Genomic DNA, 56,075 nt, shown 5'->3' on the forward strand with positions numbered 1-56,075 from the left:
GCACTGTGATGCCGGCGGAAGGCAGGATATAGCTGACCCGCAGTCGCCCCAACGTGCCACCATAATCAACTGTGTCACCCGGCAGCACATCCTGCAGCCGCGGATCGGCCAGCAGCGCCCGGATCGCGGCCGGGTTGCCAGCGCCCTTGTCCGGGTCTGCATTGGCCTGCCCAAGCAGCACGAAGGGGGGTTGCGGGGCCTGCGGGCTGTTCAACAGATGCAGCCAGAACGCGGTTTCATCATGGTTGCGCCGGGTGTTGCGACGCTCTGGCCCTTCAAAGGCCGGGGGGGTGGCGTGCCAGGTCAGAAGGTGCAGCCGTCGCCCATCGGGCAATACAAGGGCGGTATCGTGATGCCCGGTCGTCGAGAGCCGCAGCACGTCCGCCGCGCCGGCGGGTAGGGGGGGCAGGTCGGCCCCCGGCAGATCGTGCCAGAGAAACAAGGAGTGATCGGTGCTTTGCGCGGCATCCAGCGGCAGCCGTGACAGGATTGCCATGCCGCCTTCACCCGGGTACCGGCCAAAGCCGATCGCATCGCGGGCCTCCTCCGTGCGCCCGTTGCCATCAAGGTCAAAGCCGCTGGGAAGGCCGGTGTTGGGGCGCAGGGCCGCGCGGTGGGGATAGGGTTGCTGGAGGGCGGCGTTCAGCGCATCGAGCGCCATCCCGCCCGCGTCATAATCAACCCCCGACAGCACCAGCACATCTGCGCGCAGGGCATCAATCGTCGCGACGGCACCCGCCAGATCTGCGGATGTTCCCTGCAGCAGATCGCGCAGCAGCAGGCCAGGGCCGGCGCGGTTCAGATCACTGTTCCAGAATGCCAGTCGCAAAACCTCGGCCCTGGCGGGAAGGCCAAGCAGAAGAAGGACGATCAGAAGGCCCGCGACGCCCGCGCCATGGCCGATCTGTCGCTTGCGCCCTGGGCGCGGCGCACATCGCGAACCATATCGGCAATGCGCCCCATGGCGATTCCACGCATGAACAGGCTTGCCGGAAGAAACGCCCATGCTGTCATTGTCCAGATCAGGGTTTGCGACGCGGTCATGCTATCCGGATCAACGCCGGATGACGACAGGCTGACGATAAAGGGGATGATGAAGGGCAGAAGAAACCCGAGGATGATGTTCACCCGCGCATCCCGCTCCAACCGTTCGACCAGATCGCCGGCCGTCGGGTCAAACGTGGGCAGGTTGATCCAGACATTGAACATGCGGTCCCGCATCGGCCAGCCGCCGATTTTCAGCGCGATGACGAAAGCGGCAAGTGAGATCAACGAGGTAAGATATGCCACGCCCGCCGCATTGCGCACCGACTGTACCTGTCCTGTGGTCGCGGTTTCCGCGAGCATCAGCTTGGCAAGCCGCACCGGCGAGTAGGGGAAATCCAGCGATTGCCCGACCAGTTGGCCAACGGCCTGCATCAGTGCGCTCAGGCTGCTGGTCTCTGCCCGGCCGCTTTCCATCACCGACAGGCACAACACGGTCAGAAACAGCATGCTGACCCGAACCCGGTTGAAAGGTGGCGCATCGCGGAATTCGATCAGGCTGGGGGCTTCGGTGTTGTATTCGACAAAGGTCAGCAATCCGGCAAACAGGGCCACCAGTGCCGCCATCTGCTTGGCGTCACTGGACACATCGGTCAGGATCACAGAGGGGGTAATCACCACAAGGATGACCAGAACCGCCCGCAAGAAAGCGCCCGAGAATCGCGAGACCACGTCGTTGTCACCTTCCACCCGGTCGGACCCGATACGGTGCCGGGACCTTGTTCCGAAGATTTCCCGCCATTGTTGACGGGCAGCCTTTATCTCGCCCAATTTGTGCCTTCTTTCCCAGCGGCCCGCAATCGTCGGCATCTGTTTGATGAAATATTGTGGCACATTCGCGGCCAATGTGTCGCCCGATTGCATCAAGACCGCGAAAACAAAAGGGCCGCCCGGTGGGGCGGCCCAAGATGTTGTGGATCAAGGGTTTTCAGGCCCAAGGCCGCAGAGCGGCGGTCTTGGCCTCGAAGCTGTCAATCGCCGCGGCCTTCTCCAATGTCAGGCCGATATCGTCCAACCCGTTCAGCAGGCAATGCTTGCGGTGGCTGTCGACGTCAAAGCCAAATCTCTGGCCATCCGAGGTGGTGACGGTCTGGGCCTGCAGGTCAACAGTCATCCGGGCGTTCGCACCCTTGCGCGCATCGGCCATCAGCACATCGACCACATCTTGCGGCAGCACGATCGGCAGAATGCCATTCTTGAAACAGTTGTTGTAAAAGATATCGGCAAAGCTGGTGGAAATCACGCAGCGGATGCCAAAATCCAAAAGCGCCCAAGGCGCATGTTCGCGCGAGGACCCGCAGCCGAAATTGTCGCCGGCGATGATGATCTCGGCCTTGCGATAAGCAGGCTGGTTCAGCACGAAATCCGGAATTTCGGCCCCGTCCTGCGTATAGCGCATCTCGTCAAACAGGTTCTTGCCAAGGCCGGAGCGCTGGATCGTTTTCAGAAACTGTTTGGGAATGATCATGTCGGTGTCGATGTTGACCAGCGGCATGGGGGCTGCGATGCCGGTCAGGGTGGTGAACTTGTCCATGGGGTCGTCCTTGATGCTGGCTGCGGGCAGGGCTTGGCTAAGCTGCTGACGCTGTTAAGATTGCGCGACCCGGACGGATCGCAATTCCATTATGTTTCAGACCATCGACGTCCCGCTTCTGCGCCTCTGCGTCTCCACCCGATGGTCGCCCACCATTGGCGACCCGACCTTGTGGGGTTGGCTCACGGTGGCGGTCTACGGTGTGTGCGCGCTGCTGGCCTTGTGCGTCGTGATCCGCCGCCGGGGTGGATCGCGCCGCGCACAGCTGTTCTGGACGGTGCTGTGCCTTACCATGGTCTTTCTGGCGATAAACAAGCAACTCGACCTGCAATCTGGTTTGACCGCGATTGGGCGCTGCCTTGCGCAACAACAGGGCTGGTACGAAAATCGCCGCAGCGTGCAGCGCGGGGTGATCGGGGCGCTGCTGCTGGCCATTCTGATGGTCCTGACCGCAGGCCTGTACCTGATGCGGCGTGACCTGCGGCGCAACGGTCTGGCCCTGCTGGGCCTGATCGTTGTGGCAGGGTATGTCGCGTTCAGGGCGGTCGGGTTTCATCATTTTGACGAGATCATCACTCTGCGGGTCAGGGATGTGCGGTTCAACGTGATCTTCGAGCTGACGGGACTGGTCATGATCACGCTGAACGCGCTGGTCTTGCTTCTGCGAAGGGGACCGCGCCGCCGCTAGTGCAGCGCGGTTGTCTTTGCCGCGGTCAGACAGTCTCCGCCATCATCTCGCGCACATCGGTAAGGTGCCCGGTGATCGCCGCCGCTGCCGCCATTGCGGGCGACATCAGGTGGGTGCGACCGCCCCGGCCCTGACGCCCTTCAAAGTTGCGGTTGCTGGTGGCGGCGCAGCGTTCGCCCGGGGTCAGCTGATCGGGGTTCATCGCCAGACACATCGAGCAGCCTGCCAGACGCCATTCAAAGCCCGCATCGATGAAGATCTGCGCCAGACCCTCTTCCTCTGCCTGCGCGCGCACAAGGCCCGATCCTGGCACCACCATTGCGCGTTTCACCGCAATCTTCTTGCCCTTCAGGATCGCTGCCGCCGCCCGCAGATCCTCGATCCGGCCGTTGGTGCAGGACCCGATGAAGACGGTGTCGATGGCGATATCGGTCAGCTTCTGGCCCGGAGTCAGGCCCATGTAATCAAGGCTGCGTTGTGCCGCCTCGACCTTGCCGCCGGTGAAGTCGGTGGCCGCTGGCACGGTGCCGGTGATCGGCAGCACATCCTCGGGGCTGGTGCCCCATGTCACCACCGGGGCGATATCCTCACCGCGCAGTGTGACCACCTTGTCCCAATGTGCGCCTTCGTCGGAAAACAGGGTCTTCCAATAGGCAACCGCTGCCTCCCACTTGGCGCCTTTGGGCGCATGTGGGCGGCCCATGCAATAGGCGAAGGTCTTTTCATCGGGTGCGATCAGACCGGCGCGGGCACCGCCCTCGATCGCCATGTTGCAGACGGTCATCCGGCCTTCCATCGACAGTTCGCGAATGGCCTGCCCGCAATATTCGATGACATAGCCAGTGCCGCCCGCGGTGCCGGTTTCGCCGATCACGGACAGGGTGATGTCCTTGGCGGTCACGCCGGGGCGCAGACTGCCGGTGATCTCCACCTTCATGTTCTTGCCCTTGCGCTGGATCAGCGTCTGGGTGGCCAGCACATGTTCCACCTCGGACGTGCCGATGCCATGCGCCAGCGACCCGAAGGCCCCATGCGTCGCGGTGTGCGAATCGCCGCAGACCACGGTCATGCCGGGCAGGGTCCAGCCCTGCTCCGGGCCGACGATATGCACGATGCCCTGACGCACATCGGACACCGGATAGTAGTTGATCCCGAAGTCCTTGGCGTTCTTGTCGAGTGCCTCGACCTGAATCCGGCTGTCTTCGGTCATGGTCGCGGCATTGGCGCGGTCCAGCGTGGTGGGCACGTTGTGATCAGGTACGGCGATGGTCTTTTCCGGCGCGCGCACGCTGCGGCCGGTCATGCGCAGCCCTTCAAACGCCTGTGGGCTGGTGACTTCATGCACCAGATGGCGGTCGATGTACAAAAGGCAGGTGCCGTCTTCGGCCTGATGGACGACATGGTCGTCCCAGATTTTATCGTAGAGTGTACGCGGAGCGGTCATGGCTCTCACCTTATGCTGGGATGGCTTTTCAAGGGGCGGGGGCCGCGCCAAAGGGGCGCGCAGCAAGCATCAAAGGCGCGCGAGCACGCTGCGCGTCATGCCGAAAAAGCGGGCCGGAAGCCGCGCATGGTCGGTGATGTTGAAATAGATGAACCCGGTCATGACGCGCTTGATACGCCGAAACGCCGTGTCAGGCAAGGTTCGATGACCGTCTGCGCTTGCGTACACTGGGAATCGGCGCTATGGCCCCCGGCTTGCCCCGATTTGTTGAGGTTGTGCCGCAAGGGTGCTACCTTGGGGTTGTCCCGGCGCCGGGGGTGGATCGGCGCGTCAGATGGAGGACGATGTCCTGTCTCACTCAGATCCTGCGACCGGGCTTCCGGTCGGACCCCGGGCAAACCGCGCAAGCGGCCCGGATTACACCCCGGAACAGCTGCTAGAAGCAGTGCTGGCCTCGGTCGATGACGACAAGGCCGAAGGTATCGTGCAGATCGACCTGCGTGGCCGGTCGGACGTGGCCGATTACATGGTGATCTGCTCGGGCCGGTCGTCGCGTCAGGTGGCGGCGATTTCGGAAAAGCTGGCCGACCGTGTCAAGCAAGGCTTTGGCATTGTCAGCAAGATGGAAGGCAAGGAAACTGGCGACTGGGTGCTGATCGACACCGGCGATGTGATCGTCCATGTCTTCCGCCCGGAAGTGCGCGAGTTCTATCAGCTGGAAAAGATGTGGCTGCCATCGGGCGACGCGCTGCGCGGGTCGGTCGTCTGACGCCATGCGCGTGCACCTGTGCGCGGTGGGCCGGCTGCGAACCGGGCCTGAGCGCGAGTTGATCGACGATTATGTGACGCGCTTCGACCGCTCTGGCCGGGCGCTCTCGCTTGGGCCGCTGACCGAGCACGAGGTTGAGGACAAGCGCGGCGGCGGCATGGCGGCGGAAGCCGACCTGCTGGCGCGCGCGATTCCCGCAGGTGCTTTGATCGTCAGCATGGATGAACGCGGCGCGTTGGTCAGCAGCCCCGAGTTTGCCGCGATGCTGGTGCGCTGGCGTGACAGCGGGCGGCAGGATCTGGCCTTTGTGATCGGCGGCGCGGATGGCATTGATCCCGGGTTGCGGGCGCGGGCGGATGCCTCGGTCAGTTTTGGCAAGATGGTCTGGCCGCATATGCTGGTGCGGGTGATGCTGTGCGAACAGCTGTACCGGGCGGCGTCTATCCTTGCGGGTGCGCCCTATCACCGGGCCTGAGGCGCTGGTGGCCGGCTGCGGGAGCCTCCGGCGGGGATATTTAGGAACAGATAATAAGGCTTAGCGGGAGCTGGCCCAACGCTGTTGCGCCTTGGTTTCCACCGCGCAGGGGCGGACGGCGCGCAGTCGGGTGAGGGCAGTGTCGGCCTCTTCGCCCGCGTCGGTCAGCAGGCGCAGCACCGCCATGCCGGACCGGCCACACCCGCCCATGCAATGGGCAAGCACTCTGCCGCCCTCTTCCAGGATCGCGCGGGCGCGCGCCGAGGTTTCGGGCCAGAGCGCGGCCGTGTCTGCCTTCGGCGTGCCGAAATCCGGGACCGGCAGATGCACCCATGCGATGCCAGCCGCTGCAAGGTCGGCAGGCAGGCGACCCGCGCCCTTGGTTGCCAGTTCCAGCCTTGAAGTCATGGTCAGGACGAGCGTGGGACGCCAGGCCAGCAGCGTTTTCAGGTCTTGGCCATAATCCCCGGTCCGCCCAGGCATCGGGCAGAGAGCGAGGCTGCCGCCAAGGGCGGGAATTTCTGCAATCTCAAGGGTCATCATTCTGCCTTCGGGTGGACGAAGGGCGCGGCAGCGCCTAGGTTGGGGCGACGCAACCCCGGAAGGCAGTATGTCCGACAGTCCCGCGAAATCCTATCAGGTTCTGGCACGGAAATACCGGCCCGCCACCTTTGCCGATCTGATCGGGCAGGAGGCCATGGTGCGTACGCTGAAAAACGCCTTTGCCGCCGACCGGATCGCGCATGCCTTTGTGATGACCGGGGTGCGTGGGGTGGGCAAGACCACCACGGCGCGGATCATCGCCAAGGGGCTGAACTGCGTGGGGCCCGATGGCAGCGGTGGGCCGACAACCGAGCCGTGCGGCGTCTGCGAGCCCTGCCGCGCGATTGCCGAAGGCCGCCATGTCGATGTGATGGAAATGGACGCCGCCAGCCGCACCGGCGTGGGCGACATCCGCGAGATCATCGATTCGGTGCATTACCGGGCGGCCTCGGCGCGCTACAAGATCTATATCATCGACGAAGTTCACATGCTGTCGACCTCTGCCTTCAACGCGCTGTTGAAGACGCTGGAGGAGCCGCCCGCCCATGTGAAGTTCATCTTTGCCACGACCGAGATCCGCAAGGTGCCGGTGACCGTGCTGTCGCGCTGCCAGCGGTTTGACCTGAAACGGATTGAGCCCGAGGTGATGATGGCACATCTGGGCCGCATTGCCGGGCTGGAGGGCGCGTCCTTGGCACCCGATGCGATGGCGCTCATCACGCGTGCCGCAGAAGGCTCGGTCCGCGATGCCATGAGCCTGATGGATCAGGCGATTGCCCATGGCGCGGGCGAGACCACTGCGCTGCAGGTGCGGGCGATGCTGGGTCTGGCAGATCGGGGCCGGGTGCTGGATCTGTTCGACCTGATCATGAAGGGCGATGCGGCCGCGGCGTTGACCGAAGTGGCTGGGCAATATGCCGACGGGGCCGATCCGATGGCCATTCTGCGCGATCTGGCCGAGATCACGCATTGGGTTAGCGTGATCAAGATCACGCCGGAAGCGGCGGATGATCCGACCACGCCGCCAGATGAACGCGCGCGCGGCCTTGATATGGCGCAGCGCCTGCCGATGCGGTCGCTCAGCCGGATGTGGCAGATGCTGCTGAAAGCGATTGAAGAGGTGGGGCTGGCCCCCAATGCCATGATGGCCGCGGAAATGGCGATCATCCGCCTGACCCATGTGGCCGACCTGCCAGATCCTGAAACCCTGCTCCGCCGGTTGCAGGCCGCGCAAGGGGCGGGGCCGGCCGGGCCGGTTGCGGGCGGCGCGCCTGCGGGGGGCGGTTCTGTGCACGGGGCCATGACGCGTGCGCCCTCGGCCCCGATGCGTGGGCCGTCGATGAATGGGGCCGGGCAGGCGATGGCGCTTGCCGCCGAACAGGTGGTTTACCAGAGCTTTGATGCGGTCGTGGCCCTGATCCGCGAACGGCGCGACATGAAGCTGCTCTATGAGGTGGAGGAGGGCGTGCGCCTTGTGCGCTACGCCCCGGGCCGGATCGAATTTGAGCCCTCGCCCAAGGCCGGGGCTGACCTTGCCGCAAGGTTGGGTCAGCGCTTGCAGGCTTTTACCGGACAGCGTTGGGGCGTGTCGGTGGTGTCGGGTGGTGGCCAGCCCACCATTGCCGAGGCCCGTGATGCCACCCGCGTGCAGGCCGAGGCCGAGGTGATGCAGACCCCATTGGTACAGGCGGTGATGCTGGCCTTTCCCGGGGCAAAGATTGCCGGCATACGATCGGCAGAGGAGTTGGTGCAGGCCGCCGCCGCTGAGGCGCTGCCGGAAGTCGAAGACGAATGGGATCCGTTCGAGGATAGTTGAAAGGACGATGCGATGCTGAAGGGTTTGGGCGGTCTTGGCGATATGGCCGGGATGATGAAAAAAGCGCAGGAAATGCAAACCAAGATGGCCGAGATGCAGGAGGAACTGTCCCGCATCGTGGTGATCGGTGAATCGGGTGCCGGTCTGGTGCGCGCGCGCGCGACCGCCAAGGGCGAGTTGACCGGGCTGGAGATTGATCCGTCGATCTTTGTCGCCTCGGAAAAGGAAGTGGTCGAGGATCTGATCCTTGCCGCCATCAAGGACGCGCAGGGCAAGGCGGCAGAGCGCAGCCGGGCGGAACTGGCCAAGCTGACCGAAGGGCTGGGTCTGCCCCCTGGCATGCAATTGCCGTTCTGAACCCATGTCAGGCCCACCGCGCGACATTGACGCCCTGATCGCGCTGATGGCGCGGCTGCCGGGGCTTGGGCCGCGCTCGGCCCGTCGGGCAGTGCTGCATCTGCTCAAGCGGCGCGACGCGGTGCTGGCCCCATTGGCGCAGGTGATGGCGACGGTGGCGCTGACCGCGCAGGATTGCCGGGTCTGTGGCAATATCGGCACCACCGATCTGTGCCCGATCTGCGATGACCCGCGCCGCGCGACCGGGGAAATCTGTGTGGTGGAAACCGTTGCCGACCTGTGGGCGATGGAGCGGGGCGGCGCGTTCAAGGGGCGCTATCATGTGCTTGGTGGCACGCTTTCTGCGCTGGATGCCATTGGCCCCGAGGATCTGCGCATCCCGGATCTGGCCGAGCGGGTCCGGGGTGAGGCGGTGTCCGAAGTGATCCTTGCGCTCAATGCCACCGTCGATGGCCAGACCACCGCGCATTACATCGCCGATGCGCTGGCCCAGACTGGCGTGCAGATCAGCAGCCTTGCGCAGGGTGTGCCGGTGGGGGGCGAGTTGGACTATCTGGATGATGGCACCATTGGTGCCGCTCTGCGCGCCCGCCGCAAGGTGTGAAGGCCCGGGGGCTTGGCGGGGATACAAAACACAAAGGCACCCCGGAGGGGTGCCTTGCGAAGAAATATAGCGGTTCGCCTGCTCAGCGGCGGGGTTCGTCGTCATCCTCGTCTTCGTCGTCATCCTGCTGCGGCAGGTTGAAGAAGCTTTCCGCATCCGAGAAATCGGCTGGCTTTTCTTCCTTTTCGGGGCGGGTAAAGGCCTCGAGCCCCGACGGCATCTTCGGCTCTGCCGACATTCCGAGGGATTGTTCGGTCGACACCAGCTTGCGGCGTTCGTCATCGCTCATCACCACGCCTTCGGCGGCACGGCGGCGCACGGCGGCCTGAACGGCGGTGTCCAGTTCCGACTGTTTGCACAGACCCAGCGCCACCGGGTCCACCGGTGCAATGTTGTTGATGTTCCAATGCGTCCGCTCGCGGATCGCCTGAATCGTCGGCTTGGTGGTGCCCACCAGCTTGCCGATGGCCCCATCCGACAGTTCCGGGTGGAACTTCACCAGCCACAGAATGGCTGCCGGGCGGTCCTGGCGCTTGGAGAGGGGGGTATAGCGCGGGCCCCGGCGTTTTTCTTCGCCGACGGCGGCCGCGTTGAACTTGAGCTTGAGCTTGTACAGCGGGTCTTTCTGACCCTTTTCAATCTCGCCCGCGTCCAGTTGGTTGTTGGCGACCGGGTCAAAGCCCTTGACGCCGGGGGCCACGTCCCCATCGGCGATGCCCTGCACTTCCAACTCGTGCATGCCGCAGAAATCAGCGACCTGCTTGAACGACAAGGTGGTATTGTCCACGAGCCAGACGGCGGTGGCCTTTGCCATGAGCGGCTTGTTCATGCCCAACTCCTTTACAAATCTGTCCCGTGCCGGGAAAACGGCTGCAGGCGCTTTGCCTGCGATTTCCACGATGTCGGGGAATTCATGGGTCATATAGGCGGTTTTGACGGAGAGGGGAAGCGAAAATGAAAAGCCTCTGGCTCGCGGTGGCGCTGATCTGCGCAGGTTCCACCACCTTGCGCGCCGAGGGAGAACGCGCAGGTGAGTTTGACTATTACGTCATGGCCCTGTCCTGGTCGGCAAACTGGTGTGCGCTGACGGGCGATGCGCGCCGCGATCCGCAATGTGACGCCGGGCGCGGTACCACCTTTGTGCTGCACGGGCTTTGGCCGCAGTATGAACGCGGCTGGCCCAGCTATTGCCGCACCGGGGCGGCGGACCCGTCGCGCAGCGATACGGCGGCGATGGCCGATCTGTTCGGCGGCGCGGGGGCTGCGTTTTACCAGTGGAAGAAGCACGGCCGCTGCTCGGGCCTGTCAGCGAAGGCCTATTACGCGCTCGCCCGCGAGGCATTCACCTCGGTCAAAATCTCGCCGGTCTTTCCACAGATCAACAAGGACCTGAAGGTTCCGGCGGCGGTGATCGAAGGGGCGTTTCTGGAGGCCAATCCGGGCTTGACCCGCGATCAGGTCACCGTGACCTGCCGCGCCGGCATGATCCAGGAGGTGCGGATCTGCCTGAGCCGTGATCTGGAACCGCGCCGCTGCGGGGCCGATGTGATCCGCGATTGCACGTTGCAGGATGCCGGGCTGAACGCGGTGCGTTGACGAAAAAACGCGCCCGGAGGGGCGCGCTTCCAGCAGCCTAGAGGCCAGCCTTTCAGGTCTCGGGCACCAGAATTTCGCGCTTGCCAACGTGGTTGGCAGGGCTGACCACCATCTGCTCTTCCATCTGCTCCACCAGTTTCGCGGCCTTGTTGTAGCCGATGCCCAATTTGCGCTGGATATAGCTGGTCGAGCATTTGCGGTCCTTGGCCACGATCGCCACCGCCTGATCATACAGCGCATCATCGCCGCCTTCGCCGGTGGACAGGCCCAGCACCACATCGATATCGCCAGCCGAGTCCTCATCGGGCCCTTCAACCACACCGGACATATAGACCGGCGGACCGAAGGATTTCAGGTGGTTGACGATCTCTTCGACTTCCTCATCCGACACGAACGGCCCGTGAATCCGGGTGATCTTGGCCCCGTTGCCCATGTAGAGCATGTCGCCCATCCCCAGCAGCTGTTCAGCCCCCTGTTCGCCCAGGATCGTGCGGCTGTCGATCTTGCTGGTGACCTGAAACGAAATCCGGGTCGGGAAGTTGGCCTTGATCGTGCCGGTGATCACATCCACCGACGGCCGCTGCGTTGCCATGATCAGGTGGATGCCGGAGGCGCGCGCCATCTGCGCCAGACGCTGGATGCAGGCTTCAATCTCTTTGCCGGCCACCATCATCAGATCGGCCATCTCGTCGACGATCACCACAATATAGGGCAGGGCGACGGGCGCAAATTCCTCGGTCTCGAACACAGGCTCGCCGGTGTCTTCGTCAAAGCCGGTCTGGATGGTGCGCTTGAACATCTCGCCCTTGGCCAGCGCTTCCCGCACCCGCCCGTTGAAGCCTTCGATGTTGCGCACGCCCATTTTTGACATCTTGCGATAGCGCTCTTCCATCTCGCCCACGACCCATTTGAGCGCAACGACCGCCTTTTTCGGGTCTGTCACCACGGGCGACAGAAGGTGCGGGATGCCATCGTAAACCGACAGTTCCAGCATCTTGGGGTCGATCATGATCAACCGGCATTCTTCCGGGGAAAGCTTGTACAAAAGGCTCAGGATCATGGTGTTGATCGCCACCGACTTCCCCGAACCGGTGGTCCCCGCGATCAGCAGGTGGGGCATCTTGGCCAGATTGGCCACAATGGCATCGCCGCCGATGTCCTTGCCAAGCGCCAGAGGCAGGCGCATGTTTGAATCCCCAAAGTCGCGCGCCGCAATGATCTCGCGCAGCACCACCTTTTCGCGGGTGGCATTGGGCAATTCGATGCCGATCACCGACCGGCCCGGCACCGTGGATACACGGGCGCTCAGCGCCGACATGGAGCGCGCAATGTCATCGGCAAGCCCGATCACACGGCTGGCCTTCAGGCCCGGGGCGGGCTCCAGCTCGTACATGGTGACCACGGGGCCGGGGCGCACAGAAACGATTTCGCCCTTCACACCGTAATCATCCAGCACCGATTCCAGCATGCGCGCGTTTTCTTCCAGCGCCTCATCCGACAGAGAAAAGCGTTCCACCGTCGACGGGCTGGACAGCAGCGACAGCGGGGGCAGTTCATAGGGCTGGCTTACGGCTTCATCAAAGCGCAGGCGGGGCTGGCTCTCGGCCATGGCCTGCCGCGACGGGGCCATCGGTTTTTTGACGATATGCTGCACCACCGGTTTGCGGACTTCGGCCACCGGAATGCGCGGGGCGGTATAGGCCATGGTGGGGGCGCCGTATTCGGCGGCGTCATCCTCATCCTGCTGCCAGTCGGTGTCATCCTCATCAGCATAAGCCGGGGCCGGCGCTTGCCTGGAGCCAAAGATATTGGCTGGATCTTCGTACTCATCAGCCTCTGTCTCGGGCGCATAGGTCCGGGGCAGCGGCGCCACCGGCTGCGGGGCAGGGGGCACGGCGGCCAAGCGCACGGGCGGCACCTGCGCCATGGTCAGCGGCGGTTCGGGCGGCAGGCCGGAGGCTGCGACCGGCGGCACCCGGCGGGTATCGGCGATCAGCGGTTGCGGCCCGCGCAGCCGCTGGGTGAGGCTGCGCGCCACGGGCGGTTCGCGCCGGGCCTGCACAGCGGTGGTCACCGGGTTCAGCATCGGGCCGGGGTGACGCATCCGCGATTTGATCGCGTCGGAAATCCGCGCCTTGATCCGGTCATCATTGGGGGCCTGATCATCCGAAAATGCGGGCAACTCCGGTTCGACCAGTTCCGGCTCCGGTTCGGCGGCGCGGCGCATCATCTGGGGCATCCGGGCCAGCAACCCGGCTTTTTCGCGCGGCGGGGCGTAGGATGCCGCTTCTGCCATCGGCTCGGGATAACGCGGATCGGCGCGCAGGGTGCCACGCAGCGCCGAAGGCCGGCCCCATTCGGCGGCTGTTGTGCCAGGCTGCGGCAGGTCTGCCGTGCTCCGATGGATCGCGGCATTGCGGGTGCCAGGTCGGGACGGTGCCGCCAAAGGCGCGTCCGCCTCTGTGTCATACCAGTCCTGCGACCGGGTGGCCGCGCCCTGTATCATCGCTTCAGCTTTAGAGGCCCGGCGTTCAGCCAGCGCATGCGCTGCACGGCTGGTGCCGCGCCCGGCCAGATGGATGATGCTATCATAGGCAAAGATCGACCCGACCATCAGAAACCGGGCGATGACCGCCAGTTCGACAAGCGTGAACCCGGTCACCCACAGGCCCATCACCAGCAACAGCCCGCCAAGGATCAGCGAAAACAGCGTCAGCCCGACCCCGGCGCTGACCGGAGCCACGCCCAGCAGGGTGCCCAGGATCGTATCACCAAACAATCCGCCGAGCCCGAAGGAATGGGGCCAGCCCGCGCCCGGCACCAGCGTTGCCGAGAACACCGAGGCCAGGGCCACCGCGATCACCGCGAAGACGATGCGCCCCATCGCCCGGTCTGCGCCGCGATGGGTGACAAACCGCACCCCCCAGACGCCAAGGATGACCGGAAGCATCCAGGCCCCCTTGCCGCCGATGATCATCAGCGTGGACGCGACCGCCGCACCGAACCGGCCCAGCATGTTGTTGGCAGGTTCATCCGTCGCCACCATCCAGCCCGGATCTTCGGGCGAATAGCTGCCCAGCATCAGCGCAAACAGCACCGCCCCGGCCAAGAGGCCCAGCCCCATCAGCTCGCGCCCCCGGCGCTCCAGCATGGCGGCGGTGTCCTGATCCAGAAGCGGGTCGCGTTGACGCATGTTGATGGATGCCATGACCTTACCTGTCCTCAATCGTAGAGGCAGTCACGAAGGCGGATCAGCCCGTGCTGCAATTCTGTTTGTAGGGCGACCAAGGCCACCCGGATATAGGCTTTGCCGGGGTTCTCGCCCCCGACATCGCGCGACAGATAGGCCCCGGGCAGCACCCGCACCCCTGTTTCGCGCCAGAGTTTCACGGCGGCCTCCTCGCCGTCGGTCACGGGAAGCCAGAGGAAGAACCCGCCCTCCGGAGCCACGCGATTGTGCAGACCCGCGAACACCTCATCCGCCATGCGGAACTTGGCCTGATAGAGCGCAAGGCTCTCGGCCACATGCTCTTCATCTTGCCACGCGGCCTCGGACACGCGCTGGATGGGCAGGGGCAGCGGGGCCCCGGAAAAGGCGCGCAGCTGGCGGATGCGGACCATGCTTTGCGGCCCCGTCGCCACAAATCCAGATCGCAGCCCAGGCAGGTTCGACCGTTTGGACAGCGAATGGAACACCGCCACACGCTCGGGGTCGGTGTCACTGGCCTGCGCCACGGCCAGCGCGCCGGGCGGCGGCGAATCGCGCCAGATCTCGGAATAGCATTCATCGGCGAGAATCCGGAAATCATGCTTTTCGGCCAGCGCCATCAGCCGTGCCAGATAATCGGCCGGGGCCACAACCCCCTGGGGATTGGCGGGCGAGCACAGATAGGCCACCGTCACCCGGTCCAGCAGATCGGCGGGAAGCCCTTCATAATCCGGCAGAAACCCGGTTTCTGCGGTGGCCGGCACATAAACCGGCTCTGCCCCCACGGTCAGCGCTGCCACGGCATAGACCTGATAGAACGGGTTCGGCATCAGAATGACGGGGCGCTTGCCACCCTTGGTTTCCGGCGACAGCGCGATGGCCGCGTTGAACAAGCCTTCGCGCGTCCCGTTCAGCGCCATGATCTGATCATGGGGCAGGGCGACGCCATAGCGCCGCTGAACCCATCCTGCGATGGCCGCCAGCAGCTCGGGCGTGCCGTCATTGGGAGGATAGACCGCAAACCCATCCAGATGCTGTGCCAGAAGCGGGCCGACAAAGGCTGGCATCGGATGACGCGGCTCGCCGATGGTCATGTGAACCGCAGGACCGCCCGGCGCATGCGCGTCCAGCAGCTTCCGCAAACGCGGAAACGCATAATCCGGCAGGTTCGAGAACCGCTCTGGAAAAGCCATATCTGCCTCATGTTCAGGGTCGTCTCGCCCCGTGTTTCCGCACGATAGCCAGTGATGCAGGCGGGGTCCAGAAAAAGCCGCCAAGCCTTGGGGTTAGCCACAAGGGATTGTGTCTTTTTCGCCCGTTCCCCCGCTGCTTGCCGCTAGCGCAGCGCCCGCTCTGCCGCCGACCCCAGCCGCAGCAGACGCTCTTCCTGCATCGGCCCCGCCATCAGGCTGAGTCCGCAGGACGGTTCCGATGTTGGCAGGGTCAGCGCACAGCCATCCATCAGATTGCCGATCCGCGTGTTGCGCAGGGCCAAGAGGTTTTCAGACACGTAATAGGCATCATCCGTCATCAGCCGTGCCGCATCGGGGGGCAGGATCGGCGCGGTCGGCACCAGAACTGCATCATACCCCGCCACCGCCCGCGCCCAGTGCCCGCGCAGAATGCGCAAACGCCGCCAGGCGGCCACGTAATCGGGGGCACTGAACCCGGCCCCCAGCCGGAACCGCTCCAGAATGCGCGGGAACATCTTGTCGGGGGCGGACTCGATAGCCTTGCTCCAGATACCATAGGCTTCGGCGGTGAACAGGATCGGCGACAGCGCCATTGCCTCGGTCAGGTCCGGCACAACACCCCGCTCTAGCCGCGCGCCTGCCCGTGCCAGCCGCGTCAGCGCATCGTCAAACCCGCGGGCGGGCGCAGCGCGCAGATCATCCAGGGCCACCGTTTCAAGCACCAGAAAGCGCATGCCTGACAGGCTGGCCCCGGCCAGATCGGCCGCCCGCCCGCCCTCGAGCGCGGCCAGCAGCAGGGCACAATCCTCGACAGTGCGGGCCAGGGGGCCTACGGTGTCAAACATTTCGGCCAGGGGCACCACGCCTTTGGTGGACACCCGCCCATGCGTGGTCTTCAATCCCACCAGATCATTCCAGGCCGCCGGTATCCGGACCGATCCGCCGGTATCAGACCCGATAGCTGCCGGGGCCAGACCATGCGCGACCGATGCCGCAGCGCCCGAGGATGATCCACCTGCCACCGCGGCCTCATCATTGATGCAGGGCGGTGTGGCCGTCACCGGGTTCAGCCCCAGCCCGGAAAACGCCAGTTCCGACATGTGGGTTTTTCCAAGGCAGACCAGACCTTGCAGCGTTGCCATCCGCAGAACCTCGGCGTCAGCCTCGGGTATCCGGCCCCGCAGCAGCGCGGAGCCTGCTTCGGTGGCGCGGCCTGCCGTGTCAAACAGGTCTTTCCAGCTGATCGGCACGCCGTCAAGCACGCCGCGCCTCAATCCGGCCTTGGCGCGGGACGCTGCTGCCATCGCTTCAGACCGGCAGCGGTCGGGTGTCACGCGGGCATAGATCCGGTCGCGCAACGGGTGGCGATCAATCACGTCCAGCTGCATCTCGCACAGCTCGACCGGGTTGATCCGGCCGGCACCGATTCCCGCACCCAGCTCTGCCGCCGTCATATCCGCCCACGTCTTCGCCATGCCATTCCCTGCCTGCACCCGGTCTTTCCGCAACGCTAGCGGCAAGGCGGCGCATGGACAATTCCGATCTTTGCCCCATAGTCGCTTGCATGACATATGACAGCGACATCCTGATTGCCGGGGGGGGATTGAACGGCCCGGCATTGGCGCTCGCGCTGGCACAAAGCGGGCTGAGCGTGACCGTGGTGGATGCGCGCCCCGCCCCTGCCCGGGCCGAAGCGGGCTTTGACGGCCGCAGCTATGCGCTGGCCATTGCGTCCAAGCGGTTGCTCAGTGCCATCGGCCTCTGGCCTGCCGTGGCCGGACAGGTGCAGCCGATCCTGCAGATCAAGGCGTCTGATGGTCTTGCCGGCCGGGGGGCAGCGCCGTTCTTCCTGCATTTCGACTCTGCCGAGATTGAAGAAGGCCCGATGGGGTTCATGCTGGAAGACCGCCATCTGTACCGCGCCTTTCTGCAGGCGATGGATGCCGCCCCCGGCCTGACCCTGCTGTCAGGCGAAACGGTTGTGGCGCAGGAGGTAACGCCAAGCGGCGCAACCGTCACCCTGGCCTCAGGCAAGACCTTGACCGCGCGCCTGCTGGTCGGCTGCGACGGGCGCGGGTCCGGCACGGCCCTTCGTGCGGGGATCACCCGTGTTGGCTGGGGATACGGCCAGACGGCCTTGGTCACGGCGATCCGGCATGAGAAAGACCATCACGGCATTGCTCAGCAATTCTTCATGCCCGCTGGTCCGCTGGCGATTTTGCCGTTGCCTGGTGGGCACCATTCGTCGATTGTCTGGAGCGAGACCGACAGCGCCGCCGCCGCCATTCAGGCGCTTTCGGATGCGGAATATCTGGAGGTGCTGCGCCCGCGGTTTGGTGATTTCCTTGGGGAGATCACGCTTGCAGGCGCGCGCTTCACCTATCCGCTGTCGCTGAGCCTGGCGCAAAGTTTCATCGCCCCGCGTGTGGCGTTGGTCGGGGACGCGGCACATGGTGTCCACCCGATTGCCGGGCAGGGCCTGAACCTTGGGTTGCGGGACGTGGCGGCGTTGGCGGAAGTTCTGGTGGATGCAAGCCGTCGCGGCGAAGATATCGGTGCCGCCGATGTGTTGGAGCGCTACCAGCGCTGGCGGCGGTTCGATTCCACCACGCTGGCGCTAGGAATGGATAGCGTCAACCGGCTGTTTTCAAATGACAATCCGGCGCTCAGGCTAGCGCGCGATTTTGGCATGGGGGCGATAAACGCGCTGCCGCGCCTGCGGCGCGGCTTCATGCGCCAGGCCGCCGGCCTGTCAGGCGATCTGCCGCGTCTGCTCTCGGGCCAGCCCTTGTGACCGAAGCGCGGGGGCCATCGCAGGTGCCGTCGAGCCCCCCGCTAAGGTGCAGGTCGCCCCGGTCCTGTGCAAAATTCTGCCTGCGCGGTGGACCGGTGCCGACGGCGGGCCGCAACGTCTGCTGGTGTGCACCGGTGCCAAATGCTTAAAATCCGAGGGTAGCGCTTTCCCATCGATCCAGCCTATCGCGACCGGGATCACTCCGCCAGATGCGCGCGGAAGGTCTGCACGACCTGATCATAGACCGCACGCTTGAAAGGTACGATCGCGTCGCACATCTCTGCCGCACCGATCCATTTCCATGCGGAAAATTCCGGGTGTTCGCGGTCGATGCTGATCTGATCATCCTGGCCGAGGTAGCGCAACAAGAACCACTTCTGCTTTTGCCCCCGAAATTTGCCCTTCCAGACCTTGCCCAGAAGCTCTGGCGGCAGGTCATAGGTGACCCAGCCTTTGGTCTTGTCGATGATCTCGACCAGATCAGCGGTGACCCCTGTCTCTTCCCACAGTTCACGCAAGGCGGCGTCGCCGGGCGCTTCGCCGTCATCAATGCCGCCCTGTGGCATTTGCCAGGCGGGCGAAGGCGTATCGAGGCGTTGGCCAGCCCAGATGCGACCTTCGCCATTGATCAGCATCACGCCGACACAGGGGCGGTAGGGCAGGGTTTCGGGATCGATCGGCATCAACTCCGCCAGTCTGGTCTTTTGGCGCAGAGAGCGATTTGCTCTCTGCGCCGATTTCAGGTTGCCAAGAGATGCCCTTATTGCGCCACGGCGGCAAGGCCGCGCAGGATGTCGATGGCATAGGCCAGCTGATAGTCTTCATCGCGCAGGTTGGCCGCTTCTTCGGTGCGGGCGCGCTCTTCTTCCAGCAGTCTGCGCTCGTCCTCGGACATCGAGTCATTGGACAGTGTCCCGCGCAGATCGGCTTCCGACGTCTGCGGGCGCAGGGCGCTGGTTTCTTCTTCTGCCGCTGCGGCTTCAGGGTCGCGGCGTGGCTGGTTGACCACGATGTCGGGCATCACGCCGAGCGCCTGAATAGACCGGCCCGAGGGCGTGTAATAGCGCGCCGTGGTCAGGCGCATCGCCCCATCGCCGCGCAGCGGGATCACGGTCTGGACCGAGCCTTTGCCAAAGCTTTTGGTGCCGACCACAATCGCGCGGCGGTGATCCTGCAAGGCACCCGCCACGATTTCGGAGGCCGAGGCGGAACCGCCGTTGACCAGCACGACAATCGGCTTGCCCATCGCCAGATCGCCGGGTTGCGCGTTGAAACGCTCGCTGTCCACCGGTTCACGGCCACGGGTCGAGACGATTTCGCCCTTGTCGAGGAAGGCGTCCGACACCCGGATCGCCTGTGTCAGCAGACCGCCGGGGTTGTTGCGCAGGTCGATGACGAAACCGTTCACATTTTCCATGCCTCCGACCTCTTCGACGGCGGTGCGCAGGTTTTCTTCCAGTCCCGAATATGTCTGATCGTTGAAGGTGGTCACCCGCAACACCACGGTTTCACCCACCACCCGGTTGCGGACGGCGACCAGTTTGATGGTGTCGCGGATGATCGAGACATCGAAAGGCTCTGCCACACCTTCGCGCACTACGGTGATGATGATTTCCGACCCGACCGGGCCGCGCATCATGTCGACGGCGGCATCAAGTTGCAGACCAAGCACGGATTCGCCGTTCACATGCGTGATGTAATCGCCGGCCTCGATTCCGGCCTCGTCAGCAGGGGTGTCATCCATCGGCGAGACGACTTTCACAAAACCCTCTTCCTGCGTGACCTCGATGCCCAGACCGCCAAACTCGCCGCGGGTCTGCACCTGCATGTCGTCAAAATCCGAAGCAGCGAGATAGTTGGAATGCGGGTCCAGCGAGGTCAGCATTCCGTTGATCGCGGCTTCGATCAACTCTTTGCTGTCGACCTCTTCGACATATTGGGCGCGCACCCGCTCGAAAATGTCGCCAAACAGATCCAGCTGTTCATAGACATTGGCGTTGCGGCTGTTTTCCTGTGCAATCAGCGGGGCCGCGAATTGTGTCGTCAGGACGACCCCGGCCACGGTGCCGCCGATTGCGGCCATAACGAATTTCTTCATGCCTCGTCCTACTCTCTCAATGCGGCGAACCATTCGGCCGGATCGACCGGGTCTGCCCCTTGCCTCAGCTCCATATAAAGCGTTTGCGTGCCTTGCACGCCACCGCCTTCTTGCGTGGCCGCCAGAAATTCGGCAACCCCGGGTTCACCCCCGCCCATCAGCCCAAGGGCTGCCCCGGGGCCAAGAACCTCTCCGACCTGTCCATAGACTGTTTCCAGCCCGGCGAGGATCAATAGATAGCCCCCTCCCGGCTCCAGCACGATCACATTTCCGTAGTCGAGCAAGGGGCCAAGATAGCGGATCGTTGCGGGCCAGGGCGTGGTCACCAGCGCGCGCGGGCGGGTTGCCAAGGTCAGGCCGGGGCGGCGCACCCCGGCAGCATCGGATTCCATCGACCGCCGCAAGAGCGTGCCCAGCACCGGCAGGGGCAACCGTCCCTTGGCGTCGGCAAAACTGCTGGCGTCGCCCGTGTCCAGCGCGAGTCCCGAAGCAAAGGCGTCCAGCGTATCGGCACTTTGCAGCAGGCCGCGCAGGGTTTCTGGGTCTTCGGTAAAGCGCAGTGGCAGCTCAGTGCGGTCTGATATGGCCTGCGACAGCGCCGTACGCGCCTGTTGCGCGACAGCGAGTCCGCTGGCCAAAGTCTCGCCGGCGGCCTGTTGCAGCGCGCGCAGGTCCTGCAATTCTGCCAGCTCTGCCCGCAGGCTTTCGGCTTCCGCCTGCAAGGCCGGCGTCACATCGGCTAGCATCATGCCCGAGCGCACCGTGCCCAAGGGGCCGGAGGGGTGCAGCAGCAACAGTGGGCCGGGGCGGCTTTCCATCTGGCTCAGCACGCCGACCAGTTGTGCCACGCGGTCGCGCTTTGCCTGAAATTGCAGGTCCAGTGTGGTTTCGCGCAAATGGGCCTGGCGCAAGGCTTCGCGCAGGGCGGCCAGCCCGTCTTCGTAGGCACCGATGGTCCGGGTCAGCGCGGTGACCCTGTCGCGCGCGCTTGTTGCGGCCTCCAGCGCCGCCACAGCCTCTTGCAGGCTGGCCGAGGCGCTGGCCGCCTGATCGGCGACCCCTTGCCCCAAAGCCGGGGAGGTCAGCAGCAAAAGGCCAAGGGCGGCGGCGCGGATCATGTCAGCAGGCTTACTCCGGTCATCTCGGGCGGTTGCGGCAGGCCCATCAGCTGCAACACCGTTGGCGCAAGATCGGCCAGCCGACCGCCGTCGCGCAAGCGCGTGCCGGCAGGGGCTCCCATCACGATCACCGGTACTGGGTTCAGCGTATGGGCGGTGTGCGGTCCATTGGTGATCGGATCCCACATCTGTTCGCAATTGCCGTGGTCGGCTGTCACGATCATCGCGCCACCCCGCGCCTTCAAGGCGGCAACGGCCCGGCCCAAACCATCATCCACCGCCTCGCAGGCCTTGATTGCCGCCGCGAGCACCCCTGTGTGGCCCACCATGTCGGGGTTGGCGAAATTGACCACGATCAGGTCATGCCCCGCCTCGATGGCGGCCACCAGCTGATCTGCCACTTCGGGCTCGCTCATCTGGGGTTGCAGGTCATAGGTTGCCACCTTGGGCGACAGCGGCATGGAGCGGGACTCGCCGTCAAACGGCACTTCACGCCCGCCGTTCAGAAAGAACGTCACATGCGGGTATTTCTCGGTTTCGGCCAGCCGGAACTGGGTTTTGCCCTGTGCGGCCACCCATTCGCCGAGGCAGTTCACGATCACCCGTTTGGGGAAGGCGGTGGCCATATAGGCATTGTGCGCCTGTGAATATTCCACCATGCCCAGCATTGCCGACCATGTGGGGCGGGGCCCTGTCTCAAAGGTGTCAAACCCGGGCTGCCCCATCGCAGCCAGGATTTCGCGCGCGCGGTCAGCCCGGAAGTTCAGGCAAAACAGCCCGTCGCCATCCTTGGCTCCGGCATATTTGCCGATGACCGCCGGGGCGAGGAATTCATCGGTCTCGCCCTTGGCATAGGATTGCGCGACGGCGGCTTCGGCCTCTGACACACGGTCGCCTTTCGCATGCACCATGGCCGCGTAGGCGCGTGCCACCCGGTCCCAGCGGTTGTCACGGTCCATCGCCCAGTAACGCCCGGTCACCGTGGCCACCTGTGCGCCCTTTGGCAGGCCCGTCACCAGCTGCGCCATGAACCCGGCCGCAGAGGAGGGTGGCACGTCGCGCCCGTCAGTGATCGCGTGAAGCGCCACCGGCACGCCCAGATCGGTCAGCGCGCGGGCTGCAGCCAGCATGTGGCTGATATGGCCATGGACACCGCCATCAGATGCCACGCCCATCAGATGCGCGGTGCCCCCCGCGTGCTTGACCTTGGTGGCAAACTCCAGCAGCGCCTCATTGACGGCAAAGCTGCCATCCTCGACCGCCAGATCAATCGCGCCCAGATCCATCGCCACCACCCGGCCCGCGCCGATATTGGTGTGCCCCACCTCGGAATTGCCCATCTGCCCGCTTGGCAGGCCGACATCGGGGCCGAATGTGGTCAGTGTGGCGTGCGGGCAGGTCGCCATGAGCGCATCAAAATTGGGCGTCTTCGCCAGAGCCGGCGCATCCCATTCCCGCACCGGGCCAAGCCCCCATCCGTCAAGGATGCACAGCACAACGGGCTTGGGGATTGTGGTCTTGGGCGGGGGGGTCATATGCGGCCTCATCTGCTTTGCTACAGGTCATAGCCCCTGGTGCCGGTTCGGGCAACAGGACGGAGTCCGCCGCACCCGTCAGAGACCCTCTGCCGCAAGAGCCTGCCCATTGTCTCCGGCGGCAATCGGTACGGGCCTGCCTGCCTCATCCAGCGCGACAAAGGTGAAATTTGCTTCCGTCACCTTTTCACTCAGCGGGCTGGCGCGCGGGCGGCGCCAGGTGTCGACATGGATTGTCATCGACGTGCGCCCCTGCCGGACCAGCGTGGCATAGATCGAGACCTCGTCCCCCACCTTGACGGGTCGGTGAAAGATCATCGCATCCACTGCAACCGTGGCGCTGCGCTTGCCCGAGGTGAGTGCGGCGACACTTCCCGCGGCCAGGTCCATCTGGCTCATCAGCCAACCACCAAAAATATCGCCCGAAGGGTTGGTATCGGCGGGCATTGCGATGGTGCGGATGGTGGGGCTGCCGGTTGGGGGCTGATCTTCACGGCTCATGGCGGTCCTTTGGTCTTTGGCGGCGGCCTATGTATGGACCAAGGCTGTTGCCGTGTCACGGTCCTGTGATGCGCGGGCCGCATACCACGATCCGGCGGGGCAAAGGCAACCCCGTCAATCCTGTTGCGAGGGGTGCAGGCGGTGTGCTGCCGTGGTGGATCCGACAGCACCTTTTCGCGGCCGTTGTCTTTGGGCTGCGACGTCAAAGGTAAAGTCTTGCCGCCTCCGGCGCGACGCAAGGCACATGGCTGCGCGCTGCCAGCTGCAGACCCCGGTTGTTTCGCTTAGAACCCGTGCAGCCGGTCCGCCCATTGCCAGCCAATCATGATCCCCTTGATCCGGGGCAACATCGCAAGACTGCCCGCCAGCACGACTGCGCTGATCATCAAGGCCGTCGCCATCGGGCCGAAGTCACTGTAGACAATCATGGCGTGCAGCATGAAACCGGCGATGTGGCACATCACCAGAATGGTGAAATAGGCCGGGCCGTCATCGGCCTTTTGCTGGGCAAAGCTTTGGCCGCAGACGGTGCAGGCCGGGGCCACCTTCAGATAGCTGGTGAACAGCCGCCCTTCACCGCAATTCGGGCAACGGTGCCGCAAGCCATTCAGCATTGCGGGCTTTCTGAGGCGTTGGTCGTCTTGCATCACTGTCTCCTAACGACTGCTTCGATATAGACAGTCAGACACAGCGTACAAGAGTGCAGTCAGAAACAAACCCATCGAAGGGGCGGGGAGATCATGATCCTTGCCGCCCTATCTTTTCACCCGACCTCCCTTTGTGCAGGACGGCAGAAGCGGGCCAGACAACCGGCCCGCTACAGGCCTCAGTCGGTTGTCAACGGATAGGCGACAGGGTCCTGTGCCGACCATTCCCACATCGACCCGGCATAGTTGCGCGCATCGACGCCGGCGCTTTGCAAAACTGCCGTGACAAAGCCCGAACGGATGCCTGCCGTGCAATAGGATACCACCTGTGTGGTCTTGGATATACCGAGCCCCGCCAGGCGGGACTGAAGCGCTTCGCCTGCCAGAACCTTGCCATCCGCACCGACCAGATCGGCGAAATGCAGATGCTTGGCGCCGGGCACATGGCCGCCGCGCGTTTCGCCATAAGGTGTTGCGCCTGCATATTCGCGCCGCTCGCGGGTGTCGAGGATGACAACATCCGGCTGCCCGAGCAACGCGGCAAGCTGCTCTTTGGTGACCGCAAAATCCTGCGTGCGGCGGATGGTGAAGTCACCGCGATGCGCCGCAGCACCTGCCGGCAGATCGCCACCGGCAAGCAGAGCAGCAACACCTCCGTTCACCATATACGCCTGCTGATGGCCAAGGCTGCGCAGGGTCCACACGATACGGCCATCTTCTCCCCAGCCGTTCAAGGAGTCTGCAACAGCGATGACAGGTACGTCCGCAGACACGCCAAGAGCCTGCAACCGCGCGGTCAGAACGGCATCATCTGCCAGAAGCTGACCCTTGATTGGCAGGGCGGGATTGCTCAGGTCCTGCCAAGCGACCGCTGTGGAGCGCGGCAGGGGCCGCAACATGCGTTGCGCGGCACCACGGGTATCCAACAACACCGCCCCCGAACCAAGCAAGCTGCGCGCGTGATCGGCCTCGATCAGCCAGGACGAGGGGCTTGCCCCCTCCGCCATCGCGGCAACGCCGGCACCAGATGCAAATGCCATCGCGAGGGTGGCGGCCAGAACAAGGCGGCGTGTGGGATATGGAACCATGAAAAACCCTCCAAGAAACAGAAAATGCGTTAGTCTGGACCATCGCATACCGTGAAGCAAAGCCCGATGCCACCAGATCGCCAGGCGAGGCACCGGCGTTTCTGGCCCAAGTTGCGTGAAACCCGAGGCTGAGGTCTTTGTTAAGGCGCAACACCAAGATGGCGCCGACTGATAGGTCGGCCCCATGCGCAGTGACCTTCAGACACAAGCGAACCGGGCCGGTTTTCCTACGGCGCTGCCTCATGAGAAAAACCGGATGACTGCGATCCACGCTTTTTCACATACGGTCAGCCTCCGCTGATCTGCAAGTCATGAGCGACTTTTGCCCAAAGCTGCCCGTCACACGGCGCGGGAGTGCCGCAGCCGAGGCTCGCCAATCCCGCCCTTCATGCTGGCAGCAGCCAACCGCGCGCCGCGGTTTCTAGGCTGTCGGCACCGTCCCGCCATCGATCACATATTCCGTGCCGGTGATGGACGCTGCCCGATCCGAGGCGAGGAAGGCAATCAGATTCGCGATTTCATCCGGTTTCGCCGGCCGACCGATGGGGATGCCGCCAAGACTGTCCATGATGATCCGCCGCCCTCCGTCGAGGTCTGTGCCTGCGTCGGATGCCACGCGTTCGGCGAGCCGGAGCGAGGCTTCGGTCTCGATCCAGCCCGGGGCCACGCGGACAACGCGCACGCCCTTGGGCGAGACTTCCTTGGACAGGCTCTTGCTGTAGACCGACAGTGCGGCTTTGGCGGCGGCATAGGCGGTGGTCGCCTCGGGCAGCGGCAGCAGGCGCTGAATGGAGGTGACATGGACAACCACACCGGCACCCTGCGCAATCATGCCCGGTACAAGCGTTCGGTCCAGCCGCACGGCAGGCAAAAGGTTCAGTGCCAGCTCGGCCTGCCATTCCGTATCGCCCAAGGCCGCAAAGCCGCCGCCGGGCGCGGAAGAGCCACCCAGCATGTGGACGATGATGTCAGCGCCGCCCATTCGGTCCTGCACGGCCTTGGCGACACTGTCACACCCCTCTGGGGTGGTCAGATCGGCGGCAACAAACAGCGCATCTGGCCGGTCGACAGGCGTGCGTGCCGTGGTCAGAACCTGCGCGCCAAGCGCGTGGAAAAGCGCCACTGTGGCCGCGCCCGCGCCTTGTGTGCCTCCGGTGATCAGGGCGCGCTTGCCCTTCAGAGTCAGGAACGGGGACATCAGCCGATCTCCAGATCAGAGATGTGGTCGCCGGACAGGCCAAAGGTGAAGGTCAACACCGCGGGGCTGCCCGGGAAATCTCCGGTGACGGTCGCCCGGACGACAGTTTTGCCCGCAGTTTCGGCCATGTCCAGCGGTTCTGCCTGGTGGCGGTACTTTGCTTTTGAGGCAAGCCACCATTCACGGATCGCCTGGCGTCCGCGATGGCTGTGGCCCTCATCGTGCACGACGGCGTCGGGCGTGAATGCGGTGACAAAGGTGTCGCCCTCTTGCGGCGAAAGGGCGGTGAAATAGGTGTGGATCGGGCGGGGCAGTTGCATGGGTTGGTCCTCTTCGATTCTGATCAACCCAACATAGTGCTGGACGCTCATGTAGATAATCGGGATAAATCGGCATCTGATGATGACAGAATCGGGACAATGGACAGCGGGCTGACAAGACTGGAGGCGGTGCTGGCCATCGCGCGGCGTGGATCGTTCCGGGCGGCGGCGCTGGATCTGGGCATGTCAACCACGGCCCTGTCCCACACCATCGCCCGGCTGGAGGCCACCCTTGGCGTGCGCCTGTTCAACCGCACCACGCGCAGCGTGTCTTTGAGCGATGCCGGCCGCGCCTTCGTTGATCGCATCGCCCCCGCCATGGCCGAGATCAGCGGCGCGATGGAGATGGTGCAGTCGCAAAGCCTTACGCCCTCGGGCCTGTTGCGCATCAACGCCTCGGTTCAGGCGGGGCGAGAGATCGCACCGCTGGTCCTGACCTTCCTGCGCCGATTTCCGCAGATGCAGGTGGATCTGGTCACCGAAGGGCGACTGGTCGACATCGTGGCCGAGGGGTTCGATCTGGGACTGCGCCCCGCCGATCTTGTGCCGCGCGACATGATTGCCCTGCCCCTCGGGCGGCCACAGCGCTATGCCGTGGTCGCCTCGCCGGACTGGCTTGCAACCCATGGCACCCCCCTGACCCCGGCCGATCTGCCTTTGCGCCACTGCATCCGCGTGCGCCTGCCGAACGGTGCGCTGTTCCGCTGGTCGTTCCAGCGCGGCGGCGAGACGGTTCAGATCGAGGCTCAGGGCCGCCTGACGCTGGATGAGGCGGCCATTGCCCGTACCGCCATCCTGGACGGTGCCGGCATCGGGTTCTTCATCGAACAAGACGTGGCAGATGACATCGGTGCCGGTCGCCTCGTCCGCCTGCTGGACGACTGGACCCCGTCGCGGCCGGGATTCAGCCTGTATTATCCGGGCAGGCGCAACCCATCGGCGGGGTTCAAGGCGTTTCTTGCCCTGGTGAGAGACGCCGCTGCCAAGGATGCGCCTTTCAGCAGATGAGCCAGGGCTGGAGGTCAACCTTGCCGGGGCCTGCGCGTCTCTTTTGCGAACTGGCCGTTCCCGCGCCCGCCATGGCGTCAGTCTTGCGGCGAAACGAGCCTGGGTACGCCATGCGGGCCGCAAAGCTGTGCAAGAACTTCGTGCAGCCGGCGGATGATTTCGCCGCGCGGCGAACGGGTCCGCTCCACGATACCAATTTGGCGCGTCACTTGCGGGTTTCCGAACGGAAGTCGCGTCAACTCGCGCCCCTCCGGTTCTTCCAGCGCGACATGCGGCACGACCGATATGCCCAAGCCATGGCGGACGCAGGTGACGATCGACCCGATCGTATCGATTTCGGCCACATCATTCGTCACCACACCGAGCCGTGAAATCTCGGTGTCGATCAGGTTGGCCAGCGGCACTGCGCTGCGGAAGCGGACAAAAGGCAGGGTGTTCAGCATCTTTATGGGGTCAGCGGTTGCCATGCCTTTCGGGGCTATGATCAACAGCGGCTCTTTCAGAAACGGGCTCCACCGCAAGGCTGGCGTGAATCCGGTGTGCTCGGCGACAACGGCCGCATCCAGCCGCCCCCCCGCCACATCAGCAATCAACTGGCTGGAAAGGCCGACCCGCAGATTGACCTTTACCTCAGGATATTCGATCCGCATCTGTGAAATCGTCCGTGGCAACAGGCTCAGACCGCTGGTGCGCACCGATCCCAGCATCAGGGTGCCGGCAATCCGGTCGCCGCGGAGACTGGCTTTTGTATCCTCTTCCAGCCGCAGGATATCCTTCGCCATTTCGATGATCTGAAGGCCCTGTGACGTCAGCCTGGGTGGCCGTGACGACCGCTCGAACATCACGATGCCCAGTTCCTGTTCCAACGCCTGAACCTGCTGGCTGACCGCCGAGGCCGTCAGGTGCACCACGTCGGCAGCTTTGGAGAACGTGCCATGGGTTGAAATGGCAATCAGGGTCTTCAGTTGACGTGTATCCATTTTAAATCCAGTTTTTCTTAACTTAAAAAGCATATTAATTCGCTTTTGTGAAGCTATTCTTTCCCTTATCGAGGAGCCGGAGGATCTGGTTCGCGTCTGCTGGGAGGCCGTCGCGGCACAATCAAAACCCAGGAACGGTGATCGCTTCCCCCTTGGGAAGCCTGAAGAGGCATTTATGAGCAAGACGATTCTCGTGACCGGCCCCGATCTCGACGCAAGTGCTTCAAGGCTCGTGGCTCAGTTCGGCTATCAGACCCTGCATACCCCCCCCTACGCCGACAGCACCGCAATCGCACAGTTGCTTTCACAAAGCGGCGCGCAAGCCATCGTGTCGCGGATGGGTCGCATTGATGCCGCCGTCATGGATGCGGCACCGCAGCTTCGCGTCATCTCGAAACATGGTGTCGGGGTGGACAACATCGACCTTGCCGCTGCGGCCGAGCGCGGGATTCCGGTTCTGGTGGCCAGCGGTGCCAACGCTGTCTCTGTCGCAGAACATGCAATTGCCTTGTTGCTGGCGTCGGTAAAGCGATTGTTGCCGCTGGATGCCGGCCTGCGGGCGGGCCGTTGGGAGAAGCCGGGATTTCTGGGGCGCGAACTTGCCGGTGCTCGCCTTGGCCTGCTGGGCATGGGGGCAATCGCGCAGGCGACGGGCCGCATCTCCAAGGGTTTGGGGCTGGAGCTTCTTGCACATGATCCCTTTGCGCCCCAGACGGTGTTCGACGATCTGGGTGTCACCCGCCTCGATACATTCGAGGCCCTGCTTGCACAGTCAGATATTCTCAGTCTGCACTGTCCGCTGACCGATCAGACCCGGTGCATCCTGAATGCCGCGGCCCTCTCGAAGATGCCAAAGGGCAGCTACGTGATCAACACCGCGCGCGGCGGCCTGATCGACGAAGCGGCCCTGTTGTCTGCGATCCAGTCGGGCCATATTGCCGGAGCTGGTCTTGATACCTTCGCCGTCGAGCCGCCCTCTGCCGATCATCCCTTCTTTGCTGAGCCTGCAATCGTGCTGTCGCCGCATGTGGGCGGGGTCACCCGCGAAGCGGGTGCCCGGGTGGGCGTCGACGCGGTGCGCGGTATTTTTCAGATCCTGCAGGGTCAGCCCGTTGCCCCCGACCGCATTGCAAACCGTGCGCTGCTGGCCAAGGCCGCCGCACACCTGTCCCACATTGGAGACTGATCATGTCACTTGGATTTCGGATCTGCACCCGGCCCCGTACAGCCCCCGCAGCACTGGTGCAGGCCTTCGCCAATCTGCCTGTTGCCAATGTATCGGATGCGATGAACCGCCTGACCGCCGGTGGCCCGTCGTTGCGCCCGATGCACACGTCTGGCGGCATGGCGGGCGTTGCGCTGACGGTGCGCTCCCGGCCGGGCGACAATTTGATGTTGCACAAGGCCATCGATATGGCTGGTCCCGGAGACGTCATTGTCTGCGACGCGGGCGGCGACCTGACCAATGCGTTGATGGGCGAATTGATGTTGGCCTATGCCGTGAAACGCGGCGTTGCTGGCTTTGTGCTCAACGGTGCGATCCGCGATCTGGATGCCATTCGTCAGGTCAACCTGCCAGTCTATGCCGCTGGTGTCACCCATCGGGGCCCCTACAAGGATGGCCCCGGCGAGATCAACACGCCGATCAGTTTCGGCGGGATGGTGATTGAACCGGGTGACATCATGATCGGCGACCCGGATGGTGTGCTGGCTGTGCCGTTTGCCCAAGCCGAAGCGATCCTGAGGAAGACTGAGGCGAAACAGGCGGCCGAAAGCGCTCAGATGGCCGCCATCGTTGCCGGCACCAACGACAGGTCTTGGGTGGACGCAACGCTGCGTCGACTGGGCTGCGAAATCCCGGAAGGGCTTTGAACGGAGGACCCGCTGCGGCATGGTGCCCGGCGGCAAAGGAGGAGAACCCATGAAACTTGCACGTTCTGCGGCACTGGCCGCCGTCTTTACGGCCCTTTCGGCCGGCACCGCCTTGGCCGACTGGCCGGCCGACCGCCCGATCGAACTGGTCGTAGCCTTTGCCCCGGGTGGTGGCACCGATATCATGCTGCGCGCCCTCGCCCCGTTCATCGAGGCCGAACTGGGTGCCACGATTGCCGTGATGAACCGGCCCGGAGCTTCGGGGGAAATCGCCTACACCGCGCTGTCACAGGCCGAGCCGGATGGGTACACCGTGTCGTCGCTGAACACGCCAGGGTTCTTGACAATGCAGATCGGGCGCACGCTCGGCTATGATCCCAAGGCGCTGTGCCCGATTGCCCGCGTTGTCGAGGATCCCGGCACCTTCGTCGTGCAGGCGGGATCGGACATCACCTCGCTGGCCGATCTGGTGGCGAAAGCCAAAGCCGCTCCCGGTGCGGTTTCGGTTGCAACGACAGGTCTTGGCACTGATGAACACATGGCCATGCTGCAACTGGAAAAAGCGGCTGGCATCGATCTGACCGCCATTCCGTTTGAAGGCGCGAACGAAGCAAAGACCGCGCTGCTGGGCGGGCATGTGCAGGTGATCGGCCTGAACGTCGGCGAGGCAATGTCAAGCGATCCGGGATCGTTCAAGGTGCTGGCACAGTTCGCCGAACAACGCTCAACCCTCGCCCCGGATCTGGCAACGGCGGTCGAACAGGGATTTGACGTCATCATGTCCTCCGAACGCGGGATGGCAGCGCGGTGCGACGTGCCCGAAGAGATCCGGGCCCGGCTTTCGGCCGCAGTCGAAAAGGCATTGGCAGATCCGGCATTCCTTGACGTGGCCGCGAAACAGGGCCTGCCGCTTGCCTATCAGTCGGGTGCCGATTGGACGGCGGCGATGCCCGCACGGCTTGCCCGCTTTGAGGAAATCTTCAAGCTGGTCGAGGAAGACAAGTGATGCGGGGCCCGAGCGCGGCGCAACGCGGTGACCGGCCTGATCTGCTGACAGCGCTGATCTTCGTTGGCTTCGGCGCGCTCGGGCTATTCCTGGCCCGACCGCTGGACGGTGGCACGCTGGCGCAGATGGGTCCCGGCTTTATGCCCCGGGTCATCTGCGGCCTGCTCATCCTGGTCGGCTTGGCTGTCGGGCTGCCTGCCTTGCGTCGGCCGCTGGTGAGGATCGAGCCGGTCAAGATCCGGCCTGTCGTGGTGATCCTGCTGTCGATCGTGGGCTTCGGCCTGGCGGTTACCTATCTCGGCTTCGTGCTGGCCTCGCTGTGGTTGATCCTGGCAGGTGCCATGGCCGATCCGGGCGGCAAAATGCGCCAGACCCTGCTGCTCGCCGCCGGTCTTACCGCTTTTGGCGCGTTGATCTTTGTCTATGGGCTGGGCGTGCAAGTGCCGCTCTGGCCTTTCTGAATCCTGTCACGACTCCAGGGAGGGGCGGATGTCATTCATTGACCTGTTGATATTGGGATTTTCCGAGGCGATGACGCCGATGAACCTCGGTTTTTGTCTGCTCGGTGCCCTGCTCGGAACGCTGATCGGTGTGCTTCCCGGCATTGGTCCCACCGCGACGATTGCCGTGCTGCTGCCGATTACCTTCTTCCTGCCGCCGCTGGCCGGGATCATCATGCTGGCAGGCATCTATTACGGTGCGCAATATGGCGGATCGACCACCGCAATCCTGGTCAATCTTCCGGGCGAGGCATCGTCCGTGGTGACGGCCTTGGATGGGTACCAGATGGCACAGAACGGGCGGGCCGGGTCGGCGCTGGCAATTGCTGCGCTTGGCTCGTTTTTTGCCGGCACGGTGGCGACGCTGGCGCTTGCGGTTGCCGGCCCCACCTTGTCAGTTTTTGCCCTGAAGTTTGGCCCGGCTGAATATGTCTCGCTCATGGTGTTCGGTCTGCTGGCGGCAACCATTCTGGCCAGCGGCCCGGTGCTGAAAGCGATTGGCATGATCCTGATCGGTCTGCTTTTGGGCATGATTGGCACCGACCGCGCCACAGGCGATGCACGGCTGACCTTTGGGGCGATAGAGTTGTTCGACGGGATCGACTTCATCGTCATCGCCATCGGGCTTTTCGGTTTTTCCGAGATCATCGCCAATCTGGAGGGTTCGGGATCCGAGGGTGTGAAGCTGGCCAAGCTGACCCGCCTTTGGCCCACGCGTCAGGATTTTCGTGAGGCATGGCCCGCAGTGCTGCGCGGCACCGGGTTGGGCACGGTTTTGGGGCTTTTGCCCGGTGGCGGGGCAACCTTGGCGTCGTTCAGTGCCTATTCGATGGAAAAGCGGATGTCGCGCCATCCCGAGCAGTTTGGAACAGGCGTCGTCGCCGGCGTGGCAGCCCCTGAATCCGCCAACAACGCCGCCGCGCAATCCTCCTTCATCCCACTTCTGACGCTTGGAATTCCGTCGAACAACATGATGGCCATGATGCTCAGTGCCTTTATGATCCACGGAATAACGCCCGGCCCCACCGTGCTGACCAGCCAGCCCGAAATCTTCTGGGGATTGGTCGCCTCGATGTGGATCGGCAACCTGCTGCTTGTCGTCATCAACCTGCCGCTGATCGGCATCTGGGTAAAGCTGCTGACGGTGCCCTACCGTCTGCTGTATCCGGCAATCCTGCTGTTTTGCTGCATCGGCGTCTACAGCATGAACAACCGTGTGTTCGACGTGGTCCTTGCTGCCGGGTTTGGTCTTTTGGGCTATCTGTTCCGCAAGGCAAAATGCGAGCCCGGCCCCCTGCTTTTGGGCTTTGTCCTCGGTCCGCTGCTGGAGGCCAACCTGCGCCGCACGCTGCTGATCACCCAAGGCGACCCGTCAATCTTTGTCGAGCGCCCGATCAGTCTGACCATGCTGGTTGCAACCGTCATCCTGCTTGGCCTGATGATCTTGCCTTCGTTCCGAAAAACCCGTGAAGAGGCGTTTCAGGAAGAAGACGCCTGATCGCGGGGTGTTGCGGCTTTCTGCAATCGCGGTGCGACCGCAGACAGTCTGAACTTTACCCGCTTCGCAGATCTGCATCAAAATGAGGCGCGAAGCCGCACGGGTGCTTGGGGCACAGTATCCGTGCGCAAACGCCTGTAACAGGCCCTCATCGACGCCGTTCTGGCATTCAATCCAGGCCCAAAAGCGGCACGAAACCCCTGAGTGAAAGGGGTAAGTCTTTGAAACGCTGCCTAGGTAGGGGTGGGTGAGAGGCTGGACAACGACCCAAGCGGGGCTCGTTACGGCTGCTTCCTTCCGGACCTGACCGGGTTGGCGAGGCGCTCGCCCGCGCCAACCTCTCGCCCTGTCAGATAGGGCACAGGGGCGGCGTTTGCAAGCCCCAGATCGCGGCCTGTCAGCTCCACACCCCGGCCCAGCGGGCACCGTCTGCCAGAGTGCGGGCCACATGATGCGCAAAGCGGCCCGAGGCGGGGATAAAGTCGGGAACCTGAACCACCGTCATCCCGGCGGCAAAGGCGGCTTCGGCACCCGGTTCGCTGTCTTCGAACACCAGACAGCGGGAAGGGTCCACGCCCAGGGTGGAAGCGGCCAGCAAATAGGGTTCGGGATGCGGCTTTGGTGCGGTGACATCATCGCGGGTGATGACCGCCCGAAACGCCGGGCGCAGCCCGGCCTGCACCAGCCGCACCTCCGCCGGGTCGCGGCGTGACGAGGTCACGAGTGCCAGCGCATGGCTGTCCCGCAGGCCGTGAACAATCTCCGAAGCTCCCGGTTTCAACAAAAGATCCACCGCCTGCGCCGCAAGGAAGGCCGTCTGCCAGGTGTTGTTCAGCAGATCCAGATCAAGGTCTGGAAACCGTGACAGGATCATGCCGGCCGAAGTCACCTGATCGATTCCGACCAGAGCATGCAGCAGATCCTCGACATCCGCGTAACCCTGTGCCGCAAAGGCAGCCGCCCCGGTTTGCACGGTCAGACGCTCACTGTCGACCAGTGTTCCGTCAAGGTCAAAGAACACAGCATCAAACACGGATCATTCCCCTTGTTTCCGGCACAGCAGCCCATGATGCAAAGGGGGGTAGCAGATTGCCGCCGCAGGAGAAAGCCGCGTTACGCGCTACAGCGTCAGTCGTACCCGCAAGAACCCGTCCGGAGTGCGGAACAACGGGGTGAGCGTCAGGTCGGGCTGGCTGCTCAGATAGGGTTCGGCCAGAGGGCTGGTGTCGAACACGACCGAGGTTCCAGGCATCGGCCGGAACCGCCAACACGGTGCGTCCGGCTCTTTGGCGGTCCTACCCCGGGCCAGCACCCGTCTGATATGGGAAATCACAATGTCCCGATTGGCGATCTGTTCATCCAGCACCACGCGGGCATTTTCGCGCGGTGTATAGCCACCATTGCCTGACCCGCGATAGCTGTTGGTGGCAAGAATGAATTCCTGTGACGGATCCAGCGGCTTGCCCTGCCAGCGCAAGTCACAGATCCGCGGCATAGCCTTGTCCATCGGTGGGGCAGACAGGTCGATCTCATAGGTCAGCCCGCTGATCGTATCATAGACAAAAGAGGGCAGGTCCGACCCGAACAATGGCTGGTCCTTTGCTCCCGGCAGCACCTGCCGATAGCCGCGCACTGCGCATTCCAGCCAGTTGCGCAGCCCGGCCCCGGTGATGCGCAACGCCATGATGGTATTGGGATGCAGGTAAAGATCGGCCGCGTGGCGCAGCAGGATATCTCCCGGCGGGACATGGGTGTAATTCTCTGGCCCCCCCACGCCACCCGCCCGGAAAGGCGCCGTCGCCGAGAGCACGGGAAGATGCGCCAAGGGCCCGGTCGCCAGGCGCTCGGTCACATATTCGATCTTGGCTTGGTTGATGATCTGGACCGTCGGGCAATCTGTCGTCATCGCGAAAAAACTGTGGATGGCGCGTGTGGTGTGGCCGATCGGTTCACGCGCCCAGATCCGCGTCGCCTCATGCGCAGAGTGGATCAATGCGCTGAGCTCTTCATCCGGAGGCACAAGCCCGACCGGCGTGCCGTCCTCTGCCCGGGATGAAATCGGGCGCGCTTCAACGCGGTGCCGGGCCACGCGCCAGCACGTGCCGTCGTGCTGCAGATCCAGATCGATCACCCCAAGATGCGAGCCAAAAAAGCCAGGCATGACCGCAGGCTTTCCGTGCAGGGTTCCGGCCTGAGCGTCCACGCCCGCCATTGCGTCAAAGCCCCGGCCGGGAAAAACCATATGGACATGCCCCATGACAAGCGCGTCCACGCCATCAAGCCTGGCCAGGTCAAGCGCCGCATCCTGGGACACGTTGCCATCTATTGCGGCCCTAACGCCGCAATGGGCCAGAACCACGATGACATCTGCCCCCGCTGCCTGCACCTGCGGAACCGAGCGGGCGACAGCTTCGGTCATCGGGTGCATCCCGACCATTCCCGCGATGGCCTGACGGTCCCAGATTTCGGTTTCCATTGGCAGCACACCGATCACCCCGATCTTCACCAGATGTGACTGGCCGCTCTGATCTGTCAGATGCCGTTCCAGCAGCGTCCACGGCCTGATGAGCGGAGAAACCGGGTTTGGTTCACGAGGCAGGGTATTCGCAGACAGGACCGGAAAGGGGGCGTCTTCCAGGGCCGCTGCCAGTGCCGGAATGCCGTGCGAAAATTCGTGGTTCCCCAGATTGATCGCGTCATATCGCAAATGGGCCATTGCTTGCAGCATGGGGTGGGGCCGCAAGCCGACCCGCGCCACGTAATCCCCAAGCGGACTGCCCTGCAAGAAATCGCCATTGTCCAGGAGAATGGAATGGTCCACCTCGCATCGGGCCTGTGCGATCAGTGATGCGGTCAGGCACAGACCTTTGCGCACGCAGGCGGCGTCGGCATGATAGTCATGGCCGGACAGGTGCATGTGCAGATCACTGGTCGCCATAACCCGCAGGCACACCGTGGCACCCGCCGCGCCGGACTCATGATCCACAACACGGATCGCACTCGTAAAGCCCGTCGTCATCCTGGCATTATGTTCCAAGTTTCTTGGTTAACGTATGAACCTTAGAATTGGATGTCTTAAAGGAAAGTGTAGGAAGTAGTAAAAATCATTTTAAGGCCCCCTCCACCCGCACAAGGTGCTTTTTCGCACCCGCATGCCGCCCCCGATTTACCTGCCCTCCGCGTCATGGCACACAGGCAAAGGCCCGGAGGGGCAGGGGCTGGTCGGGGGAACGGCATGCGGCATGCAGAAACGGTGACATTTGGCGGATCGGGCCTCAACCGCGCGGCGGAGCTGCGCGGGGATGCAGAGGCACAGGCCGCCTTGCTTGCGCGGGGGCGGGTGCTTCCGATCTGGCGCGGCAAGCCGCTTGTGCAGTCAGGCGGGCTTGGCTGGGTGGCCTCCAACTCGGTGGTGCTGCACCATGCCGGTGTGCGGGTGTTTCTGGGGTTTGACGGCGACCAACCCTGTTTTGCCGCTGACATCACCGATTGGCAGCCCGAAGCGGGTGCCGAAGCGGTACAGGCAGGTTTTCTGGACTCAAGTCAGCAACATCACCCAGCACTGCCCGACAGCTTTGCCTTTGCCGAATTGCGGGCCACCATGCTGGGCCTGACAGTGCGCGAGGCCGAGCTGGTGGCCACCGCCAAGGCGGTTCTGCAATGGCATCGCAGCCATGGCTTCTGTGCGGTGTGTGGTGCCGCCTCTGCGCCGGTCATGGCGGGTTGGCAACGCAGCTGCCCCGCCTGTGGCGCGCAGCATTTTCCGCGCACGGACCCGGTGGTGATCATGCTGGTCACCCACGGGAACCGTGCCTTGCTGGGACGCAGCCCGGGCTGGCCCGACGGCATGTTTTCCTGTCTGGCCGGGTTCGTCGAACCTGGCGAAACGGTTGAAGCGGCCGTCCGGCGGGAGGTCTTCGAGGAGGCGGGACTCCGTCTGGGTGCCGTCCGCTATCTGTCCAGCCAGCCATGGCCCTTTCCTGCCAGCCTTATGCTGGGCTGCGCCGCCGAGGCGCTGGACACTGACATCACGCTTGATCCAAATGAACTCGAGCACGCCTTGTGGGTGTCGCGGGAAGATATGGTGTCCGTGATGGCCGGCACCCACCCGCAGATAAAGCCGGCCCGCAAGGGTGCGATTGCCCATTTTCTGATTCACAACTGGCTTGCAGACCGGCTGGATTGACTTCAGATTCACGAAAACCGGCGATTACAGACCGCATCGAGCGGGGAAAAGATCCTCTTTTCTTCCAGACAGGGACGGCAACATGCATTTTTCGTCAAGGACCGACATCGAGGCACCGATTGACTTTGTCTATGCCGCCCTGTCCGATTTCGATGCTTGGGAACGTGCTGCCATGCGGCGCGGGGCCGAGGTCGCCCGCACAGACAAGCTGCGGGCTGCCGGCGTCGGGATGGGCTGGCATGTGGCCTTCCGCTTTCGCGGAAAGGACCGTGCCGTCGATATCCGATTGACCGGGCAGGTGCCGGAGGCGAAACTGACCTTCGCCGGCAAGGGCCGCATGCTCGAAGGTGACATGTCGGTCGACCTGGTGTCGCTGTCACCCAAACGCACGCGTATGGTGCTGCACACCGATATCCGCCCGCTGACACTGGCGGCGCGGCTTTTGCTGCAGTCGGTGAAACTTGCGAAAGGTCGGGTGCAGACCAGGCTGAACACGCGGATGGAACAGCTCTCAGTCGAGTTGCAGGCCCGTTTTGCCGCGTCGCGGTCGCGCGGATTGCGCGACGGCTGAGGGCAATCAACCGCGCGCGCGGTCAGACGGATAGACGCCCATGATCGTGATGTTATGGGTGAAATACCGCAGCTCTTCCAGCGCGAGTGCCACATTGGCGTCGTCGGGATGGCCTTCGATATCGGCATAGAATTCGGTCGCGATGAAACTGCCGCCGACCATGTAGCTTTCCAGCTTGGTCATGTTCACCCCATTGGTCGCAAAGCCACCCAGCGCCTTGTAAAGCGCCGCCGGAATGTTGCGCACCTGAAAGGTGAAGGTCGTGATCATCTGCGCCGCGCGGCGGCTGTGGTCGGCCTCGCGGCTCATGACCAGAAAGCGGGTGGTGTTGTTCTTCTGATCCTCAATCTGCGGGGCAAGGACCTTGAGCCCGTAGATCTCGGCCGCAAGCTCGCTGGCGAGGGCAGCACGGGTCTTGTCCCCGGCCTCGGCCACCTCGCGGGCGGCGCGGGCATTGTCGGAACTGACACGGCCCAGAATGCCATGGCTGCGCAGAAATTGCGCGCATTGCGGCAGGATCACCACATGGCCGTGGGCTTCGCGCACATCTGCCAGCGTCGCATCCTGCACGCCCAGCAGGTTGACATGCACCCGCACAAAAGCCTCGTCCACGATGTGCAGCCCCGATTTCGGCAGCAGGCTGTGCACATCCGCCACCCGTCCATAGGTCGAATTCTCGACGGCAAGCATCCCCAGATCCACTGCGCCTGACCGGGTCGCCTCGACCACATCCTCGAAGGTGGTGCAGGGAACCACCTCCATGCCGGGGCGGGCCTGCTGGCAGGCCTGATGCGAATAGGCACCAAGTTCGCCCTGAAATGCGATCCGACCGGTCATGTTTCAGGCTCCGATAGATAAAGGTGGACAAAAAGGGGCATTAGGTCGCGCACCTACACCTTGAAACCTCTATAGGGAAGCGGGTAGAAGCCCTGCAAAGAGAATGCCAAGGGAAAGCGCGACATGTTCGACACGATGACGATGACCAAGGTGTTGGGGGCGGTCTGCGGCTCGCTTCTGGTGTTTTTGTTGGGCGGCTGGGCTGCCAGTGCGCTCTATACAACGGGCGGCGGCCATGGTGAGGGGCATGAGCAGGCCTATGTCATTGACACGGGGGCCTCTGACGCACCGGCCGAAGTGGCCGAAGATGCACCGGACTTCGCCACCATCTACGCCTCGGCTGATGCCGCAGCGGGTGAGGCCGTGTTCGCAAAGTGTCGCGCCTGCCACAAGCTGGACGGAACCGATGGCGTTGGCCCGCATCTGAACGGCATCGTTGAAAAGGCCAAGGCCTCCTCGGCTGGCTATGCCTATTCCGATACGCTGATCGGCATGGCATCAGAAGCCTGGACGCCGGAAAATCTTGACGCGTTCCTGCTCAGCCCACGCAACTATGCTCCGGGAACAAAAATGGCTTTCGCCGGTCTGCCCCGCCCGGATGAACGCGCCAATCTGATCGCCTATCTGGCCACCACCAACTGAACGGGCCGATCCCGGGCTGATGGCCTGTACCAGATTGCTAGCGCGGCCGTCTCGGAAGGGGCGGCCGTTTTTCATTTGTTGTGCTGATCACGCAATCGCCACTTGAGCCATCGACAATCCGCGCTTTACTTCCCCTAATGAACCAAAGCCGCGACACAGCGGTGATGACGGAGAAGGGGAAGTCAGATGGCACAGACATATGGCACAGGCGCGGCGCTGGCGGCGGCGCTGGTGATCACGCCCCCGGTTTGGGCGCAGGACAGAGTGATCACGTCACATGGCATTTCCACCTTTGGCGAACTGCAGCTGCCGGCCGACTTCACTCACCTGCCATATGTCAATCCCGATGCCCCCAAGGGCGGCGAGATCTCGATCTGGGCCTTTGGCGGGTTTGACAGCATGAACCCCTATTCGATCAAGGGCCGCGCGGCAGGCCTGTCTTCCGCCCCCTATGAGTCGATCCTGACCGGCACCGCAGATGAAATCGGCGCCTCCTATTGTTTGCTCTGCGCCACGCTGGAGTATCCGGAAGACCGGTCGTGGGTGATCTTCAACCTGCGCCCCGAGGTGACCTTTTCCGACGGCACCCCGCTGACCGCCGAGGATGTGCTGTTCACCTATGAAACCTTTCTGGCCAAGGGTCTGACTGATTTCCGTACCGTTCTGGCCACGCAGGTTGACTCGGTCGAAGTGCTGGACCCCCACCGTATCCGCTTCACCTTCAAGGAAGGGGTACCGCACCGCGATCTGCCCGCAAGCATGGGGGGGCTGCCGGTGATCTCGAAGGCGCATTACGAAGCGAATGCCCTCGATCTGGAAGAAAGCACGATGACGCCCATGCTGGGCAGCGGTCCCTATGTGCCGGGCCAGATTGATGTCGGCAAGTCGGTGTCTTGGGTCCGCAACCCGGACTATTGGGGCGAAGACCTGCCACTGAACAAGGGCCGGAGCAATTTTGATACCATCCGGATCGAGTATTATTCCGATTACGACGCCGCGTTTGAGGGCTTCAAGGCGGGCAATTACACCTTCCGCAATGAGGCCAGCAGCATCAAATGGGCCACGGGATTTGACTTTCCCGAAGTGGCCAATGGTCAGATCATAAAGACCGAACTGCCCGATGGGGCAAAGGCACCCGGACAGGCCTTTCTGTTCAATCTGCGGCGGGAAAAGTTCCAGGACCCGCGCGTGCGCGAAGCCATCGGGCTGATGTTCAACTATGAATGGTCGAATGCGACCCTGTTCTACGGCCTTTATGCCCGCATCGACTCGCTTTGGGAAAACACCTGGCTGGAAGCGACCGGCACACCCAACCCGGCAGAGACCGCCATCCTCCAGCCACTGGTCGATGAGGGTCTGCTGCCCGAGACCATCCTGAGCGACGAGGCCGTCATGGCCCCAACGTCCGGCGAGCGGCAGCTGGACCGGGGCAACCTGCGCCGCGCCAGCGCCCTTTTGGACGAGGCCGGCTGGACCGTGGGCAGCGACGGCATGCGACGCAACGCCGCCGGGCAGGTGCTGTCGGTCGAAATGCTCAACGACAGCCCCAGCTTTGACCGCATCATGAACCCCTTCATCGAGAACCTGAAAGCGCTTGGCGTGGATGCAAGGCTTACCCGTGTCGACAATGCCCAGATGGAGGCGCGCACCCGTCCGCCGTCCTATGATTTCGACATGATCACCGGTAATGCGCAGACCAACTATATTTCCGGGTCCGAACTCAAACAATTCTACGGCTCGGAAACTGCGGATGTCTCGGCTTTCAACAAGATGGGCCTGAAAAGCCCCGCCGTGGACAGGTTGATCGATGTCGTCATGGCCTCGGACTCGCTCGACGACCTGACGGCCGCCACTCAGGCGCTGGACCGGGTTCTGCGCGCCGAACGCTTCTGGGTGCCACAATGGTACAAGAACGCCCACACGGTTGCCTATTACAACATGTATGAGCATCCCGAGACCTTGCCACCCTATGCTCTGGGCGAACTCGATTTCTGGTGGTACAACGCAGAAAAGGCAGAGGCGCTGCGGGCAGCGGGCGTCCTGCGATAACAAGACCAACAGGCAGGCTGACCACATGGGCGCCTATATTCTCCGGCGATTGCTTCTGATCATTCCGACGCTGATCGGGATCATGATCATCAACTTTGGCCTGACCCAATTCGTCCCCGGCGGGCCGATCGAACAGGTGCTGGCCCGCATCGACGGCGGCGGCGATTCCATTCAGGCGATCAGCGGTGCAGGCGACGCCGGAATCGGCCAGCAAGGCAACGACTCTGGCTATGTCGGCGCGCAGGGGCTTGATCCCGGCTTTCTCGCCGAGCTAGAGGTGCAGTTCGGTTTTGCCCGTTTTGTGTGCGATCCGGGATTTACCGGCACCCCATCGGCCCGTGCGCCGGAATGCGAAAAAGAGCTGATCCCGGCCTGGGAGCGGTTCTTCATCATGATGTGGAACTACATCCAGTTCGATTTTGGCGAAAGCCATTTCCGGTCCATCGGTGTGCTGGAACTGGTCTGGGAAAAGCTTCCGGTTTCCCTGACCCTTGGCCTGTGGTCGACCCTGATTGCCTATGCCATCTCTATCCCGCTGGGCATCCGCAAGGCGGTGCGCGACGGGTCGAGATTTGACACCTGGACCAGCGGCGTGATCATCGCGGCCTATGCCATCCCCGGTTTCCTGTTCGCCATCCTGCTGCTGGTGCTGTTTGCGGGCGGCAGTTATTTCCGCTGGTTCCCGCTGCGCGGCCTGACCTCGGACAATTTTGATCAGCTGTCGATGATGGGCAAGGTGCTGGATTACCTGTGGCACATCACCCTGCCGGTGATCGCCTCCACCATCGCCAGCTTTGCCACCCTGACCCTGCTGACCAAGAACAGCTTTCTGGACGAGATCAAGAAGCAATACGTCATGACCGCCCGCGCCAAGGGCCTGTCAGAGCAGCGCGTGCTCTATGGCCATGTGTTCCGCAATGCCATGCTGATCGTGATCGCGGGCTTTCCGGCGCTGTTTTTGTCGGTGTTCTTTGGCTCCAGCCTGATCATCGAGACGATTTTCAGTCTGGATGGCCTTGGCCAGCTTGGGTTTCGCGCGGCGGTCGAACGGGATTACCCGGTGATCTTTGGCACGCTGTTCTTCTTTGGCCTGATCGGTCTTGTGGTCGGCATCCTGTCGGATCTGATGTATGTCTGGGTCGATCCGCGCATTGATTTCGAGCGGAGGGGGTAGATGGCACTCTCCCCGTTGAACCAACGCCGCTGGCGCAATTTCAAGGCCAACCGCCGGGCGTGGTGGTCGCTGATCCTGTTTTCGATCCTTTACGGCATCTCGCTCTGCGCCGAACTGGTGGCGAACGACAAGCCGCTGCTGGTGCAGTTCCGCGGCGAATGGCACGCGCCTTTCGCCCGCTTCTACCCTGAAACCGCCTTTGGGGGCGATTTCCAGACCGAGGCGAAGTACAAGGATGTCGAAGTGCGCTGCCTGATCATGGCCGCCGGGTCCGAAGCCTGCTGGGACGACCCCGAGGGCATATTGGCCGAGGCCACCGCGCAAGGCACTGCCGCAGGCGAGCCGATTGAACGTGGCCGCATCATCTGGGCCCCGGTGCCCTACAGCTACAACACCATCAACGACATCGGCAAAGCCGCCCCGTCCGCCCCAGACGCGCAGCACTGGCTGGGCACCGATGACACCGCGCGCGATGTGCTGGCGCGGGTCATCTATGGCTTCCGCCTCTCGGTCAGTTTCGCGCTGATCGTCACCGTGCTCACCAGCGTGATCGGCATCGCGGCAGGCGCGGTACAGGGCTATTTCGGGGGCCTGACCGACTTGATCTTTCAGCGCATCATCGAGATCTGGGGGGCCACGCCCACGCTTTACGTCATCATCATCGTGGCGGCGATCTTCACCATGAACTTCTGGATACTGGTGTTCCTGATGGTGCTGTTCGGCTGGACCGGGCTGGTGGGCGTGGTGCGGGCCGAATTCCTGCGGGCGCGCAATTTCGAATATGTCCGCGCCGCCCGCGCGCTGGGCGTGCCCGACAGGGTCATCATGTTCCGCCATGTGCTGCCCAATGCCATGGTTGCCACGCTGACCTTGCTGCCCTTTATCCTGACCGGCACCATCGGCGCGCTGACCGCGCTTGATTTTCTGGGGTTCGGCCTGCCTTCCTCGTCGCCGTCCTTGGGCGAGATGACGCAGCAGGCCAAGCAGAACCTGCAGGCCCCCTGGCTGGCTTTTACCGCTTTCTTTACCTTTGCCATCATGCTGTCGCTGCTGGTCTTCATTTTCGAGGGCGTCCGCGATGCCTTTGACCCGCGAAAGACCTTTCAATGAGCGTGCTTGCCGTAAAGGATCTGAAGATCAGCTTCCGTCAGGACGGCCGCGTGATCGAGGCGGTGAAGGGCGTGACCTTCACCGTGGGCAATGGCGAAACCGTGGCGTTGGTGGGCGAGTCCGGCTCGGGCAAATCGGTCACCGCCCTGTCCACCGTCGGCCTTCTGGGCGACAATGCCATCATCGCCGGCTCGGTCACTTATCAGGGCACGCAGATGGTGGGTGCCTCGGAAGATGACCTGCGCCGGGTGCGCGGCAATGACATCAGTTTCATCTTTCAGGAACCGATGACCAGCCTGAATCCGCTCCACACCATCGAGCGGCAGTTGGGCGAAAGTCTTGCGCTGCATCAGGGGCTGGCGGGGCCAGCGGCGCGCGACCGTATTCTGGATCTGATGAACAAGGTTGGCATCCGCGATGCGGAAAGCCGGCTGGGCGCCTATCCGCACGAGCTGTCGGGCGGGCAGCGTCAGCGGGTGATGATCGCCATGGCGCTGGCCAATGGGCCGGAACTCCTGATCGCAGACGAGCCCACCACCGCGTTGGATGTGACGATTCAGGCGCAGATCCTTGACCTTCTGGCGGATCTGAAACGGTCCGAAGGCCTGAGCCTGTTGTTCATCACCCATGACCTTGGCATCGTGCGCCGCATCGCCGACCGGGTCTGCGTGATGCAGGGCGGCGAGATTGTCGAACAGGGGCCAACCGCAGAAATCTTTGCAAACCCCCAGCACCCCTATACCCGCAAACTGCTGGCTGCCGAACCCACCGGCCTGCCCGACCCGGTGCCCCAAGGTGCCGCGGAAGTGGTCAGCACCAAAAACCTGCGCGTCTGGTTCCCCATCACCGCCGGTTTCCTGCGCAAGACGGTGGGCCATGTGAAGGCGGTGAACGACGCCACCCTGTCGGTCCGCGCCGGGGAAACCCTGGGGATCGTCGGCGAAAGCGGCTCTGGCAAGACCACGCTGGCGCTGGCCATCCTGCGGCTGGTGCCTTCCACCGGGCCGATTGTGGTGCTGGGCCGCGACATATCAGCCCTGTCAGGCTCTGCGCTGCGCCCGGTGCGCCGCGACATGCAGGTGGTGTTTCAGGACCCGTTCGGCAGCCTGTCGCCGCGCATGACGGTGGAACAGATCATCTCCGAAGGGATGGCGCTGCACGGCACCGAAACAGCCGTCACCTCGCGCGAAAAGGTTGCCGCGATCATGGCCGAGGTGGGGCTGGACCCGGCCACCATGGGCCGCTACCCGCATGAGTTTTCCGGCGGGCAGCGCCAGCGCATTGCCATTGCCCGCGCCATGATCCTGCGCCCCAAGCTGGTGGTGCTGGATGAACCCACTTCAGCGCTGGACATGACGGTGCAGGTCCAGATCGTGGCGCTCTTGCGCGATCTGCAGCGCAAATGGGGGCTGGCCTATATCTTCATCAGCCACGACCTGCGCGTCGTGCGCGCATTGTCGCACAAGGTAATGGTGATGAAAGCGGGCGATGTGGTGGAAATCGGCGATGCGCGGGCGGTGTTTGACGCTCCGGCCTCGGACTACACCCGCGCCCTGATGCTGGCCGCCTTTGGCAAGATGCCGGGAGCAGCACAGGCCAAGGCATGAAGATCCTGTTCCTGCACCAGAATTTCCCGGGCCAATTCCTGCATCTGGCCCCGGAACTTGTGGCGCGGGGCCATGATGTCATCGCGCTGACCGATGCCGCCAACACCCGGAAAACCAGCGTCCGCACCCTGCGCTACAAACACAAAGCGGCTCAGGTTGACCCTGCCCAGACCCGGCTGGGGCGGAACTATACGATGATGTCCGACCGCGGAGTCAGCGTGGCCCGCGCCTGTGCCCAGTTGCGCGACAGCGAAAACTACACGCCTGATGTGATCTTCGGCCATTCCGGCTGGGGCGAGACACTGTTTCTCAAGGAAATCTGGCCGCAGGCGAAGCTGATCGTCTATGCCGAATTCTATTATCGCGGGGTCGGGGCCGATGTGGGCTTTGACCGCGAATTCCTGCCCTACGGTCTTGACCAGATCCTGATTGCCCAAGGCCGCGCCGCCCATCTGGGGCAGGCCCTGATCCATGCCGATGCCGGGGTTGCGCCGACCCAATGGCAGGCCAGTACCTATCCTGCACCCCTGCGCAACATGATCAAGGTGATCCATGACGGCGTGGATTGCAGCGCCTTGCACCCCGACCCGCAGGCCCGCCTGACCCTGCCGGATGGTCGCACCTTGCGCGCGGGCGATGAGGTGCTGACTTTCGTGAACCGCAATCTGGAACCCTATCGCGGCTATCACATCTTCATGCGGGCGCTGCCTGCGGTGCTGCGCGCGCGACCAAAGGCGCATGCCGTGATCGTCGGTGGCGAAGAGGTCAGCTATGGCAGCCCGCCCAAGGGGGCCAAAGGCTGGAAAGACCATATGCTGGCAGAGGTGCAGGACCAGCTGCCGATGGACCGGGTGCATTTTCTAGGCAAGGTGCCCTATGTCACCTTTGTCACCGCCCTGCAGATCAGCCGGGTGCATGCCTATCTGACCTACCCCTTCGTGCTGTCCTGGTCGATGCTCGAGGCTATGGCGGCGGGCTGTCTGGTGGTGGGGTCTGACACCGCCCCGGTGGCCGAGGTGATCCGCCATGGCGAAAATGGCTTGCTGGTGGATTTCTTCAATGTGGAAGCATGGGCCCGCACGCTGATCGAGACGCTGGCCCATTCAGAGCATTACGCCCCACTGCGCAGCGCCGCCCGCGCGACGGCACAGCAGCACTACGACCTGCGCAGCATCTGCCTGCCGCGCATGGTCGATGTCGTCGAAAGCTTCGGGCCCGAGGCCTGAACCGCCTCAGGCCGCCTTGGCGAGCGACAGCTCACCCAAGACCTCTGCCGCAATCTCAAAAGACCGCAGCCGCGCGGCATGGTCGTGGATCATGCCGGTCACCATCAGCTCATCGGGCTGATAGCGGTCGATCAGCGCCGCGATCTCGCGCCGCACGGTGGCCCGCGATCCGACCGCCGCAACCGACAGCGCGGCATCCACGCCTGCCCGCACATGTGGCGGGATATGGGCGTCAATATCCTGCACCGGGCGTGGCAGTTTGCCGGGCTGGCCGGTGCGCAGCCGGGCAAAGGCCAGCATCTGCGACGTGCGCAGATACTGCGCCTCGGCATCGGTATCTGCCGCACAGACCCCGGCCGCCATCATCGCATAGGGCTGCGCCAGAAAGCGCGACGGCCGGAAGGTGGCGCGGTAGGTGGCCAAGGCATCTTCCAGCATCGTAGGCGCGAAATGCGAGGCAAAAGCATAAGGCAGGCCGAGATAGGCCGCCAGTTGCGCCCCATACAGGCTGCTGCCCAGAATCCACACCGGCACTTGCGTGCCTTCGCCCGGAATGGCACGCACGGCGGCCCCCTCAGTGGCCGTGTCGAAATAGCTGATCAGCTCCACCACATCCTGCGGAAAACTGTCTTCGGGGGCCATGTGGCGGCGCAGCGCCCGCGCCGTGGCCATATCGGTGCCCGGCGCGCGGCCCAGCCCCAGATCGATCCGCCCCGGATAGAGCGTTTCCAACGTGCCGAACTGTTCGGCCACGATCAGCGGCGCGTGGTTGGGCAACATGATGCCCCCCGCACCCAGCCGGATGGTTTTTGTCGCCGCCGCCACATGGCCGATCACGATGGGCGTTGCGGCAGAGGCGATCCCTGGCATGTTGTGATGTTCGGCCAGCCAGAACCGGTGATAGCCGGATGCCTCGGCCAACTGCGCAAGCGCAACCGTATTGGCAAGCGCCTGAGCCGTTGTGCTGCCCTCGGGCACGGGGGATAGATCGAGCAGGGAAAAATGATGCATGGCTGTGTCTCCTGCCTGTAAACCTAAGGGCAGGGGGGCCGGAATGTAAGGCCCGCGCGGTCAGACCGCCACGGAATGCTGTGCCCCCATCTGGTCATAGGCATCAAATTCCCGCGCCACCATGCGCGTCAGAGGGCGTGCGGCAGGCGGTATCGACAATCCCTCTGCGTCCAGCGTGATCATCCCGTCAAACGCCTGGGCGGCATCGGACAAAAGCGCGTCCAGCCGCTCGGCCTTGCAATCGAAATCGTGCAGGATCTCGGCGCGCGACACATGGAAATCGCACATCAGCGCCTCGATGATCCGGGCGCGCATCCGGTCTTCGCCGGCAAAGATATGGCCCCGATGGGTGGAAAACTGCCCCGCCCGGATCGCTTTGGTATAGACTGACGTGCCACTGGCGTTCTGGGCAAAGCCTTGCGGAAAGCGGCTGATCGACGATGCCCCCAGCCCGATCAGCACCGGCGCGGTGTCATCGGTATACCCCTGAAAATTGCGCCGCAATGTCCCGGCCGCCAAGGCCTGCGCCATGCCATCCCCGGGGCGTGCGAAATGATCGATGCCGACGCTGGTATAGCCATCGCGGCAGAACAGTTCCGCCGCCGTCGCGAACAGCCCCAACCGTTCTTGCGGCGTCGGAATGGTGTCTGACGGAATCATCTGCTGCCGCCGGCTCATCCAGGGCACATGGGCATAGCCGTACAGCGCCACCCGGTCAGGCGACAGTGTCAGCAGTTTCTGAACCGAGTCAGCGATCCGCGCCACGGTCTGATGCGGCAACCCGTAGAGGATGTCTGCATTCAGACTGCGCACCCCCCGGTCACGAATCATCTCGACCACCTCTCGCGTCAGCGCATAGCTTTGCTCACGCCCGATGGCTTTCTGGATCAGCGGGTCAAAATCCTGAACCCCGATGGAGGCCCGGTTCATCCCCGCGGCCGCCAGCGCATCCAGCCGCCCGACATCAATCTCGTTGGGGTCGATTTCAACCGAAAACTCGGCCCCTGCGCCCAGGGGCACCGTCTCGAACACGGCGGCCGCCAGCCGTTCGATCTGTGCGACAGGCAACAAGGTCGGCGTCCCGCCGCCCCAGTGCAGCCGCGACAGGGTCACGCCGCGCGGCAGGTGCCGCCGCAACAGGGCAATCTCGGCCAACAGGGTTGTGGCATAGGCAATCACCGGATCATCACTTTGCGTGCCCTGGGTCCGGCAGGCGCAAAACCAGCACAACCGCCGACAAAATGGCACGTGCAGATAAAGCGAGATCGCCGACCCCTCCGGAATTGCCTCGACCCAGGTGGTAAACAGCGTATGATCCACCGAACCCGCGAAATGCGGGGCCGTGGGATAGCTGGTATAGCGCGGCACGCGCGCGTCAAAGAGTCCAAGTCGGGCAAGTTGCGGTTCATATGTCATTCCCGTATCTTCTTCGCACAGAACCAGATCTGCCTTGATGCAGATCAAAAAGGGAAAGGGTGGCCATGTCCGTCCACCGGGAAATCCGAACCCAGATGCAGGATTGCGGCGATTGCCCGATCCGGCACCGGGCCGTCTGCGCCCGCTGCGAGGCCGATGAACTGGCGCAGCTGGAACAGATCAAATATTACCGCAGCTATCAGGCGGGGCAGACTGTCATCTGGTCTGGTGACAAGATGGATTTTGTGGCCTCGGTGGTGACGGGCATCGCCACGCTGACCCAGACCATGGAAGATGGCCGTCGTCAGATGGTCGGCCTGTTGTTGCCGTCGGATTTTGTCGGCCGGCCGGGCCGGTCGTCGGCCGCCTATGATGTGACCGCGACCACCGATCTGGTGATGTGCTGTTTCCGCCGCAAACCGTTCGAGGACATGATGGCCAGCACGCCGCACATCGCGCAGCGCCTGCTGGAAATGACACTCGATGAACTGGACGCCGCCCGCGAATGGATGCTGCTTCTGGGCCGCAAGACGGCGCGGGAAAAAATCGCCAGCCTGCTGGCGATCATCGCCCGCCGCGATGCCAGCCTGAAGCAACCCCGGGCGGTCGCGCCAAGGATCACCTTCGATCTGCCGCTCACGCGCGAGGAAATGTCAGACTATCTGGGTCTGACGCTGGAAACCGTCAGCCGCCAGATGAGCGCGCTGAAACGGGATGGCATCATCGTTCTGGACGGCAAGCGTCAGGTCACGATCCCGTCGATGGATGCGTTGATGGATGAAACCGGTGACGACAGTGATGGCGGCTATCTGGTCTGAGCGGGCCTGAAAACCGGCTCGGGCCGCAAAAGCCCGGTCTCCGGGGGCGATGTGCCCCCGGATCGGCCTGAGGTCGGCTTGGGCTTAATGCGCCATCAGCACCGGTACTGTGGCGTGTTCCAGCATGTTGCGCGTGGCCCCGCCCAGGATGGCCTCGCGAAAGCGGGAATGGCCATAGGCGCCCATCACCAGCAGATCGGCATCCTTGTCGCGCACATGGCGCAGCAGCACATCCGAGACGCGCGGCAGGCTGCGGGCCAGCACCGTCACCTCGGCCCGAACGCCGTGGCGCACCAGCATCTGGCACAGCATGCCGCCGGGGTCTGATCGTTCCGGCCCATGCACCGGCGGATCGATCACGGTGATCGCCACCTGTTCGGCCTGTTTCAGCAAGGGCAGCGCTGCGCGCACCGCCGCCATCGCCTCGCGGCTCTGGTTCCAGGCCACCACGACGCGCCGGGGCAGCGCGCGCGCCAGCCCGGTGTCGGGCACGACCAGAACCGGTGCCCGTCCCTCGAACATCGCGGCTTCGATGACCGCCTCGGCCTCGGCCCCCTGCTCTTTGCCATAGGGGCGCGCCAGCACCACCAGATCGGCGAAGCGGGCCCGCTGCGAGACCAGGTCGATCATCGCGCCGAATTGGGTCACCGCCGCCTCGACACTGGCGCGCAGGCCGGGGGCTTCGGCAGCCACCGCCGCCCTGACCGCCGCCTCCAGATCGCGGGCATCGCTTTCGGCGCGCTCTTGCGCCACCTGCAACAGCACAGCACCTGATCCGATATAGGCATAGCCGATCTGCGTGCGGTCAACCCCCAGCGCCAGAATATCCAGATGCGCGTCGGTCTGCGCGCAAAGTTTTGCAGCTGCCGCGATGGTCTGCGGCACCTGCCCGGCATGAGTCGCGACGGTGAAGATGGATTTGTAGGTCATGGCGGTCCTCCTGTTTTCCCGGCGTCCCTGGGCCCCGGTCCTACCCCGGATACTGGGGGCTGAGTGATGACGTCGCATTGACCTTAATCAATTAGAAGGACAGCCTTGGTTGACATGGATCAAGGACCATCTGCCGCCCTCTCCCGCACAAGCACTTCAGTCGGAAAGCGCGCGGACAGTTCCCGAATCAATGCAGGGGCGGATCCAGCCAAGGACGAAGGGACGTGAAATGTGGGATTATCTGAAACTGGTGGTGCTTGGCCTGTTGGCGTTGGGTGCGGCAATTGCAGCCAACTACGCCCGTGACCTTGCCTATCAGGTCAATGCGGTCACGGTCATGCTGGCGGCCGGCATCACCTTTCTGGTGGTGCTGCGCGGCATGGACGAGGTGAAGACCGTCAACCGCAACGAATATATGGACGGGGTGGTGCGCGCGGGCGTGATCGCCACCGCGTTCTGGGGCATTGTCGGCTTTCTGGTCGGCGTGGTGATCGCCAGTCAGCTGGCCTGGCCCTGGCTCAACTTTGAGGCGTTGCAGGGCATGGGCAACTTCGGCCGCCTGCGCCCGCTGCACACATCGGCGGTGATCTTTGCCTTTGGCGGCAACGCCCTGATCATGTCGTCGTTCTACATCGTCCAGCGCACCAGCGCCGTGCGGCTGTGGGGCGGCAATCTGGGGTGGTTCGTGTTCTGGGGCTGGCAGCTTGTCATCGTTCTGGCCGCCACCGGCTATGTGCTGGGCGGCACCCAGTCCAAGGAATATGCCGAACCGGTCTGGTACGTCGATATCCTGATCACCGTGGTCTGGGTCGCCTTCCTCGCCGTCTTTGCCGGCACGCTGATGAAGCGCAAGGAACCCCACATCTACGTGGCCAACTGGTTCCTCTTGGCCATGATCATCACCATTGCCATGCTGCATCTGGTCAACAACATGGCCATCCCGGTGTCGTTCTTCGGGTCGCAATCGGTGCAGGTCACATCCGGCGTGCAGGATGCGATGATCCAGTGGTGGTATGGCCACAATGCCGTGGGCTTCTTCCTCACTGCGGGCTTTCTGGGCATGATGTATTATTTCGTGCCCAAACAGGCCGAACGCCCGGTCTACAGCTATAAACTGTCGATCATCCACTTCTGGGCGCTGATCTTCCTCTACATCTGGGCCGGTCCGCACCACCTGCACTACACCGCGCTGCCAGACTGGGCCTCGACCCTTGGCATGGTGTTCTCGGTCATTCTCTGGATGCCAAGCTGGGGCGGCATGATCAACGGCCTGATGACGCTCTCGGGCGCCTGGGACAAGCTGCGCACCGACCCGGTGATCCGGATGATGGTGGTCAGCATCGGCTTTTACGGCATGTCCACCTTTGAGGGCCCGATGATGAGCATCAAGGCCGTGAACAGCCTGTCGCACTATACCGATTGGACCATTGGCCACGTCCATTCCGGCGCGCTTGGCTGGAACGGCATGATCACCTTTGGTGCGCTGTACTTCCTGACCCCGCGCCTGTGGAACCGTGACGGGCTGTATAGCCTGAAGCTGGTCAGCTGGCACTTCTGGCTCGCGACCATCGGCATCGTGCTCTACGCCTCTGCCATGTGGGTGTCGGGCATCATGGAAGGCCTGATGTGGCGTGAAGTCGATGCCAATGGCTATCTGGTGAACGCCTTTGCCGACACCGTGGCCGCCAAATACCCGATGAATGTGGTGCGGATGCTGGGGGGCCTTCTGTTCCTCTCGGGGGCCGTCATCATGTGCTATAACCTGTGGATGACCGTGCGTGCGCAACCTGCCAAGGTGACGTCACATGCGGCTGTTCCTGCTGAATGACCGGAGGGCAGGACAATGGCTTTTCTTGACAAACACAAGGCAATCGAAACCCATGCCACGCTCCTGATGGTGCTCAGCCTGCTGGTTGTGTCCATCGGCGGTCTGGTCCAGATCGTTCCGCTGTTCTATCTTGAGAACACGATCGAAAAGGTCGAAGGGGTGCGCCCCTATACGCCGCTGGAACTGACCGGGCGTGACATCTACATCCGCGAAGGCTGCTACAACTGCCACAGCCAGATGATCCGCCCGATGCGGGATGAGGTCGAACGTTATGGCCATTACAGCCTGGCGGCGGAATCGATGTATGATCACCCGTTCCAGTGGGGGTCCAAACGCACCGGGCCGGATCTGGCCCGGGTCGGCGGGCGCTATTCTGACGAATGGCATCAGGATCATTTCATGAACGCCAAATCGGTGGTGCCGGAGTCTCTGATGCCGCCCTATGGCTTCCTGTTCAACCGCGAGATTGACGGGAAATACATCGAAGATGTGGTCCGCACCCATGCCATGGTCGGTGTGCCCTACACGTCCGAGATGATCGAAAACGCCCGCGCCGATTTCATGGCGCAGGTAGACCCCGATGGCGACTCGTCCGGCCTGCAATCGCGCTATGGCGCGGCGGCGGTGCCGAACGGCGCCGATGTGAATGTGCGCAATTTTGACGGACAGCCCCAGCTGACCGAAGCCGATGCGCTGATCGCCTATATGCAAGTCCTTGGCACGATGGTCGATTTCTCGACCTTCACGCCAGACGCCAGCCGCTAAGGGGGCCGATATGGAAACCTACAGTACTTTGCGCCAGTTTGCCGACAGCTGGGCCTTGTTGTCGCTCTTTCTCATCTTCCTTGGGGTGATTGTCTGGGCCTTCCGCCCCGGCAGCCGCAAGACGCATGACGATGTCGCCAAATCGATCTTCCGCAATGACAAGGCCCCCGCCCCGGCGGATGACCCCAAGCCGCACGTAAAGGAGGCGTGACACCATGTGCGCCAAGAAAGTCACACAAAAACCGGGTGACGTGCCGACCACCGGCCACGTCTGGGACGGAATCGAGGAACTCGACAACCCGATGCCGCGCTGGTGGGTCTGGGTGTTCTACGCCACGATCGTCTGGGGTATCGGCTATTCCATCGCCTATCCGGCATGGCCGCTGATTTCGGGGGCAACGCCGGGCCTGCTCGGGGCCTCGACCCGCGCCGATGTGGTGGCCGAGATCAAGCGCTTTGATGACGCCAACGCCAGCATCAAACAGGCGCTGGTCGATGCCGATATCACCACGGTGTCGGCCAACCCTGACCTGATGTCCTTTGCCCAGAATGCCGGGGCTGCCGTGTTCCGCACCAATTGCACCACCTGTCACGGGTCGGGTGCCAATGGGATCGAGGGCAAGGGCTATCCAAGCCTGCTGGATGATGACTGGCTGTGGGGTGGGGATATCGAGAATATCCACGCCACCATCACCCATGGCATCCGCAATACCACGCATCCGGATGCCCGCTGGTCGCAGATGCCCGCCTTTGGCGCGGATCAGATCCTTGAGCGTCCGCAGATTGCCGAAGTTGTGGAATATGTCCTGCAGATGTCGGGCCAGGACCATGACGCTACCTTGGCAGCGGCGGGTGAGGCCGTCTATCTGGACAATTGTGCCGCCTGCCATATGGAAGACGGATCGGGCGACATCACGCAAGGTGCGCCCAATCTGGCCGATGCGATCTGGCTTTATGGCGGGTCGCGTGATGCCGTGACCTATTCGGTCGTCAACGCCCGCTTTGGCGTGATGCCCGGCTGGAATGACAAGCTGACCGAAGACGAGATCCGCGCTGTGGCGCTCTATGTCCACAGCCGCGGTGGCGGTCAGTAAGCAAGCGCTGTCCCCGGGCAAGGATCTCTTGTCCGGGGTCTTCATCGGACTGCCCGGCGCGCGCCCCGCACCACAGCCGCCTCAGATGCCATGCGGCGTTCCGTCACCCCCCGATGATTTCCCCGCAACCAAAGCCTTGCCGCGCCTATGTGCCACATCGAAACCTGCATTTGCGATGCGCATTTTGATACAGGTCAATGTCCTGCCCGATGCTTCGGTGCACTATGGCCAAAGACCAAGCCAGACATCGGAGCCACGTCGTGAGCAGCCCAGACGCCACCGAACCCCCCAGCCTCTATGCCGCGCGGGAGCCCATTTTCCCGCGTCGCGTCTATGGCCGGTTCCGCAACCTGAAATGGGGACTGATGGGGCTGATGCTGGGCATCTATTACGTGACCCCCTGGATCAGATGGGACCGCGGCCCCAACCTGCCGGATCAGGCGGTTCTGCTCGATCTGGCGCACCGGCGGTTCTTTTTCTTCATGATCGAGATCTGGCCGCATGAATTCTATTTCGTCGCCGGCCTTCTGGTCATGGCCGGGCTTGGCCTGTTCCTGTTCACCTCTGCCGCGGGCCGGGTCTGGTGCGGCTATGCCTGCCCGCAAACGGTGTGGACTGACCTCTTCATTCTGGTCGAACGCTGGGTCGAGGGGGACCGCAACGCCCGTATCCGTCTGCACCGGCAAAAGTGGGATGGCGAAAAGGTTCGAAAACGGGCGGTGAAATGGACCGCCTGGTTCCTGATTGCCATGGCCACCGGCGGGGCATGGGTGTTCTATTTCACCGATGCGCCGACTCTTCTGGTCAATCTGGTCACCGGCCAGGCCGGTGCCGTGGCCTATCTGACCATCCTGATCCTGACCGCCACCACCTTTGCCTTTGGCGGCTTTGCCCGCGAACAGATCTGCATCTATGCCTGCCCGTGGCCGCGCATCCAGGCCGCGATGATGGACGAAGACACGCTGACCATTGCCTACCGCGACTGGCGGGGCGAGCCGCGCGGCAAGCTGCACAAGGGGGAAATCGCGGCAGGGCAGGGCGACTGCATCGACTGCATGGCCTGCGTCAACGTCTGCCCGATGGGCATCGACATCCGTGATGGCCAGCAGCTTGCCTGCATCACCTGTGGACTGTGCATCGACGCCTGCAACGACACAATGGACAAGATCGGCCGCCCGCGCGACCTGATCGGCTACATGGCGCTGACGGACGAGACGGCAGAGCGCAAGGGCGACGCGCCGATTTCGGTCTGGAAGCACGTCTTCCGCCCCCGTACCATCCTCTACACCCTGCTCTGGGGCGGGGTCGGTGTGGGGCTGATCGTGGCGCTGTTCCTCCGCTCCGCCATCGATGTGAACGTCAGCCCGGTGCGCAATC

53 protein-coding genes and 1 other RNA gene (2 of these 54 running past the window's edge) are annotated in these 56,075 nt (G+C 63.4%); 28 read left to right on the plus strand and 26 right to left on the minus strand.

Annotated elements, in window-relative coordinates; all coding sequences use genetic code 11:
• The 3 genes from CXR43_RS01695 to leuD all read right to left on the minus strand — a co-directional run.
• A protein-coding gene (locus tag CXR43_RS01695) for an endonuclease/exonuclease/phosphatase family protein (protein WP_168219707.1) crosses the window boundary here: on the minus strand, positions 1 to 829 show its 5' portion. The gene continues 71 nt to the left of window position 1, outside the view; the window shows 829 of its 900 coding nt (coding positions 1-829); it begins with the start codon at positions 827 to 829; the stop codon falls past the left edge of the window.
• A gap of 41 nt (positions 830 to 870) precedes the next feature.
• Positions 871 to 1,716, minus strand: coding sequence for a hypothetical protein (locus CXR43_RS01700; RefSeq protein WP_103332756.1), 846 nt, complete (start codon positions 1,714 to 1,716; stop codon positions 871 to 873).
• Between the two features lie 256 nt (positions 1,717 to 1,972).
• Positions 1,973 to 2,578, minus strand: coding sequence for a 3-isopropylmalate dehydratase small subunit (gene leuD, locus CXR43_RS01705; RefSeq protein WP_103332312.1), 606 nt, complete (start codon positions 2,576 to 2,578; stop codon positions 1,973 to 1,975).
• A gap of 91 nt (positions 2,579 to 2,669) precedes the next feature.
• Between leuD and CXR43_RS01710 the strand changes: the two genes are divergently transcribed.
• Complete coding sequence (locus CXR43_RS01710; RefSeq protein WP_103332313.1) at positions 2,670 to 3,266, plus strand: isopropylmalate isomerase; 597 nt, start codon at positions 2,670 to 2,672, stop codon at positions 3,264 to 3,266.
• 25 nt (positions 3,267 to 3,291) lie between these two features.
• Here CXR43_RS01710 and leuC read toward each other — a convergent pair whose 3' ends face one another.
• Positions 3,292 to 4,710: a 3-isopropylmalate dehydratase large subunit gene (gene leuC / locus CXR43_RS01715; protein WP_103332314.1), complete on the minus strand. Its 1,419-nt coding sequence runs from the start codon at positions 4,708 to 4,710 to the stop codon at positions 3,292 to 3,294.
• Positions 4,711 to 5,044: 334 nt separating this feature from the next.
• On the opposite strand from leuC, the gene rsfS reads away from it, so the two are divergent.
• Positions 5,045 to 5,479 (plus strand): ribosome silencing factor, encoded by a 435-nt coding sequence (rsfS, locus tag CXR43_RS01720; protein ID WP_246831246.1) that lies wholly within the window; start codon positions 5,045 to 5,047, stop codon positions 5,477 to 5,479.
• A gap of 4 nt (positions 5,480 to 5,483) precedes the next feature.
• On the plus strand, positions 5,484 to 5,954 hold the full coding sequence (gene rlmH, locus CXR43_RS01725; RefSeq protein WP_103332315.1) for a 23S rRNA (pseudouridine(1915)-N(3))-methyltransferase RlmH: 471 nt from the start codon (positions 5,484 to 5,486) through the stop codon (positions 5,952 to 5,954).
• Positions 5,955 to 6,014: 60 nt separating this feature from the next.
• On the opposite strand, the gene CXR43_RS01730 is transcribed toward rlmH, so the two are convergent.
• Positions 6,015 to 6,494, minus strand: coding sequence for a phosphatase domain-containing putative toxin (locus tag CXR43_RS01730; protein WP_354000998.1), 480 nt, complete (start codon positions 6,492 to 6,494; stop codon positions 6,015 to 6,017).
• 70 nt (positions 6,495 to 6,564) lie between these two features.
• Here CXR43_RS01730 and CXR43_RS01735 point away from each other — a divergent pair, with 70 nt between their 5' ends.
• From CXR43_RS01735 to recR, 3 genes are read left to right on the plus strand one after another with little or no spacing between them, the layout of a single operon-like run.
• A complete protein-coding gene (locus CXR43_RS01735; RefSeq protein ID WP_103332317.1) occupies positions 6,565 to 8,313 on the plus strand; it encodes a DNA polymerase III subunit gamma/tau in 1,749 nt (582 codons plus the stop codon).
• A 12-nt stretch (positions 8,314 to 8,325) separates the two neighbouring features.
• The gene (locus tag CXR43_RS01740; RefSeq protein ID WP_103332318.1) at positions 8,326 to 8,670 is read left to right on the plus strand and encodes a YbaB/EbfC family nucleoid-associated protein; all 345 of its coding nucleotides are present in this window, start codon (positions 8,326 to 8,328) and stop codon (positions 8,668 to 8,670) included.
• Positions 8,671 to 8,674: 4 nt separating this feature from the next.
• Entirely contained in the window at positions 8,675 to 9,274 is a 600-nt protein-coding gene (recR, locus tag CXR43_RS01745; RefSeq protein WP_103332319.1) for a recombination mediator RecR, read from the plus strand.
• A gap of 82 nt (positions 9,275 to 9,356) precedes the next feature.
• On the opposite strand, the gene CXR43_RS01750 is transcribed toward recR, so the two are convergent.
• Positions 9,357 to 10,103 (minus strand): DUF1013 domain-containing protein, encoded by a 747-nt coding sequence (locus CXR43_RS01750; RefSeq protein WP_103332758.1) that lies wholly within the window; start codon positions 10,101 to 10,103, stop codon positions 9,357 to 9,359.
• A 125-nt stretch (positions 10,104 to 10,228) separates the two neighbouring features.
• Between CXR43_RS01750 and CXR43_RS01755 the strand changes: the two genes are divergently transcribed.
• Positions 10,229 to 10,870 carry a ribonuclease T2 family protein gene (locus CXR43_RS01755; protein ID WP_103332320.1) on the plus strand — a complete coding sequence of 214 codons (642 nt, stop codon included), beginning with the start codon at positions 10,229 to 10,231 and terminating at the stop codon, positions 10,868 to 10,870.
• A 52-nt stretch (positions 10,871 to 10,922) separates the two neighbouring features.
• Here CXR43_RS01755 and CXR43_RS01760 read toward each other — a convergent pair whose 3' ends face one another.
• The 3 genes from CXR43_RS01760 to CXR43_RS01770 form a co-directional block, all read right to left on the minus strand.
• Complete coding sequence (locus CXR43_RS01760) at positions 10,923 to 14,078, minus strand: DNA translocase FtsK (protein WP_103332321.1); 3,156 nt, start codon at positions 14,076 to 14,078, stop codon at positions 10,923 to 10,925.
• A gap of 14 nt (positions 14,079 to 14,092) precedes the next feature.
• The gene (locus CXR43_RS01765) at positions 14,093 to 15,271 is read right to left on the minus strand and encodes an aminotransferase class I/II-fold pyridoxal phosphate-dependent enzyme (RefSeq protein ID WP_103332322.1); all 1,179 of its coding nucleotides are present in this window, start codon (positions 15,269 to 15,271) and stop codon (positions 14,093 to 14,095) included.
• 143 nt (positions 15,272 to 15,414) lie between these two features.
• Positions 15,415 to 16,746: an amidase gene (locus CXR43_RS01770; RefSeq protein ID WP_103332759.1), complete on the minus strand. Its 1,332-nt coding sequence runs from the start codon at positions 16,744 to 16,746 to the stop codon at positions 15,415 to 15,417.
• Between the two features lie 89 nt (positions 16,747 to 16,835).
• Here CXR43_RS01770 and CXR43_RS01775 point away from each other — a divergent pair, with 89 nt between their 5' ends.
• Entirely contained in the window at positions 16,836 to 18,065 is a 1,230-nt protein-coding gene (locus CXR43_RS01775; RefSeq protein WP_103332323.1) for an FAD-dependent monooxygenase, read from the plus strand.
• Positions 18,066 to 18,262: 197 nt separating this feature from the next.
• Here the strand turns inward: CXR43_RS01775 and CXR43_RS01780 are convergent, their stop codons facing one another.
• The 9 genes from CXR43_RS01780 to CXR43_RS01820 form a co-directional block, all read right to left on the minus strand.
• A complete protein-coding gene (locus CXR43_RS01780) occupies positions 18,263 to 18,748 on the minus strand; it encodes an RNA pyrophosphohydrolase (protein WP_103332324.1) in 486 nt (161 codons plus the stop codon).
• Positions 18,749 to 18,825: 77 nt separating this feature from the next.
• On the minus strand, positions 18,826 to 20,163 hold the full coding sequence (locus CXR43_RS01785; RefSeq protein WP_103332325.1) for a S41 family peptidase: 1,338 nt from the start codon (positions 20,161 to 20,163) through the stop codon (positions 18,826 to 18,828).
• A gap of 8 nt (positions 20,164 to 20,171) precedes the next feature.
• On the minus strand, positions 20,172 to 21,281 hold the full coding sequence (locus CXR43_RS01790) for a murein hydrolase activator EnvC family protein (RefSeq protein ID WP_103332326.1): 1,110 nt from the start codon (positions 21,279 to 21,281) through the stop codon (positions 20,172 to 20,174).
• Positions 21,278 to 22,816: a 2,3-bisphosphoglycerate-independent phosphoglycerate mutase gene (gene gpmI / locus CXR43_RS01795; protein ID WP_103332327.1), complete on the minus strand. Its 1,539-nt coding sequence runs from the start codon at positions 22,814 to 22,816 to the stop codon at positions 21,278 to 21,280. Before gpmI ends, CXR43_RS01790 begins: the two co-directional genes overlap by 4 nt.
• Before the next feature lie 78 nt (positions 22,817 to 22,894).
• Positions 22,895 to 23,317, minus strand: a complete 423-nt coding sequence (locus tag CXR43_RS01800) for an acyl-CoA thioesterase (RefSeq protein ID WP_103332328.1) — start codon at positions 23,315 to 23,317, stop codon at positions 22,895 to 22,897.
• Between the two features lie 284 nt (positions 23,318 to 23,601).
• Positions 23,602 to 23,964: a DUF983 domain-containing protein gene (locus CXR43_RS01805; protein WP_103332329.1), complete on the minus strand. Its 363-nt coding sequence runs from the start codon at positions 23,962 to 23,964 to the stop codon at positions 23,602 to 23,604.
• 179 nt (positions 23,965 to 24,143) lie between these two features.
• Entirely contained in the window at positions 24,144 to 25,052 is a 909-nt protein-coding gene (locus CXR43_RS01810; RefSeq protein ID WP_103332330.1) for a sulfurtransferase, read from the minus strand.
• A 421-nt stretch (positions 25,053 to 25,473) separates the two neighbouring features.
• The gene (locus tag CXR43_RS01815; protein WP_103332331.1) at positions 25,474 to 26,250 is read right to left on the minus strand and encodes an SDR family oxidoreductase; all 777 of its coding nucleotides are present in this window, start codon (positions 26,248 to 26,250) and stop codon (positions 25,474 to 25,476) included.
• Positions 26,250 to 26,570, minus strand: coding sequence for a nuclear transport factor 2 family protein (locus tag CXR43_RS01820; protein ID WP_103332760.1), 321 nt, complete (start codon positions 26,568 to 26,570; stop codon positions 26,250 to 26,252). The genes CXR43_RS01815 and CXR43_RS01820 overlap by 1 nt, the downstream gene beginning before the upstream one ends.
• A 99-nt stretch (positions 26,571 to 26,669) precedes the next feature.
• Between CXR43_RS01820 and CXR43_RS01825 the strand changes: the two genes are divergently transcribed.
• Positions 26,670 to 27,578: a LysR family transcriptional regulator gene (locus CXR43_RS01825; RefSeq protein WP_103332332.1), complete on the plus strand. Its 909-nt coding sequence runs from the start codon at positions 26,670 to 26,672 to the stop codon at positions 27,576 to 27,578.
• Between the two features lie 77 nt (positions 27,579 to 27,655).
• Here CXR43_RS01825 and CXR43_RS01830 read toward each other — a convergent pair whose 3' ends face one another.
• The gene (locus CXR43_RS01830) at positions 27,656 to 28,558 is read right to left on the minus strand and encodes a LysR substrate-binding domain-containing protein (RefSeq protein WP_103332333.1); all 903 of its coding nucleotides are present in this window, start codon (positions 28,556 to 28,558) and stop codon (positions 27,656 to 27,658) included.
• 175 nt (positions 28,559 to 28,733) lie between these two features.
• Between CXR43_RS01830 and CXR43_RS01835 the strand changes: the two genes are divergently transcribed.
• From CXR43_RS01835 to CXR43_RS01855, 5 genes are read left to right on the plus strand one after another with little or no spacing between them, the layout of a single operon-like run.
• Positions 28,734 to 29,744, plus strand: a complete 1,011-nt coding sequence (locus CXR43_RS01835) for a hydroxyacid dehydrogenase (RefSeq protein WP_103332334.1) — start codon at positions 28,734 to 28,736, stop codon at positions 29,742 to 29,744.
• Positions 29,745 to 29,746: 2 nt separating this feature from the next.
• Positions 29,747 to 30,430, plus strand: a complete 684-nt coding sequence (locus tag CXR43_RS01840) for an RraA family protein (protein ID WP_210402047.1) — start codon at positions 29,747 to 29,749, stop codon at positions 30,428 to 30,430.
• Between the two features lie 49 nt (positions 30,431 to 30,479).
• A complete protein-coding gene (locus tag CXR43_RS01845) occupies positions 30,480 to 31,436 on the plus strand; it encodes a tripartite tricarboxylate transporter substrate binding protein (RefSeq protein ID WP_103332761.1) in 957 nt (318 codons plus the stop codon).
• Complete coding sequence (locus CXR43_RS01850) at positions 31,436 to 31,897, plus strand: tripartite tricarboxylate transporter TctB family protein (protein WP_103332336.1); 462 nt, start codon at positions 31,436 to 31,438, stop codon at positions 31,895 to 31,897. Before CXR43_RS01845 ends, CXR43_RS01850 begins: the two co-directional genes overlap by 1 nt.
• Positions 31,898 to 31,925: 28 nt before the next feature.
• Entirely contained in the window at positions 31,926 to 33,434 is a 1,509-nt protein-coding gene (locus CXR43_RS01855; RefSeq protein WP_103332337.1) for a tripartite tricarboxylate transporter permease, read from the plus strand.
• Positions 33,435 to 33,680: 246 nt separating this feature from the next.
• On the opposite strand, the gene ffs is transcribed toward CXR43_RS01855, so the two are convergent.
• From ffs to CXR43_RS01870, 3 genes are all read right to left on the minus strand, one after another.
• Positions 33,681 to 33,777, minus strand: an RNA gene (ffs, locus tag CXR43_RS01860) — signal recognition particle sRNA small type.
• 54 nt (positions 33,778 to 33,831) lie between these two features.
• Positions 33,832 to 34,467, minus strand: coding sequence for an HAD family hydrolase (locus CXR43_RS01865; protein WP_103332338.1), 636 nt, complete (start codon positions 34,465 to 34,467; stop codon positions 33,832 to 33,834).
• Positions 34,468 to 34,554: 87 nt separating this feature from the next.
• Positions 34,555 to 36,453 (minus strand): bifunctional 2',3'-cyclic-nucleotide 2'-phosphodiesterase/3'-nucleotidase, encoded by a 1,899-nt coding sequence (locus CXR43_RS01870; protein ID WP_103332339.1) that lies wholly within the window; start codon positions 36,451 to 36,453, stop codon positions 34,555 to 34,557.
• A 216-nt stretch (positions 36,454 to 36,669) separates the two neighbouring features.
• Here CXR43_RS01870 and nudC point away from each other — a divergent pair, with 216 nt between their 5' ends.
• Together nudC and CXR43_RS01880 are read left to right on the plus strand one after the other, a co-directional pair.
• Positions 36,670 to 37,620, plus strand: a complete 951-nt coding sequence (nudC, locus tag CXR43_RS01875) for an NAD(+) diphosphatase (protein WP_103332340.1) — start codon at positions 36,670 to 36,672, stop codon at positions 37,618 to 37,620.
• Positions 37,621 to 37,702: 82 nt separating this feature from the next.
• Positions 37,703 to 38,191 (plus strand): SRPBCC family protein, encoded by a 489-nt coding sequence (locus CXR43_RS01880; protein ID WP_103332341.1) that lies wholly within the window; start codon positions 37,703 to 37,705, stop codon positions 38,189 to 38,191.
• A gap of 6 nt (positions 38,192 to 38,197) precedes the next feature.
• Here CXR43_RS01880 and CXR43_RS01885 read toward each other — a convergent pair whose 3' ends face one another.
• Positions 38,198 to 39,028 (minus strand): prephenate dehydratase, encoded by an 831-nt coding sequence (locus CXR43_RS01885; RefSeq protein WP_103332342.1) that lies wholly within the window; start codon positions 39,026 to 39,028, stop codon positions 38,198 to 38,200.
• A gap of 123 nt (positions 39,029 to 39,151) precedes the next feature.
• Here CXR43_RS01885 and CXR43_RS01890 point away from each other — a divergent pair, with 123 nt between their 5' ends.
• From CXR43_RS01890 to CXR43_RS01915, 6 genes are all read left to right on the plus strand, one after another.
• Entirely contained in the window at positions 39,152 to 39,670 is a 519-nt protein-coding gene (locus CXR43_RS01890) for a c-type cytochrome (protein WP_103332343.1), read from the plus strand.
• A 186-nt stretch (positions 39,671 to 39,856) separates the two neighbouring features.
• Positions 39,857 to 41,719 (plus strand): extracellular solute-binding protein, encoded by a 1,863-nt coding sequence (locus tag CXR43_RS01895; protein ID WP_103332344.1) that lies wholly within the window; start codon positions 39,857 to 39,859, stop codon positions 41,717 to 41,719.
• A 25-nt stretch (positions 41,720 to 41,744) separates the two neighbouring features.
• Complete coding sequence (locus tag CXR43_RS01900; protein ID WP_103332345.1) at positions 41,745 to 42,893, plus strand: microcin C ABC transporter permease YejB; 1,149 nt, start codon at positions 41,745 to 41,747, stop codon at positions 42,891 to 42,893.
• Entirely contained in the window at positions 42,894 to 44,003 is a 1,110-nt protein-coding gene (locus tag CXR43_RS01905) for an ABC transporter permease (protein WP_103332346.1), read from the plus strand.
• Complete coding sequence (locus CXR43_RS01910; RefSeq protein ID WP_103332347.1) at positions 44,000 to 45,610, plus strand: ABC transporter ATP-binding protein; 1,611 nt, start codon at positions 44,000 to 44,002, stop codon at positions 45,608 to 45,610. The genes CXR43_RS01905 and CXR43_RS01910 overlap by 4 nt, the downstream gene beginning before the upstream one ends.
• Positions 45,607 to 46,836 (plus strand): glycosyltransferase family 4 protein, encoded by a 1,230-nt coding sequence (locus tag CXR43_RS01915; protein ID WP_103332348.1) that lies wholly within the window; start codon positions 45,607 to 45,609, stop codon positions 46,834 to 46,836. The genes CXR43_RS01910 and CXR43_RS01915 overlap by 4 nt, the downstream gene beginning before the upstream one ends.
• Before the next feature lie 6 nt (positions 46,837 to 46,842).
• Here CXR43_RS01915 and CXR43_RS01920 read toward each other — a convergent pair whose 3' ends face one another.
• Both CXR43_RS01920 and hemN read right to left on the minus strand, forming a co-directional pair.
• Positions 46,843 to 47,847 carry an LLM class flavin-dependent oxidoreductase gene (locus tag CXR43_RS01920; RefSeq protein ID WP_103332349.1) on the minus strand — a complete coding sequence of 335 codons (1,005 nt, stop codon included), beginning with the start codon at positions 47,845 to 47,847 and terminating at the stop codon, positions 46,843 to 46,845.
• 60 nt (positions 47,848 to 47,907) lie between these two features.
• A complete protein-coding gene (gene hemN, locus CXR43_RS01925; RefSeq protein ID WP_103332762.1) occupies positions 47,908 to 49,263 on the minus strand; it encodes an oxygen-independent coproporphyrinogen III oxidase in 1,356 nt (451 codons plus the stop codon).
• A 65-nt stretch (positions 49,264 to 49,328) separates the two neighbouring features.
• Here hemN and fnrL point away from each other — a divergent pair, with 65 nt between their 5' ends.
• A complete protein-coding gene (gene fnrL, locus CXR43_RS01930; RefSeq protein ID WP_103332350.1) occupies positions 49,329 to 50,081 on the plus strand; it encodes a transcriptional regulator FnrL in 753 nt (250 codons plus the stop codon).
• 84 nt (positions 50,082 to 50,165) lie between these two features.
• Here the strand turns inward: fnrL and CXR43_RS01935 are convergent, their stop codons facing one another.
• Positions 50,166 to 51,011, minus strand: coding sequence for a universal stress protein (locus CXR43_RS01935; RefSeq protein ID WP_103332351.1), 846 nt, complete (start codon positions 51,009 to 51,011; stop codon positions 50,166 to 50,168).
• A gap of 229 nt (positions 51,012 to 51,240) precedes the next feature.
• Here CXR43_RS01935 and ccoN point away from each other — a divergent pair, with 229 nt between their 5' ends.
• The 5 genes from ccoN to ccoG form a co-directional block, all read left to right on the plus strand.
• Positions 51,241 to 52,839, plus strand: coding sequence for a cytochrome-c oxidase, cbb3-type subunit I (gene ccoN, locus CXR43_RS01940; protein WP_103332352.1), 1,599 nt, complete (start codon positions 51,241 to 51,243; stop codon positions 52,837 to 52,839).
• A gap of 15 nt (positions 52,840 to 52,854) precedes the next feature.
• Positions 52,855 to 53,604 carry a cytochrome-c oxidase, cbb3-type subunit II gene (gene ccoO, locus CXR43_RS01945; RefSeq protein ID WP_103332353.1) on the plus strand — a complete coding sequence of 250 codons (750 nt, stop codon included), beginning with the start codon at positions 52,855 to 52,857 and terminating at the stop codon, positions 53,602 to 53,604.
• 10 nt (positions 53,605 to 53,614) lie between these two features.
• On the plus strand, positions 53,615 to 53,815 hold the full coding sequence (locus CXR43_RS01950; RefSeq protein ID WP_103332354.1) for a cbb3-type cytochrome c oxidase subunit 3: 201 nt from the start codon (positions 53,615 to 53,617) through the stop codon (positions 53,813 to 53,815).
• 4 nt (positions 53,816 to 53,819) lie between these two features.
• On the plus strand, positions 53,820 to 54,698 hold the full coding sequence (gene ccoP / locus CXR43_RS01955; RefSeq protein ID WP_103332355.1) for a cytochrome-c oxidase, cbb3-type subunit III: 879 nt from the start codon (positions 53,820 to 53,822) through the stop codon (positions 54,696 to 54,698).
• Positions 54,699 to 54,958: 260 nt separating this feature from the next.
• Positions 54,959 to 56,075, plus strand: the 5' portion of a protein-coding gene (gene ccoG, locus CXR43_RS01960) for a cytochrome c oxidase accessory protein CcoG (protein ID WP_210402048.1). It continues 317 nt past the right edge of the window; the window shows 1,117 of its 1,434 coding nt (coding positions 1-1,117); its start codon is at positions 54,959 to 54,961; its stop codon lies off the right edge, out of view.

Origin of the sequence: Pseudotabrizicola formosa, from assembly GCF_002900965.1 — a bacterium.
Lineage (GTDB): Bacteria > Pseudomonadota > Alphaproteobacteria > Rhodobacterales > Rhodobacteraceae > Pseudotabrizicola > Pseudotabrizicola formosa.

Excerpts from the sequence above, each read along its gene's own strand:
- leuD (WP_103332312.1), bottom strand. The coding sequence starts at position 2,578 with ATGGACAAGTTCACCACCCTGACCGGCATCGCAGCCCCCATGCCGCTG.
- CXR43_RS01710 (WP_103332313.1), top strand. The coding sequence starts at position 2,670 with ATGTTTCAGACCATCGACGTCCCGCTTCTGCGCCTCTGCGTCTCCACC.
- leuC (WP_103332314.1), bottom strand. The coding sequence starts at position 4,710 with ATGACCGCTCCGCGTACACTCTACGATAAAATCTGGGACGACCATGTC.
- rsfS (WP_246831246.1), top strand. The coding sequence starts at position 5,045 with ATGGAGGACGATGTCCTGTCTCACTCAGATCCTGCGACCGGGCTTCCG.
- rlmH (WP_103332315.1), top strand. The coding sequence starts at position 5,484 with ATGCGCGTGCACCTGTGCGCGGTGGGCCGGCTGCGAACCGGGCCTGAG.
- CXR43_RS01730 (WP_354000998.1), bottom strand. The coding sequence starts at position 6,494 with ATGACCCTTGAGATTGCAGAAATTCCCGCCCTTGGCGGCAGCCTCGCT.
- CXR43_RS01735 (WP_103332317.1), top strand. The coding sequence starts at position 6,565 with ATGTCCGACAGTCCCGCGAAATCCTATCAGGTTCTGGCACGGAAATAC.
- CXR43_RS01740 (WP_103332318.1), top strand. The coding sequence starts at position 8,326 with ATGCTGAAGGGTTTGGGCGGTCTTGGCGATATGGCCGGGATGATGAAA.
- recR (WP_103332319.1), top strand. The coding sequence starts at position 8,675 with ATGTCAGGCCCACCGCGCGACATTGACGCCCTGATCGCGCTGATGGCG.
- CXR43_RS01750 (WP_103332758.1), bottom strand. The coding sequence starts at position 10,103 with ATGAACAAGCCGCTCATGGCAAAGGCCACCGCCGTCTGGCTCGTGGAC.
- CXR43_RS01755 (WP_103332320.1), top strand. The coding sequence starts at position 10,229 with ATGAAAAGCCTCTGGCTCGCGGTGGCGCTGATCTGCGCAGGTTCCACC.
- CXR43_RS01760 (WP_103332321.1), bottom strand. The coding sequence starts at position 14,078 with ATGGCATCCATCAACATGCGTCAACGCGACCCGCTTCTGGATCAGGAC.
- CXR43_RS01765 (WP_103332322.1), bottom strand. The coding sequence starts at position 15,271 with ATGGCTTTTCCAGAGCGGTTCTCGAACCTGCCGGATTATGCGTTTCCG.
- CXR43_RS01770 (WP_103332759.1), bottom strand. The coding sequence starts at position 16,746 with ATGGCGAAGACGTGGGCGGATATGACGGCGGCAGAGCTGGGTGCGGGA.
- CXR43_RS01775 (WP_103332323.1), top strand. The coding sequence starts at position 16,836 with ATGACATATGACAGCGACATCCTGATTGCCGGGGGGGGATTGAACGGC.
- CXR43_RS01780 (WP_103332324.1), bottom strand. The coding sequence starts at position 18,748 with ATGCCGATCGATCCCGAAACCCTGCCCTACCGCCCCTGTGTCGGCGTG.
- CXR43_RS01785 (WP_103332325.1), bottom strand. The coding sequence starts at position 20,163 with ATGAAGAAATTCGTTATGGCCGCAATCGGCGGCACCGTGGCCGGGGTC.
- CXR43_RS01790 (WP_103332326.1), bottom strand. The coding sequence starts at position 21,281 with ATGATCCGCGCCGCCGCCCTTGGCCTTTTGCTGCTGACCTCCCCGGCT.
- gpmI (WP_103332327.1), bottom strand. The coding sequence starts at position 22,816 with ATGACCCCCCCGCCCAAGACCACAATCCCCAAGCCCGTTGTGCTGTGC.
- CXR43_RS01800 (WP_103332328.1), bottom strand. The coding sequence starts at position 23,317 with ATGAGCCGTGAAGATCAGCCCCCAACCGGCAGCCCCACCATCCGCACC.
- CXR43_RS01805 (WP_103332329.1), bottom strand. The coding sequence starts at position 23,964 with ATGCAAGACGACCAACGCCTCAGAAAGCCCGCAATGCTGAATGGCTTG.
- CXR43_RS01810 (WP_103332330.1), bottom strand. The coding sequence starts at position 25,052 with ATGGTTCCATATCCCACACGCCGCCTTGTTCTGGCCGCCACCCTCGCG.
- CXR43_RS01815 (WP_103332331.1), bottom strand. The coding sequence starts at position 26,250 with ATGTCCCCGTTCCTGACTCTGAAGGGCAAGCGCGCCCTGATCACCGGA.
- CXR43_RS01820 (WP_103332760.1), bottom strand. The coding sequence starts at position 26,570 with ATGCAACTGCCCCGCCCGATCCACACCTATTTCACCGCCCTTTCGCCG.
- CXR43_RS01825 (WP_103332332.1), top strand. The coding sequence starts at position 26,670 with ATGGACAGCGGGCTGACAAGACTGGAGGCGGTGCTGGCCATCGCGCGG.
- CXR43_RS01830 (WP_103332333.1), bottom strand. The coding sequence starts at position 28,558 with ATGGATACACGTCAACTGAAGACCCTGATTGCCATTTCAACCCATGGC.
- CXR43_RS01835 (WP_103332334.1), top strand. The coding sequence starts at position 28,734 with ATGAGCAAGACGATTCTCGTGACCGGCCCCGATCTCGACGCAAGTGCT.
- CXR43_RS01840 (WP_210402047.1), top strand. The coding sequence starts at position 29,747 with ATGTCACTTGGATTTCGGATCTGCACCCGGCCCCGTACAGCCCCCGCA.
- CXR43_RS01845 (WP_103332761.1), top strand. The coding sequence starts at position 30,480 with ATGAAACTTGCACGTTCTGCGGCACTGGCCGCCGTCTTTACGGCCCTT.
- CXR43_RS01850 (WP_103332336.1), top strand. The coding sequence starts at position 31,436 with ATGCGGGGCCCGAGCGCGGCGCAACGCGGTGACCGGCCTGATCTGCTG.
- CXR43_RS01855 (WP_103332337.1), top strand. The coding sequence starts at position 31,926 with ATGTCATTCATTGACCTGTTGATATTGGGATTTTCCGAGGCGATGACG.
- CXR43_RS01870 (WP_103332339.1), bottom strand. The coding sequence starts at position 36,453 with ATGACGACGGGCTTTACGAGTGCGATCCGTGTTGTGGATCATGAGTCC.
- nudC (WP_103332340.1), top strand. The coding sequence starts at position 36,670 with ATGCGGCATGCAGAAACGGTGACATTTGGCGGATCGGGCCTCAACCGC.
- CXR43_RS01880 (WP_103332341.1), top strand. The coding sequence starts at position 37,703 with ATGCATTTTTCGTCAAGGACCGACATCGAGGCACCGATTGACTTTGTC.
- CXR43_RS01885 (WP_103332342.1), bottom strand. The coding sequence starts at position 39,028 with ATGACCGGTCGGATCGCATTTCAGGGCGAACTTGGTGCCTATTCGCAT.
- CXR43_RS01890 (WP_103332343.1), top strand. The coding sequence starts at position 39,152 with ATGTTCGACACGATGACGATGACCAAGGTGTTGGGGGCGGTCTGCGGC.
- CXR43_RS01895 (WP_103332344.1), top strand. The coding sequence starts at position 39,857 with ATGGCACAGACATATGGCACAGGCGCGGCGCTGGCGGCGGCGCTGGTG.
- CXR43_RS01900 (WP_103332345.1), top strand. The coding sequence starts at position 41,745 with ATGGGCGCCTATATTCTCCGGCGATTGCTTCTGATCATTCCGACGCTG.
- CXR43_RS01905 (WP_103332346.1), top strand. The coding sequence starts at position 42,894 with ATGGCACTCTCCCCGTTGAACCAACGCCGCTGGCGCAATTTCAAGGCC.
- CXR43_RS01910 (WP_103332347.1), top strand. The coding sequence starts at position 44,000 with ATGAGCGTGCTTGCCGTAAAGGATCTGAAGATCAGCTTCCGTCAGGAC.
- CXR43_RS01915 (WP_103332348.1), top strand. The coding sequence starts at position 45,607 with ATGAAGATCCTGTTCCTGCACCAGAATTTCCCGGGCCAATTCCTGCAT.
- CXR43_RS01920 (WP_103332349.1), bottom strand. The coding sequence starts at position 47,847 with ATGCATCATTTTTCCCTGCTCGATCTATCCCCCGTGCCCGAGGGCAGC.
- hemN (WP_103332762.1), bottom strand. The coding sequence starts at position 49,263 with ATGACATATGAACCGCAACTTGCCCGACTTGGACTCTTTGACGCGCGC.
- fnrL (WP_103332350.1), top strand. The coding sequence starts at position 49,329 with ATGTCCGTCCACCGGGAAATCCGAACCCAGATGCAGGATTGCGGCGAT.
- CXR43_RS01935 (WP_103332351.1), bottom strand. The coding sequence starts at position 51,011 with ATGACCTACAAATCCATCTTCACCGTCGCGACTCATGCCGGGCAGGTG.
- ccoN (WP_103332352.1), top strand. The coding sequence starts at position 51,241 with ATGTGGGATTATCTGAAACTGGTGGTGCTTGGCCTGTTGGCGTTGGGT.
- ccoO (WP_103332353.1), top strand. The coding sequence starts at position 52,855 with ATGGCTTTTCTTGACAAACACAAGGCAATCGAAACCCATGCCACGCTC.
- CXR43_RS01950 (WP_103332354.1), top strand. The coding sequence starts at position 53,615 with ATGGAAACCTACAGTACTTTGCGCCAGTTTGCCGACAGCTGGGCCTTG.
- ccoP (WP_103332355.1), top strand. The coding sequence starts at position 53,820 with ATGTGCGCCAAGAAAGTCACACAAAAACCGGGTGACGTGCCGACCACC.